Below are 56968 nucleotides of genomic sequence, written 5' to 3' on the forward strand. Positions count from 1 at the left end.
ACGCGAATACGCGATCGTGCTGTTCGGTGGTCATCGTGCGCACGTCGGCGCCGGTCGCGCGCCACATCGCGTCGATCCGGGCCACCGCTTCGGGCGCGTTCTCCGGCAGCGGGCACAGTACGACGTTGCGGCCGACGTAGAGGTCCGGCAACGCCGCCTCGACGCCGCTCGACTCGCGCCCGGCGATCGGATGACCCGGCACGAACTGCACGATCCGCGCGCCGAGCGCGTCGCGCGCAGCCGCAACGACATCGGACTTGGTGCTGCCCGCATCGGTGACGATCGTCGCGCCGTCGAGCCACGGCGCAATGCGCGCGAGCAACGGGCCCGTCTGGGCGACGGGCGCGGCCAGCAGGACGAGATCGGCGCCGGCAAGGGCGTCGCGCACCTGCGCGTCGTCGTCGAGCGCCGCCGCGCGGTCGACCACGCCGAGCGACAGCGCGCGCTCGACCGACGCACGCGAACGGCCCACGCCGACGATCTCGCCCGCACCGCCCGGCGCGCGCTCGCGCAGCGCGCGGGCCAGCGATCCGCCGATCAGGCCGACGCCGAAGATGACCAGTTTGTTGAATGCAAAGCCTGACACGACAAGAGCCAAGTTACGCATGCGGGACGACGCCCCGCACGCGGAATTCCAGATTCCGGGCAACGGGCCCGCACCCGGCGCAACCTGCGCCGGATACCGCCCGCTCCCGCCTTCGGCAGCGCCGATCGGCCTGCCCTGCCCGCTTCTTCGCGCGCCGCCTGCGCACCGCAGGCGACGCGCCGCCGCGTCAGCGTGCGCGCGGATACGAACCGAGTATCTTCAGGAACGCGGCCTTTTGGCCGAGTTCCGTCAGCGCGGCCGCCACCGCCGCATCGTCGCGATGCCCTTCGATGTCGATGTAGAAGTAGTACTCCCACGTGCCCACGCGCGCCGGACGCGACTCGAAGCGCGTCATCGACACGCCGTGCCGCGCGAGCGGCTCGAGCAGCTTGAACACGGCGCCCGGCTCGTTCTTCACCGACACGATCAGCGACGTCTGGTCGTGACCGCTCTGGCCGGCCGGCTGCTTGCCGACGATCACGAAGCGCGTGCGGTTGTGCGGATCGTCCTGGATCAGCGAGAACGCGATCTGCAGGCCGTAATGCGCGGCCGCGCGATCGCCCGCGATCGCGGCGACGGTCGGATCGGCCGCGGCGAGACGCGCGGCCTCCGCGTTGCTCGCCACGGCCTGCCGCTCGAGCTGCGGCGCATTCGCCGCGAGCCACTGCTGGCATTGCGCGAGCGCCTGCGCATGCGCGCAGACACGCTTCACGCCGTCGAGCGTGCCGCTCTGCGTGAGCAGGTTGTGATGGATCGGCAGCGCGAGCTCGCCGCTGATCACCAGTTGGGTCTGCAACAGCAGGTCGAGCGTGCGCGATACCGCGCCTTCGGTCGAATTCTCGACCGGTGCGATGCCGAACGCGGACGCCCCGGCCTCGACCGAGCGGAACACCTCGTCGATCGACGGGCACGGCAGCCCTTCGATCGACTGGCCGAAATACTCGAGCATCGCCTGCTCGCTGTACGTGCCGACCGGCCCGAGGAACGCGACGTGGATCGTCTGCTCGAGCGCGCGGCTCGCCGCCATGATCTCGCGCCAGATGGCGCTGATGTGCTCGCTCGCGAGCGGCCCGGCACTCATGTCCTGCAGCCGCGCGATCACCTGCAGCTCGCGCTCCGGCCGGAACACCGGCGCGTTGAAATGCTTCTTGACCTCGCCCACCTCCAGCGCCACCGCGGCGCGCTGGTTCAGGAGCGCAATCAGCTGCGCGTCGATCGCGTCGATGCGGTCGCGCAGCGGTTTCAGGCGGGAATTCAGTTCGTCGTCCATGCGTTTTGCCGTGCTGTTTGAACAGCGCCGCCGTCAGGCGCCGCGCTGCTCGAAGTCCTTCATGTACTCGACGAGCGCCTTCACGCCCTCGAGCGGCACCGCGTTGTAGATCGACGCCCGCATGCCGCCGACGGACTTGTGGCCCTTCAGCTGCAGCAGCCCGCGCGCCTTTGCGCCGGCGAGGAAGTCTTCGTTGCGCGTTTCGTCGGCCAGGAAAAACGGCACGTTCATCCGCGAACGTGCTGCCGGCTCGACCTTGTTCAGATAGAAACTGCTCGCGTCGATCGTGTCGTAGAGCAGCTTCGATTTTTCGATATTGCGGGCCTCGATCGCTTCGAGGCCGCCCTGCCGCTTCAGCCACTGGAACACGAGGCCCGCGATGTAGATCGCGTAGGTGGGCGGCGTGTTGTACAGCGAGTTGTTCGCGGCGATGGTCTTCCACTCGAATGCGGACGGGCAGATCGACAGCGCGCGATCGAGCAGATCCTCGCGCACGATCACGACCGTCACGCCGGCCATCCCGATGTTCTTCTGCGCACCGCCGAACAGCACGCCGTACTTCGCGACGTCCATCGGGCGCGACAGGATGTGCGACGAGACATCCGCGACCAGCGGCACGTCGCCGAGATCGGGGATCTCGAACGTCTCGACGCCGTCGATCGTCTCGTTGGTGCACAGATGCACGTAGGCGGGATCGTCCGACAACTGCCATTCGGCGCGCGCGGGCGCACGCGTGAAGCCGTCCTCCGTCTTGCCGGTCGCGGCCAGATGCGGCGTGCAGAACTTCTTCGCCTCGCCGAACGATTTCTGCGACCACGAACCCGTCACGACGAAGTCGGCCGTCTTGCGCGAGCCGAGCAGGTTCATCGGCACGATCGCGTTTTCCGCGATGCCGCCGCCCTGCAGGAACAGGATCCGGTGGCTCGCCGGCACGCCGAGCAGGTCGCGCAGGTCGGTCAGCGCGGCCTCGTGGATCGACATGAACTCCTTGCCGCGATGGCTCATCTCCATCACGCTCATGCCGCTGCCGTGCCAGTCGAGCATTTCGTCGGCGGCCTGCCGCAGTACTTCCTCGGGCATCGCCGCGGGGCCGGCGGAGAAATTAAAGACGCGCATCGTGAAAACCTCGGGAGGGACGCGACCGGCTGGCCGCCGGCGGAACGCGCCAGAAAAGAAATGGCCGCTTGCGCTCGCGCGCAAACGGCCATTATCGCACTGTCGTCAGGCTCCCGCCAAACCCGGCCGAACGGCCGGGGGCGTGCCCGGACAGCTTACTTGCCCGGCTTGACTGCTGCGACTTCCTTGTCAGCCTGCGTACGCGTTGCCTGGATCGCTTGCGGCATGTACTTCTGCATCAGGCCGTTGACCACGTCGCGACCGACCTGATCCTGAACCTGGATGAACTTGCGGCCCGTCGGGCTCTTGTAGAACGTCGTCAGATCCTTGATCTCCGACGTGCTGTAGTACTTCGCGTACGCGTCGTACTGAGCCGACATCGCGTCGCTCTGGAACTGTTGCGTGCCGAACACCTTGCCTGCGCCGTCGACCAGCTTCGGCACCGCGTTCTTCTGCAGCGTCGGAACGGCAGCCTGCTTCTGCTTGTCGTTCAGCGTCTTGTTTTCCGACAGCGCGTCCGACAGGATCGCCGGCACGAGTTGCTTGGCCTGCATTTCGGCGCTGTTGCCGATTGCCGACACGAGCTTCGGCGCGTCGATCGCGTCGAGCAGATCCTTGATCGCTGCCTTCTTGTCGGCGTCGATCGGCGCAGCTGCCGCCGGAGCAGCCGGTGCGGAATTCGACAGCGCCTGCGCCATCGCGAACGTCGGCACCAGTGCAGCCAGCAGAACCAGTTGCTTGAATTGCTTTTGCATCATCACTCCCTTTTGGAAATATGAATGGTTGCTCGCCGGCCGCGGCGCATTTCGCCCGCGGCGGCCAGAGTCTCATCCGTTCTTCAGGCTTCGCCGTCCGACGCCTCGTCGGCCTCGCCCTCTCCCTCTTCGGCCTCCGCGATCTGCTGCAGGCCAGAGAGCTTGGTACCCTCATCGAGACTGATGAGTGTAACACCTTGCGTGGCGCGTCCCATCTCGCGTATCTCGGAAACACGGGTGCGAATCAACACGCCGGCCGTCGTGATCAGCATGATCTGATCCTCGGCGTCGACGAGCGTGGCGGCCACGACCTTGCCGTTGCGCTCGGACGTCTGGATCGCGATCATGCCCTTCGTGCCGCGGCCGTGACGCGTGTACTCGGTGATCGGCGTGCGCTTGCCGTAGCCGTTTTCGGTTGCGGTGAGCACCGTCTGCTCCTCGCTGCCCGCGACCAGCATCGCGATGACCTGCTGCCCGTCCTCGAGCTGCATGCCGCGCACGCCGCGCGCCTCGCGCCCCATCGGACGCACGTCGTTCTCGTCGAAACGCACGGCCTTGCCGGAATCCGAGAACAGCATCACGTCGTGCGCGCCGTCGGTGATCGACGCACCGATCAGGTAGTCGCCATCGTCGAGGCCGACCGCGATGATGCCCTTCTTCATCGGGCGGCTGAATGCTTCGAGCGGCGTCTTCTTCACGGTGCCGAGCGACGTCGCCATGAAGATGAACTTGTCGGCCGAGAATTCCTTGACCGGCAGCACGACGTTGATCTTCTCGCCTTCCTGGAGCGGGAACATGTTGACGATCGGGCGGCCGCGCGAGTTGCGCGAGCCCTGCGGCACTTCATAGACCTTGACCCAGTACACGCGGCCGCGGTTCGAGAAGCACAGGATGTAGTCGTGCGTGTTCGCGATGAAGAGCGTCTCGATCCAGTCGTCTTCCTTCATCTGCGTCGCCTGCTTGCCGCGACCGCCGCGCTTCTGCGCGCGGTACTCGGACAGCGGCTGCGACTTCACGTAGCCTGCATGCGACATCGTGACGACCATGTCCTGCGGCGTGATCAGATCCTCGGTGTTCAGCTCGGTCGCGTTCAGCTCGATCTTCGAGCGGCGCGCGTCGCCGAATTCGGCCTTCACCGCGGTCAGCTCCTCGCCGATCATCGTCGTGATCCGCTCGGGGCGCGCGAGGATGTCCAGCAGGTCGGCAATCTGCGCCATCACTTCGCGGTACTCGCCGATGATCTTGTCCTGCTCGAGGCCGGTCAGGCGCTGCAGACGCATCTGCAGGATTTCCTGCGCCTGCGTGTCGGACAGACGGTACAGCCCGTCGGTCTGCATCCCGAACGCCGGGTTCAGGCCTTCCGGACGGTACGCGGAACGGCCGCCGGCCGCCGCGTTCTCGCTCTCGGCACGCGTCAGCATCTCGCGCACGAGCGACGAATCCCACGGCTTCGCCATCAGTTCCTGCTTCGCGATCGGCGGCGTCGGCGCGGCCTTGATGATCGCGATGAACTCGTCGATGTTCGCGAGCGCGACCGCGAGACCTTCGAGCACGTGGCCGCGCTCGCGGGCCTTGCGCAGTTCGTAGATCGTGCGGCGCGTCAGCACTTCGCGTCGATGCGACAGGAAGCACTGCAGGATTTCCTTCAGGTTCAGCAGCTTCGGCTGGCCGTCGACGAGCGCGACCATGTTCATGCCGAACGTGTCCTGAAGCTGCGTCGCCTTGTACAGGTTGTTCAGCACCACTTCCGGCACTTCGCCGCGCTTGAGCTCGATCACGACGCGCATGCCGCTCTTGTCGGACTCGTCGCGGATGTCGGAAATGCCTTCGAGCTTCTTCTCGTTGACGAGCTCGGCGATCCGCTCGAGCAACGAGCGCTTGTTCACCTGGTACGGCAGCTCGTCGACGATGATCGCCATCCGCTGGCCGCGGTCGATCTCCTCGAAGTGCGTGGCCGCGCGCATCACGACGCGGCCGCGCCCGGTGCGGTAGCCGTCGCGCACGCCGGCGACGCCGTAGATGATGCCGGCCGTCGGGAAGTCCGGCGCCGGGATGATTTCGATCAGCTCGTCGATCGTCGCCTCCGGGTTGCCGAGCAGATGCTGGCACGCGTCGACGACTTCGTTCAGGTTGTGCGGCGGGATGTTGGTCGCCATGCCGACCGCGATGCCCGACGAGCCGTTGATCAGCAGGTTCGGAATACGCGACGGCAGGACCGACGGCTGCGTTTCGTTGCCGTCGTAGTTCGGCTCGAAGTCGACCGTTTCCTTGTCGATGTCGGCGAGCAGCTCGTGACCGATCTTCGCCATGCGAATTTCGGTGTAACGCATCGCCGCGGCATTGTCGCCGTCGATCGAGCCGAAGTTGCCCTGCCCGTCGATCAGCATGTAGCGCAGCGAGAAGTCCTGCGCCATCCGCACGATCGTGTCGTAGACCGCGGTATCGCCGTGAGGGTGATATTTACCGATCACGTCACCGACGATACGCGCCGATTTCTTGTACGCGCGGTTCCAGTCGTTGTTCAGTTCGTGCATCGCGAACAATACGCGCCGGTGCACGGGCTTCAGGCCATCGCGGACATCCGGAAGGGCACGTCCGACGATCACGCTCATCGCGTAATCGAGATACGAACGGCGCATTTCCTCCTCGAGGGAGGTGGGCAGGGTCTCTTTGGCGAATTGATCCATGTATCCGTATCGTTTCGGAGCGAAGACGGCGAACGCCTTTCGCGTGGGCGCTGCATGCGCAACGCAACGCGAGATTCTAACATGCGCCCATCAGCCGCCAATCCGCTCCCCCTCTATATGTAAACAGCAAAAATCGCGGCGGCGGCGAATCGGCCGCAATCGATCGGCCGAAATCGCGCGCGACGCTCGAGACGTCGCACGCGATCGCATCCGCCGTGTTTCACGCGCGCGAGTAAACGACGGCATGCATTCGTGCGATTTCCCGGCCACGCTCTTGACAATCTCTAAAAGTTACGGCAGGCCGGTGTTGCGCATGCACCACAAAGTTGAAGCGATCTTGGGGTGGGGAGGATTTTTTTTCGTAGGAAGGGAACGATATGGCAAAATGCCAACGCACTGAAAGTTAGACGCTGCTCGAAGTCTACACAGAGCGGTGCCGCGTTTTTTGTGCCGCACCAATGTTATACTTCGAGCAATGTATGACTTGTCACCGTCAACAGGCTCGCAGTAAACCTGCGGTAATCTCAATTTCGAGAGGAGAAATATGAATAAACTTTCAAAGCTCGCGTTCATTGCAGCTACCGCAGTTATGGCTGCATCCGCTTCGGCACAGTCGGTGCCGGCGTCGCGTCAAGCCGTCAATGACAACTGGGTGAACGGCACGGGCGAATGGGTGTGGATGAACGGCACGAACGAGCTCTGCTGGCGCGATGCGTTCTGGACGCCGGCCACCGCCAACGCGAAGTGCGACGGCGCACTGGTCGCCCAGGCACCGCAGCCGCCGGTCGCTCCGGTCGCTCCGGCCATCACGAGCCAGAAGATCACGTATCAAGCTGACGCACTGTTCGACTTCGACAAGGCAACGCTCAAGCCGCTGGGCAAGCAGAAGCTGGACGAACTGGCATCGAAGATCCAGGGCATGAACACGGAAGTGGTCGTCGCAACGGGCTACACGGACCGCATCGGTTCGGACAAGTACAACGACCGTCTGTCGCTGCGCCGTGCGCAAGCCGTGAAGTCGTACCTGGTCAGCAAGGGTGTGCCGGCCAACAAGATCTACACGGAAGGCAAGGGCAAGCGCAACCCGGTCACGACCGGCTGCAACCAGAAGAACCGCAAGCAACTCATCGCCTGCCTCGCACCGGACCGCCGCGTGGAAGTCGAAGTGGTCGGTACGCAAGAAGTGCAGAAGACGACCGTTCCGGCGCAGTAAGCCGCGGTTTTCGACTGCTTCAAAGCCCCGCTCCGGCGGGGCTTTTTCATTGACGCCCGTCCAGGCGCTCGCTGGCCTCGTCGTCCGCCCGCTTATATACTCGGGGCTGACGCACCGAAGCATCGCCCTCCTCTCGTAGCCCGTTTGCCGACATGACCAACGCCGATCCGCACGAACTCCAGAAATTCAGCGACCTCGCTCACCGATGGTGGGATCCGAATGCCGAATTCAAGCCGTTGCACGACCTGAACCCGGTGCGGCTCGGCTGGATCGACGCGCATGCGCACCTGGCCGGCAAGCGCGCGCTCGACATCGGCTGCGGCGGCGGCATCCTGTCCGAATCGATGGCCGGGCTCGGCGCCCAGGTGAAAGGCATCGACCTGTCGACCGAAGCGCTCGGCGTTGCCGACCTGCACAGCCTCGAAAGCGGCATTTCGGTCGATTACGAGGCGATCGCAGCCGAAGCGATCGCCGCGCGCGAACCGGGCGCCTACGACGTCGTCACGTGCATGGAGATGCTCGAGCACGTGCCGTCACCCGGCGATATCGTGGCCGCGTGCGCGACGCTCGTGAAACCGGGCGGCTGGGTGTTCTTCTCGACGCTGAACCGCAATCTGAAGTCCTATCTGTTCGCGGTGATCGGCGCGGAATACATCGCACAAATGCTGCCGAAGGGCACGCACGATTACGCGCGCTTCATCCGCCCGTCGGAACTGGCCGGCTTCGTGCGCGCGACGGATCTGCACATCGTCGAGATCAAGGGCATCACGTATCACCCGATCGGCAAGCGCTTCGCGCTGTCGAGCGACACCGACATCAACTACCTCGTCGCATGCCGACGCGGCGCATGATCTTTCGACCGGCATGACGACTCCCCTTTCGACCGCGCGGATCGCAGACGAACCGCGCCTGCTGCACTGCGATGCGGTCCTGTTCGATCTGGACGGCACGCTCGCCGACACGGCGCCCGATCTCGCGGCAGCCGTCAACAAGATGCAGCGCGAGCGCGGCCTGCCCGAAACGTCGCTCGACGTGCTGCGGCCGCTGGCCTCGGCCGGCGCGCGCGGCCTGCTCGGCGGTGCGTTCGGCATCGATCCGCACACGCCCGGCTACGAAGCGATGCGCGACGAGTTCCTGGCCAACTACGCGGCCGATCTCTGCGTGCATACGACGCTGTTCCCCGGCATCGGCGACGTGCTCGACGAACTCGATGCGCGCGGCGTGCGCTGGGGCATCGTCACGAACAAGGCGATGCGGCTTACGGCACCGCTCGTCGAGCTGCTCGGTCTCGCGCCGCGCGCCGCGTGCGTCGTCGGGGGCGACACAACGCCGCACTCGAAGCCGCATCCGGCCCCGTTGCTGCATGCGGCCGACCAGTTGGCGCTCGCGCCTGCGCGCATCGTCTACGTCGGCGACGACCTTCGCGACATTCAGGCCGGCAGCGCCGCCGGCATGGCCACCGTGGCAGCCGCGTACGGCTATTGCGGCGACGGCGTCGCACCGGTCGACTGGCAGGCCCGGCACCTCGTCGACACGACGCAGGAACTGCGGGACCTGCTGCGCGATGTTGGGCTATAATGTTTGATCTTATCCGCGGGGGCGACCTGGTTTCGACAGGGGTTGTGAAGCGGCTAGGGCATGTCGAGGACCCGTCACCTCGTTAATCAATGGGAAAATCGTAACTGCAAACGACGATACGTTCGCACTGGCAGCCTAAGGGCCGCCGTCCTCTGCCTAGTTCACTGACGGGCTAGTGTCGCAAGACCGGTAGCAATACCGCCAGAGGTCATTTACGTCAGTTAAGCCCTGTCGGCGTCGCGACGCCAGGGTCGAAAACCTAGCGAATCGCCGTAGTGCAGCGTGTTCGTCCGCGTCGCTGCGGTTAAATCAAAAGACTGGACTAAACATGTAGAACTAGTCGTGGAGCGCTTCTGGACGCGGGTTCGATTCCCGCCGCCTCCACCAAATTCCGCGCTCGTCGCACGAACCCCGCATGACGCAAGTCTGCGGGGTTTTTTGTTGCCGGCGAAACGCACGTCCGACGCCTTCCGAAAAAGCGCCCAGCCCCCGATGGGCCGGGCGGAATGCCGCCGATATGCGGCGGCAGGAGGTGACGGATGTTCTGCCGCGCCTGCCCCATCATCGGCTGCGCCGGCGATGACCGGTCCGATGGTCCGGCGTCGGGCGCGACGCCGCGCCCGTACCCGCCCATAACGGGCGATACGCGGCTTAACTGCCGCGATACAGCGACTTCATTTCTTCCGCGCTAGCCGGGCGCACGCCCATTGCGCGCGAACCCGACGCCGATGCGCCCTGTGCCTGCGCACCGTAGCCGCTGGCGTCGGCGCCTCGAGCTTGTGCGAGCGCGCTGCGCTGCTGCTCCGCGATACGGGCCGTGGCGGCCTGGATCGCTTCCGGATAGTGCGGATCTTCGCCGCGGGCTGAGTTGTAACCGGCCTGCTGGAGTTGAACCAGTTCGGCGCGCACCTGCGCTCGGGTGATCGTCGAACCCGACTGGGCGAACGAAACGACCGGGGCAACGAGAGCAGCAGCCACGACAACGGCTTGAACGAGCGACTTCATGATGACCTACCTCCAGATTTGTCTGATGCGGCGGTGAACACCTTGATCAGCGCCGACAAACCGAAGTTTATGTAGGTGGATGCTTAAGAATAAGGCAGGTTTCAGGAAGACATCCTTCCTGATTTACGGGTTAACCCTAGATTCCTGTCGGAACCGCAATGCGGGCGAACGGCCATTTCGTCCGCCCCGTATTGCATGAAGGACCGCAAAAGCGCGAGCCCCGCGAAGCGGCAGGCTTCGCGGGGCTCGAATGGAAGAGCGGAATCGGGCGGAACGTCTGCCGCCGTCTATTGGTCGATCGAACCGATGCACAGAAGACAGGCGCGCCCGCTCGGGCGCAGACACGCCGCGTGCCCGTTACCGGGCATCCATCGGGCACTTCAGGTTGCAGCCGTTCGGGTCGCCCAGGTCACCCTTGCGGCGCAATGCCGACTTCTTGCCGGTCTGGTATTTCTCCGACGGCGCCGACGCCGCGAACGGCATCTGCGGATGCTCGTTCAGACGGAACTGTTCGCTCAGGATGCCGCCGGGCACCCCCGGGGAATTCTGCGCGAACGCAAACGGCGAAGCGACGACCAGCAGCCCCGCGGTCAACGCTGCCGCGGCAAGGGGAACGGAAAATTTCATGGCGGGATGACGCCTGAACGGCGTGCTTGTTGGAACGTTGATCAAGCGGCAAGCGTAGCGCAATTCCCCCACTGCTGCAGCGCGGCTCGATCGCGTCTTCGTTACCGGGCATTGCCGTCCGGGCCGCTCGCGTCGTCGCGGCCGGCCAGCCCGGTCGCGATGCGCTCCAGCGCGCCGCACGCGGCCGGATCGTAGCCGTCCAGATGCGCGACGCGCTCGACGAAGCGTGCGTCACGCAGCAGTGCCAGCACATCGGCGAGCGGCCGCCCATCGAGCCGTGCGCGTTCGCATGCGAAGTAATAGTCCTCGTCGACGACCGGGATGAAGTCGAGCCCGAAATGACGGGCGGCCGGCTCGACGCCGAACCCGAGATCGGCCATTCCGCTCGCGACGAACGCCGCGATCGCCGAATGCGTGAGTTCGGCCGACGCATAGCCGTCGATGCGCTCCGGATCGATGCCGATCGCGCGCAACGCGAGATCCAGCAACATGCGCGTGCCCGATCCCGGCTGGCGGTTGACGAAGCGGATGTCGTCGCGTGCCAGATCCGCGAGCCCGCGCACCTGCTTCGGGTTGCCGCGCGGGACGAACAGCCCTTGCTGTCGGCGCGTCAGATGGATCAGCACGTGGCGCGTGTCGTCGAGCCAGGGCCGGTAGATTTGCGCGCACTGCGCGCGAAACGCGCCGCGCGGCAAATGGAAGCCCGCGAGGTCGCATTCGCCGCGCGCGAGCGCCTGCACGGCCTCGACGCTTTCGCGATATTTGATGTCGACGGCCGCCTGCGCCTCGACGAGCGCGGAAACGAGCGTCGCGACCGCGTAACCGTGCGACGCATGAATGCGCACGGCGCCGTCGCGCTGCGCGAGCCGCCGGTTCAGGTCGCTGGCCACCTCGGCCGCCAGCGTGCGCAGGTTCCCGTCGAGGCGGCTGCGCGCCAGACGCTGCGCATCGACGACCGCCTGCCCGAGCGCCGACAACGTCGAACCCTTGCCGCGCGCGGTTTCGATCAATTCCCCGCCGATGCACGATTCCAGCGCGCGGAGCATGCCCCACGCGTGCCGGTACGACAGCCCCTTGGCTTGCGCGGCCTGCGCGATGCTGCCCGTCTCGGCCACGAGCTCCAGCAACGGCGCGACGTCGGACAGACTGGCCGAACGGCCTTCCGTGTCGCGTACGGTCAGATACGCGTCGCATTCGATCCGAATCAATTATGCACTCCGATTTCCTATTGCGACCGCGAAATCTTCCGCTTATCGTTGGTCAAAATCAATCAGAACCGAGTCCCGCTGCGCCATATATGAATTGCGAGCGCATATGAGACTTTGGAGGAGCATAACGATGTCCCCGAATTCCCCTGCGCCCGACGCGCTCGTCGAGCGCCATGCGCGCGCCGGCCGGTCGCTCGTCGCGATCCTGCACGCGATCCAGGACGACGCGGGCTACGTGCCGCCGGGCTGCGTCGCGCCGCTCGCCAAGGCGCTGAACCTGTCGCGCGCGGAAGTACACGGCGTCCTGACCTACTACCACCACTTCCGCACCACGCCGCCCGCCCGCGTGACGATCCAGATGTGCCGCGCCGAAGCGTGCCGCAGCATGGGCTGCGAAACGCTCGCCGCTCATGCGGAGGCCCGAACGGGCTGCCGGTTCGACGCCGCGCACGGCGATGCCGCCGCAGCGCACACGCGTGACGACGTCGCGCTCGAATCGGTCTACTGCCTCGGGCTGTGCGCGCAATCGCCATCGATGACGATCAACGGGGTGCTCCACGCAAAGGTCACGCCGGAGAAATTCGACGCACTGCTGGCCGACGCGGTCGCCCGCACGCCGGAGGCCGCATGACGACCCGCATCTACGTTCCGCGCGATTCGTCCGCGCTGGCGCTCGGCGCCGACACGCTCGCCGCCGCGATCGCGGCCGAAGCCGAACGGCGCGGCGTCGCGATCGAGGTGATCCGCAACGGTTCGCGCGGGCTGCTGTGGCTCGAACCGCTCGTCGAAGTCGGGACGGCCGCGGGCCGCGTCGGCTATGCGAACCTGTCGGCCGCCGACGTGCCGGCCCTGTTCGACGCCGACTGGCTCGACGGCGGCACGCATCCGAGCGGCGTCGGCCTCGTCGACGCGCTGCCCTATCTGGCGCGCCAGCAGCGGCTCACGTTCGCGCGCATCGGCCTGACCGATCCGCTGTCGATCGACGACTACCTGAAGCATGAAGGCCTCGCCGGCCTGAAGAACGCCTTGGCGCTCGACGGCGACGCCGCATGCGACACGCTGATCGAGTCGGGGCTGCGCGGCCGCGGCGGCGCGGCGTTCCCGGCCGGCATCAAGTGGCGGACCGTGCGGCAAGCACGCGCCACGCAGAAATACATCGTCTGCAACGCGGACGAAGGCGATTCGGGCACGTTCTCCGACCGCCTGCTGATGGAATGCGATCCGTACTGCCTGATCGAAGGGATGATCATCGCGGGCGTCGCCACCGGCGCGACGGTCGGCTACATCTACGTGCGCAGCGAATACCCGCACGCGATCGCCACGCTCGAAGCCGCGATCGAACGCGCGCGCGAAGCCGGCTGGCTCGGCGAGCACGTGCTCGGCTCCGCGCACGCGTTCGAGCTGCACGTCGCGAAAGGCGCGGGCTCGTACGTATGCGGCGAGGAAACGGCGCTGCTCGAATCGCTCGAGGGCAAGCGCGGCGTCGTGCGCGCGAAGCCGCCGCTGCCCGCGCTCGCGGGCCTGTTCGGCCAGCCGACCGTGATCAACAACGTGATCACCCTCGCGACGGCGCCGGTGATCTTCGCGCGCGGCGCCGCGTTCTATCGCGACTACGGGATGGGCCGCTCGCGCGGCACGCTACCGTTCCAGCTGGCAGGCAACATCCGTCACGGCGGCCTCGTCGAGCTCGCGTTCGGCGTCACGCTGCGCGAACTGCTGTTCGACTTCGGCGGCGGCACGGCCAGCGGCCGGCCGGCACGCGCCGCACAGGTCGGCGGCCCGCTCGGCACCTACCTGCCCGACCACCAGTGGGACGTGCCGCTCGACTACGAGGCGTACACGGCGATCGGCGCGGTGGTCGGCCACGGCGGCATCGTGCTGCACGACGACACGTCGAATCTCGCCGAACTCGCCGAATACGCGATGAAGTTCTGCGCGATCGAATCGTGCGGCAAGTGCACGCCGTGCCGGATCGGCTCGACGCGCGGCGTCGAGACGATCGCGCGGATTCGCGACGGCGATACGTCGGAGCGGCAGGTCACGCTGTTGCGCGACCTGTGCGACACGATGCTCGCCGGCTCGCTGTGCGCGATGGGCGGCATGACGCCGTACCCGGTGCTGTCCGCGCTCGACCATTTCCCCGAAGATTTCGGGCTCGCTGCCGGCAAGAATGCCGCGTCGGGCCCGGTCAAGGCTGCGGCCTGACCCAGAAGGAGCCCTGCATGTCCCTCGACACGAACAACGTCCGCCAAGGCGGCTGCGGCTCGGGCCAATGCGCGTGCAAGAGCGCCGCACAGGCGCGCGCCCGCGATCCGTTGGACGATACCGACTACGGCACGCCGCAACGGCATGCCGATACCGACGTCACGCTCGAAATCGACGGCCAGCCGGTCACGGTGCCGGCCGGCACGTCGGTGATGCGCGCGGCAATCGAAGCCGGCATCAACGTCCCGAAGCTCTGCGCGACCGATTCGCTCGAGCCGTTCGGCTCGTGCCGGCTGTGCCTCGTCGAGATCGAGGGCCGGCGCGGCTATCCGGCGTCGTGCACGACGCCCGCCGAAGCCGGCATGAAGGTGCGTACGCAGTCGGACCGGCTGCAGTCGCTGCGCCGCAACGTGATGGAACTGTACATCTCCGACCACCCGCTCGACTGCCTCACCTGCCCGGCCAACGGCGACTGCGAGCTGCAGGACATGGCGGGCGTGGTCGGCCTGCGCGAAGTGCGCTACGGCTTCGACGGCGCGAATCACCTGAAGGACGCGAAGGACGAATCGAACCCGTACTTCACGTACGATCCGTCGAAATGCATCGTCTGCAATCGCTGCGTGCGCGCGTGCGAGGAAACGCAGGGCACGTTCGCGCTGACGATCGCCGCGCGCGGCTTCGAATCGCGCGTCGCCGCGGGCGAAAGCGAATCGTTCATGGCGTCGGAATGCGTGTCGTGCGGCGCGTGCGTGGCCGCCTGCCCGACGGCCACGCTGCAGGAAAAATCCGTCGTGCAGCTCGGGCAGGCCGAGCACTCGGTGATCACGACCTGCGCGTACTGCGGCGTCGGCTGCTCGTTCAAGGCCGAGATGAAAGGCACGCAGGTCGTGCGCATGACGCCGCACAAGAACGGTCTCGCGAACGAAGGCCACGCATGCGTGAAGGGACGCTTCGCGTGGGGCTATGCGACGCACAAGGACCGCATCACGAAGCCGATGATCCGCGAGAAGATCACCGACCCGTGGCGCGAAGTGAGCTGGGACGAAGCCCTCACCTACGCGGCGACGCAATTCCGCAAGCTGCAGCAGAAGTACGGCCGCGATTCGATCGGCGGCATCACGTCGTCGCGCTGCACGAACGAGGAAACCTATCTCGTGCAGAAGCTCGTGCGCGCCGCATTCGGCAACAACAACGTCGATACCTGCGCACGCGTGTGCCACTCGCCGACCGGCTATGGCCTCAAGGCGACGCTCGGCGAATCGGCCGGCACGCAGACGTTCGCATCGGTCGGCCAGGCCGACGTGATCGTCGTGATGGGCGCGAACCCGACCGACGGCCACCCGGTGTTCGGCTCGCGGCTGAAGCGGCGCGTGCGCGAAGGCGCGAAGCTGATCGTGATCGACCCGCGCCGCATCGACGTGGTCGACGGCCCGCACGTGAAGGCCACGCACCACCTGCAGTTGCGTCCGGGCACCAACGTCGCGATCGTCAATGCCCTGGCGCACGTGATCGTCACCGAAGGGCTGGTGGCCGACGCGTTCGTCGCCGAGCGCTGCGAAACGCGCGCGTTCGAGCAATGGCGCGACTTCGTCGCGCAGGCCGACAATTCGCCCGAGGCGACAGCGGACGTGACGGGCGTGCCGGCCGAGCTGGTACGCGCCGCCGCGCGCCTGTACGCAACGGGCGGCAACGCCGCGATCTATTACGGGCTGGGCGTGACCGAACACGCGCAGGGCTCGACGACGGTGATGGGCATCGCGAACCTCGCGATGGCGACCGGCAACGTCGGCCGCGAAGGCGTCGGCGTCAATCCGCTGCGCGGCCAGAACAACGTGCAGGGTTCGTGCGACATGGGCTCGTTCCCGCATGAACTGCCCGGCTATCGCCACATCGGCGACGCAGTCGTGCGCACGCAGTTCGAGCAGGCGTGGGCAGCCACGCTGCAGCCGGAGCCCGGATTGCGCATCCCGAACATGTTCGATGCGGCACTCGACGGCAGCTTCAAGGGGCTTTACTGCCAGGGCGAGGACATCGTTCAGTCGGATCCGAACACGCAGCATGTCGCGGCCGCGCTGTCGGCGATGGAATGCATCGTCGTGCAGGATATCTTCCTGAACGAAACCGCGAAATACGCGCACGTGCTGCTGCCGGGCTCGACGTTCCTCGAGAAGGACGGCACGTTCACGAACGCGGAACGCCGGATCTCGCGCGTGCGCAAGGTGATGCCGCCGCTCGCGGGCTACGCCGACTGGGAAGTCACGCTGCTGCTGTCGCAGGCGCTCGGCTACGACATGCACTACACGCATCCGTCGGAAATCATGGACGAGATCGCACGGCTCACGCCGACCTTCGCGGGCGTGTCGTACGACAAGCTCGACGCGCTCGGCAGCATCCAGTGGCCGTGCAACGAACACGCGCCGGAAGGCACGCCGACCATGCACATCGACACGTTCGTGCGCGGTAAGGGCCGGTTCGTGATCACCAAGTTCATTCCGACGCCGGAGAAGGTCACGCAGCGCTATCCGCTGATCCTGACGACGGGCCGCATCCTGTCGCAATACAACGTCGGCGCGCAGACGCGCCGGACCGAAAACGTGCGGTGGCACGAAGAGGATCGCCTCGAGATCCATCCGCACGACGCGGAGGATCGCGGGATCCGCACCGGCGACTGGGTCGGCATCGAATCGCGCGCGGGGCAGACGGTGCTGCGCGCGCTCGTGACGGAGCGCATGCAGCCGGGCGTCGTATACACCACGTTTCACTTCCCCGAATCGGGCGCGAACGTGATCACGACGGACAGCTCCGACTGGGCGACGAACTGCCCCGAATACAAGGTGACTGCCGTGCAGGTGATGCCGGTGGCGCAGCCGTCCGACTGGCAGCGCGCATATGCGCGCTTCAACTCGGAGCAGCTCGACTTGCTCGAGCGCCGCGCCGCCGCGCCAGCCGCCGTGACGACAGGCAAGTGAGGCCGCAATGGACAACGACCACCTGATCGACATGGCCAACCAGATCGGCGCATTCTTCGAATCGATGCCCGATCGCGACGAAGCGCTGACCGGGATCGCCGAGCATATCCGGCGCTTCTGGGAGCCGCGGATGCGACGCGCGTTGCTCGCCGCGCTGGACGATCCGTCGAGCGAAGCCGGGCAACGCGCGATGCCGATCGTGCGCGATGCGATCGCCGCGCATCGCGCGTCGCTCGTCCCTGCCGCGGCGCCCGCCTGACCGCCCGGCTACGCGGACACCGACAGGCCCGCGAACCAGCTTTCGCAGTGGCGCAGCAACGCGTTGGCGTCGGTCGCCGTGCGCCCCCGCGCGGCGACATAGCCGTCGGGCCGCAGCAGATAGAACGACGGCCGCGAGCGGCCGTATTCCTGCGCGAGCCCCGCCGCACCGTCGCCTTCGGCATCGGTGACGCGCCACACGCGCACCGCTTCCGGCATGATCCGTTCGAGCCCCTGCACGAGCACCTGCGCATCGGCCGGGATCGGCGGCACTTCGCCGGCGTCGGTATTCACCGGCTCTTCCAGCAGCAACAGCGTGAAACTGCCCGGATCGTGCAGATCGTATAGCCGCGCCGTGCCGGGCGCCCGACCGAGCGGCCCGTCCAGCACGTGCACGAGCGCATCGGGCGCGCGCTCGCCCGCGCGCGGGCCGCCGTCGAGCACCCGCTCGAGCGTGAGCGGACTCTTCCGGTACTGCACGCCGAGCTCGCTCACCGTGCGCCTGAGCGCGTCGCGCATCGGCCCGAACGACGCCAGCAGCGGCACGACATGATCGCGCAGCAGCTTCATCGCACCGCGCTCGGCTTCGACCACCTGGGTGACGAAACCGGTCTGCCGCAACACATCGCGCTCGATCGGATGGCGCTCCGCGTGATACGTGTCGAGCAACCGTTCGGGCGCGCCTGCGCCGAGGACGCGCGCGAGCTTCCAGCCAAGGTTGAACGCCTCCTGGATGCCGGTGTTCATGCCCTGCGCGCCGGCCGGGCTGTGGACGTGCGCGGCGTCGCCCGCGAAGAACACGCGGCCATGACGCAGCCGGTCGACCATCCGGCTGTGCAGGTGGAAATAGGACGACCACGCGAGATCGCTTGGCGAGATCGACGCGCCGACGCGCGCGCGAACGATCGCGTCGCATTCCGCGAGCGACGGAGCCGGTGCGTCGGGCGACGCACCGCTGCCGGGCGGCCGGTCCGCCACGAGCCGGTAACGGCCGCCTCCCATCGGAAACAGCCCCGCGATGCCGGCGGGCGTCGTGAACAGATGGATCTCCTCGTCCGGCCAGTCGGGTATCGCCGCGAAATCGGCAAGCAGGAAAGTCTGTTCGAACGCATGCCCGGCAAAGCCGAGGCCGAGCAGATGCCTGACCGTGCTGTGCGCGCCGTCGGCGGCAATCAGGTATGACGGGGTGAACGACTCGTCGCGGCCGTCGGCGCGGCGCAGCGTCACGTCGAGCGACGTGCCGCCCGCGTCGCACGCGGTCAGCGTCGTCCCGCGTTCGACGGTCACGCCCATCGTGGCCAGGTGTTCGGCGAGCAGCCGCTCGGTGATGCTCTGGTCGAGAAACATCAGATACGGATAGCGCGTTTGCAGCGGATCGAAATCGAGCCGTGCGATCACGCGGCCGTCGGCATGCAGCTCGGCCGCATGCGCGCGATGGCCGAGCGCGAGAAACGGTTCGACCGCACGATGCTGCTCCAGCAGCTCGAGCGTGCGCGCCTGGATGCCGATCGCACGCGAAAACGGCGCCGGCGCGACGAGACGATCGATGATGCGCACCGGCACGCGGGCCCGCGCGAGGCTCATCGCCGCGGCAAGGCCGGTCGGCCCCGCGCCGACGATCAGCACGGGTGGGATATCGGACAGTGTGTCAGCCATGAGACCCTCGATGACACGCGACTCTGCAAGTCTACGCCGCTCCGCGTCACGGGGCCATATGCCGACCGGCCGATACGCGCCCCCGCCGCGCGGTGTGGGAAAATACGCGCTTTCCGCCAGTTTTCGCGTCATGGATTCCGCATTCGACCGGGCGTACGCCGCGCACCGCGCGGGTCGCCTCGCCGAGGCCGAGCACGGCTATCGCAACGCGCTCGCCTCCAACCCCGCCGACGCCGACGCGCTGCACCTGTTCGGCGTGCTGCGGCACCAGCAGGGCCAGCACGCCGAGGCCGCCGATCTCGTCGGCCGCGCCGTCGCGCTGCGTCCGGACGATGCCGCGCTGCAGCTCAATCTCGGCAACGCGCTGAAAGCGCTCGGCCGGCTCGACGAAGCAATCGACCGCTTTCGCAACGCGCTGACGCTCGCGCCCGAGTTTCCGCTCGCGCACTACAACCTCGGCAACGCCTATGCGGCGGTGCAGCGTCACGACGATGCGATCGACGCCTTCGGCCGCGCGCTGCAGCTCACGCCCGACGACGCATCGATCCACAACAATCTCGGCAACGCGCTGAACGCGCTCGGCCGCCACGACGACGCGCTCGCCGCGTTCGGTCGCGCGCTCGAGCTCCGGCCCGGGCATGCGGGCGCGCACAACAATCTCGCGATGGCACTGAGCGCGATGGGGCGCGCCGACGAGGCGATCGCGCACTTCCAGGCCGCGATCGCCGCGCAGCCGCGGTTCGTCGCTGCGCATTTCAATCTCGGCAACACGCTCGATGCGGTCGGCCGGCATGCCGAGGCGGCGGCGGCCTTCGAAGCCGCGCTCGCGCTGCACCCGCCGTTTCCGCTCGCACTGTTCGGGCTCGCGAACGCACTCTGCGCGCAGGCGCGCCACCGCGACGCGCTGCCCTACTACGAACGCGCCGTCGGGCTCGATCCGTCGTTCGGGCTCGCATGGCTGAATCTCGGCAACGCGCATCACGCGCTCGGCGCGCACGAGATGGCGCTGCGCGCGTTCGACCAGGCGCTGCGCGTCGCGCCCGATCTCACGCTCGCGCGGCTGCATCGCGCGGTCACGCTGCTGACGCTGCGCGACTTCACGCGCGGCCTGCCCGCCTACGAAGCGCGCCACGAGACGCCCGGCGCGACGTCGCTCGGCGCGCTGCCGCGCTGGCAGGGCGAGCCGATTGCGTCGCGCACGTTGCTGATTCGCGCGGAACAGGGGTTCGGCGACACGCTGCAGTTCGTCCGCTTCGTGCCGCTGGCCCGCGCACGCTGCGCGCGCGTCGTGCTCGAAGTCCAGCCGGAACTCGTCGCGCTACTGACGCCGGCCGCGTCGCGCTGGCGCGTGACGCTCGTCGCGCAAGGCGCCGCGAAGCCGCCTGCCGCGGACGTCGGCTGCACGCTGATGAGCCTGCCGTTCCTGCTCGGGCTTCAGCCGGAAGACATCGTCGGCTCGCGCTATCTCGATGCGCCCGACGGTGCCCGGCGGCGCTTTCGCGGGTCGCTCGGCGGGCAGTCGAAGCGCAAGTTCGGCCTGGCATGGTCGGGGCGCCGGCAGGCGCAGGAAAACCGCTCGATGCCGTTCGACGCGCTCGCGCCGTTGCTCGCGCTGCCGGACATCGACTGGATCGTGCTGCAGCCCGCGCTGGACGACGACGAACGGGTGCGCGTCGACGCGCATCCGCGCGTGCATCGCCTCGACGGCCGGCTGAACGACTTTGCCGATACGGCGGCGCTGATCGAGCGCCTCGACGGCGTCGTCACGATCGACACGGCCGTCGCGCACCTCGCGGGCGCGCTCGGCAAGCCGCTGTGGGTCATGCTGCCGTTCGCGCCCGACTGGCGCTGGTTCACCGGAAACGACTGCCCGTGGTATCCGCAGGCCAGGATCGCCCGCCAGCCTGCGCCGGGCGCATGGCCCGACGTGGCGGCGGCGGTGGCCGACATGCTGCGCGACGCATGACCGTCAACGAGAAAGGGAGCGCATGGCGCTCCCTTTTTTCGATGCGATGCGCGGCCGACGCCGCGCGATGGACCGGCCGCCGTCAGGCCGACTTGTACTGGTTGCGCGCGTCGGCGGTGCGATAGAGCGCGAGCGTCGCGATCAAGCCGCAGATCGCGGCCACGCTCAACCACAGCCCCGGCGCCGCTTTGTTGCCCGTCTGGTGGATCAGCAGCGTCGAGATCGCCGGCGTGAAGCCGCCGATCGTCGTTGCCAGGCTGTACGCGAGCGAGAAGCCGGCCGTACGCACGTCGGCCGGCATCACCTCGGTCAGCGCGACGACCATCGCCCCGTTGTACGACGCGTACAGGAACGACAGCCACAGCTCGACCGCGAGCAGTCGCAGGAACGACGGATCGCCGACGAGCCACAGCACGGCCGGGTAAGCCGACAGCAGCGTCAGCACGGTGAACGCGATCAGCACGGGGCGACGGCCGATGCGGTCGGACAGCGCACCGGACAGCGGCAGCCACACGAGGTTCGAGATCCCGACGCAGACGGTCACGACGAGCGCGTCGAGCGACGACAGGTGCAGCACTTCCTTGCCGAAGGTCGGCGTGTAGGCGGTAATCATGTAGAACGACACCGTCGTCATGATCACCATCCCCATGCCGGCCACCACGACACCCCAGTTGTCGAGCATCGAGCGCATGATCTCGCCCATCGTCGGGCGGTGACGCTTTGCAAGAAATTCGTCGGTCTCCTTCAGCGAACGGCGGATCAGGAACAGGAACGGCACGATCAGGCAGCCGATGAGGAACGGAATGCGCCAGCCCCACGCGGTCATTTCCTCGACCGGCAGCGCGCGGTTCAGCACGACGCCGACGAATGCGGCGAACACGACGGCCACCTGCTGGCTACCCGACTGCCACGACGTGTAGAACCCCTTGTGGCCCTTCGTCGCGATCTCCGACAGGTAGACCGACACGCCGCCGAGTTCGACGCCCGCCGAGAAACCTTGCAACAACCGGCCGAACAGCACGAGCACCGGCGCCAGCACGCCGATCGTCGCGTATCCCGGTATCGCGGCCACCGTGAGCGTGCCGATCGCCATCAGCCCGAGCGTCAGGATCAGCCCCTTGCGGCGGCCGTGATGGTCGATATACGCGCCGAGCACGATCGCACCGACCGGCCGCATCAGGAAGCCCGCGCCGAATACCGACAGCGACAGCATCAGCGACGCGAAGGCGTTGCCGCTCGGAAAGTACGTTTTCGCGATGGCCGACGCGTAATACCCGTAGACCATGAAGTCGTACATTTCCAGGAAGTTGCCGCTGACGACCCGGAAGACGGTGCGGACTTTGGATTCCTGCGCGATGGCAGGGGATGCAGTGGACATGTTTTCTCGCTCAGCTCGGACGGCGCATACCGCACCGCATGAATCCGACGATGTACGACGCGCCGGGCCGAGCCGGCGCGCACGGGCATCGCTGCCCGCCGGCGGCGCGGCGCGTAACGGCGCGCCGCCGGCATGATTCGCGAATCATGCCACGCCAAGCCGACATTTGCCTTGTGGCGCCCTGTCATGACCGTCGCAGTATCCATCTCGTACACGTCGCCCCGAAACGGACACGAGAATCAGATCGATCCGATCGATCTGCATTCGCCTGCCGACCACAATGTCAGGATTTGCGACGACATTTCCGCGCCGCGCCGGCACGGTCGCCCGTGTCGCACGGCGCTCCCGTTCATGACCCCATCGCCTCTCGTCCCGGTCGAGGGCGCGCTCGCCCGCCCGCGCGCCACCCCGCTCGATCACGTCCCGCCGTTCGGCCGCGAATGGCGACTCCCCGGTGCGTCCGGCACACGGCCCGGCAAGACCTGCCTCGCGACACTGACGACGTCCTGCATCGACGTCGACCGGCCACACCGCGCGTGCCGATGGCAACCGCTGCCCGCGGTGGCATCGTTGCCGGCTTCGGTCGAGGTGGCGGCCACGCCGGTCGCGGCAACCGCCCGTCGCGCACGCGCCCCTCACGATCGGCGCGCGATGTACGCCGTCTGCTGGAGCATCGGCGCACTCGGCATCATCGGCTGGCTGATCGGCGCGTACGACCCGCCCGCGGGGTTCGGTCCGGCGTCCACGACCCGAGCAGCCGGCAGTGCGGCCGATCTCGTCACGATATCGACCGGCACGATTCATGCCGCTGCGGCACAACCGGGTACGTCGACGCACGCCGTGCCGCAGCGCAACGTGGCGATGCCTGTCGCGAACACGACCGGGTCGCCGCCAGCCACGCATCGCGTCGCACTTCACCCGGCGCCGCCTCACCCGCAAGCGACGGCCGACGCGCGGCACCTCCCCCCCGCCTCGCCACGTCGGGCATCCGGCCAACGCGCAACGGAAGCCCCGCCCCGCACACCGGTCGTGCCGCGGCTCGCCGCACATCCGTCGATCCAGCGCAGCGCGCCCCCCACCGGCACACGCAACCGGCTCGCTCCGCCGCCGCACCTGGCGGACACCCTCGATACCCGCGACTCGCTCGACGATCCGGCCACGTTGATTGCCATGGCGAACGCGCTGCGCGCCACGCAGCCCGCGCGCCCGACGCCGCGGCCCGCGGCCGGTTTCGACTGGACGGCGCACCTGTTGCACCGTCGCGTGACCGACGCGCCAAGCGTGTTCGCGCACTGACGCCCGCGCAATAAAAAACCCGGCGAAGATCGCTTCGCCGGGTTTTTGCTCGTCTCGCTCCGTCCGTTCGACGAATCGTTACTTGTGCGCGGGTAGCCCCGTCTCGGTCTGCTTCTCGAGTTGCCGCACCTGCTCCTGCAGATCGCGCAACTGCAGTTGCGCAGCCCGCTTCTCGACCTGCAGCGCCTGTGCCTGCTCCTGCGCCGACTTCTGCCGCTGCGCGACTTCGGCCTGCTGGCTGCGCGCGACGCTCAAGTCGGCCTGCAACTGTTGCGCACGATTCGCCTGCAGCGCGATCACGCGTTCGAGAAAGGCCTTCTGCGCCTGCAGCTCGGTCCGGCGGATCTCGATATCGGCGAGCTGCGTCGTCTGCTGGACGAAGTTCGCGTACACCATCTCCGCGCGATTCTTTTCCTGCGAACGGATCACGCGCCACAGGTTCTTGTCCTGGAACAGCGCGACGTAGTACGTCATCTCGCGCGGATCGAACATCAGGCTCGCGCCGTAGCTGCCGTTGTACGTCGTGCGCATCTCGACGATCCGGCCGTCGTGCAGCATCTGCGTCAGTTCGGCGACGTTGCCTTGCGCGGCGGCGTCCGTCGCGGCCGCGGCCGATGCAGACGGCTGCGCGCCGCCGCTCAGGCTCGTGACCGCCGGACGCGTACCGGCGACGGGTGCGGTCGCATCGGCGGACCAGGCCGTGCCCGCTTGCGCGCAGGCAACCAGCGCAACGATCCACGTCGCGCATCGTGCTGGAAAGAAGTTTCGGAAAGCCAACGTCGGACTCCGGCGAACGAATCGGAACTCGCGATTATCGTTCAAAACGAAACGGCCGCATCTCGAATTTATCGGGATGCGGCCGGCCGTCGTGCGACGCGAAAAATACTGCGTACTACAGACGCGTTTCGCGCGCCGCGCGCAGGAACGCATCGAGCAGCGGCGTGCAGTCGAGCAGTTCCGAGCCGCCCGCGCGATGGAACTCCGGATGCCACTGCACGCCGACGACGAACGGCGAACGCCGATGGCGAATGCCTTCGATGATCCCGTCGCCGGCCGACACGGCCTCGATGTTCAGATCGCGGCCAAGATCGCGGATCGCCTGATGGTGTATCGAGTTGACGATCGCTTCGCTGCGCCCCGGGAACATGCTCGCGAGCGTCGACGAGTCGGGGAAGCGGATCGCGTGACGATGCTGGTCGTAATGCTCGCTCACGTGCGCGTTCGCGGTCGGCACGTCGGTGGCGATGTCCTGGTACAGCGAGCCGCCGAACGCGACGTTGATCAGCTGGCAGCCGCGACACACGCCGAGCACGGGTTTGCCGGACTCGACGAATTCGTGCAGCAGTTCGAGCTCGTACATGTCGCGCACGCGATCGCCCGGCCATTCGGGGCGCGCATCCGACGCCGCGTAGGTCTGCGGCGACACGTCGGCGCCGCCTTGCAGCAGCAGGCCGTCGAGATGCTTCGCGTAATCGCGCAGGCGGATGTTGCTCGGATGGATCATGCCTTGATGGCCGACGGTCGGAATCATGAACACGAGCACGTCGCGCGACATCACCCAGTGGGCGATCGATTCCTCGAGATACTGCAGCGTCTTGCCGCGCAACCCCTTCGCGCCGGGCTCCGGATGGAAGATCCGCGCCGACACGCCGATGCGCAGCGTGCGCTGCGTGATGCGCTGACCGGCGCGGTCGAACAGCCGTCGCGCGCGGGCCGCGACGATCCGGCCGAACACCGACCACGGCGTGTCGCTCTGCTTCAGGTAGGCCGGCGGCGCATTCTGCGCGTTCGCGGGCGGCGGCCGAGGCGTGTCGAAATCGGGCGGCGCGCCGAATCCGGGCGGCGGCGAGCCGGGCCTCGGCGGCGCGGCCGTGGCGACGCCATCACCGGGTGCGCCCGCCGCGCCGGGCGCACCCGGCTCGGAGGCGGCCGTGACGGGCGACGCGCCGTCGTCGGCGACGTTCTCCGCGGCGGCCTGCGTGGCCGGCGCAGCGGGCGTTTTCACCGGATCGGGACGGGGGGAATCGGAAGAAGCGGAAGAGGTGCCGGGCAGACCGGCCGGGGAAGGCGTGTTTTCGCTCATGACGATGGTCTGATGCGTCGCTCGCGCGTAGGGATAGACGAGGATTCATTATGCTTCAGTGCACGATCGCGCGGCAAACCTGCAACATCCTGTCGATATTGTTGCAAGTCGTCGGCAAGTCGCGCGGCAGAACGGCTCGGTCACGCGCCTGCCGCGTATCGACCATGCTGGACATCACTGATATATCACAATAATATCCAGAGATCGTCCATGCTTCCCGAGCCATCCGCGCCATGATCGCGCCCCATCCGGCCCTGGCGCCGCGCCCCGTATGAGCCCCCTCACCGACGTCGCCCGCGACCGCGCCGCCGCGTCGCCGGCCAGCCTCGCCGAGCGCGCGTACGCGCTGATTCAGCGGGACATCATCACGATGCGCCTGAAGCCGGGCGCCGCGCTCAACGAAGCCGATCTCGTCGCCCGCACGGGGATCGGCCGCACACCGGTGCACCAGGCCGTGCATCGGCTCGTGCTCGAAGGATTGCTGTCCGTGATGCCGCGCAAGGGCTTGATGGTGCAGCCGCTGTCGCTCGACGACATCGTCGCGGTGATCGACGTGCGGCGCATCAACGAAGCGCACTGCGCCGAACTCGCCGCGCGCCATGCGACGCCCGACGATCTCGCGCGCCTGGCCGCGTTGCTCGACGACGGGCAGGCCTGCGTCGACACCCACGACGTCGAGGGCATGATGGCGCTCGATCGCGCGTTTCATCAGACGATCGCCACGGCCGCGCGCAACGCGGTGCTCGCCGACATCCTGCGCGCGCTGCACGATCGTTCGCTGCGCTTCTGGTTCGTCACGCTGTCCGAACCGCACCATCTCGCCGACGTCCAGCACGAGCACCGCGCGCTGTTCGATCGGCTGTCCGCACGCGACGCCGCCGGCGCACGCGCGGCCGTCGAAAGCCATATCGATTCGTTTCGCTCCACGCTTGTTCAACATCTTCGCCCCTGAGCCGCCATGATCACTTTCACGCCCTTCCCCCCGCTCGCCCAGCTCGCCGCCGACCTCGCCGCCGGCCGGACCACGAGCCGCGCGCTCGTCGACACCGCACTCGACCGGATCGCCGATCCGTCGGGCCAGGGCGCCGTCGTCTTCACCGAAGTCGACGCGGACAACGCCCGCGCGGCCGCCGACGCACACGACCGGCTGCGCGCCGCGGGCACCGTGCTGTCGCCGCTCGCGGGCATTCCCGTGTCGGTCAAGGATCTGTTCGACGTCGCGGGCCAGGTCACGCGCGCGGGTTCGCGCGTACTCGACGGCGCGCCGGCCGCGCGCACCGATGCGGTCGCCGTCGCCCGGCTCAAGCGTGCGGGCGCGGTGCTGGTCGGCCGCACCAACATGAGCGAGTTCGCGTTCTCGGGGCTCGGGCTGAATCCTCACTTCGGCACCCCGCGCTCGCCGTACCGCCGCGACGTGCCGGGCGATGCACGGATTTCGGGCGGCTCGTCGTCGGGTGCGGCCGCATCGGTCGCCGACGGGATGGCCGCGGTCGCGCTCGGCACCGACACCGGCGGCTCGATCCGCATCCCGGCTGCGCTGTGCGGGCTGACCGGCTTCAAGCCGACCGCGAGCCGGATCCCGACGCAAGGCGGCGTGCCGCTGTCGACGACGCTCGACTCGTTCGGCCCGATCGGCCTGACGGTCGCGTGCTGCGCACTCGTCGACCGGATGCTCGCGGGGCTCGAACCGCACGTGCCGGCGGCCCGGCCGCTCGAGGGCGTGCGGCTCGGCGTGCTGACGAACTACGTGACGGACGGCGTCGATGCCGACGTCGCGGCCGCGCTCGACACCGCGCTCAAGCATCTCGAAGCCGCCGGCGCGATCGTCACCGAAGTGCGCTTCCCCGCGCTCGACCGGCTGCCGGAGATCAACCGTTTCGGCTTCTCGCCGATCGAGGCGTACGCATGGCATCGCCCGCTGCTCGCCACCCATCGCGACCGGTACGACCCGCGCGTGCTGACGCGAATCCTGAAGGGCGAGCCCGCGACGGCCGCCGACTATCTGGACCTGCTCGCCGCACGCGCCGCGATGCTCGACGAAGCCGCGCACACGGTCTGGTCGCGCTTCGATGCGCTCGTCGCGCCGACGGTGCCGGTCGTGCCGCCGCGCATCGCCGAACTCGAAACCGACGACGACGCGTTCACCCGCACCAACGCGCTGATCCTGCGCAACCCCAGCGCATTCAACTTCCTCGATGCGTGCGGGCTGTCGCTGCCGTGCCATCCGCGCGACGCCGCGCCGGTCGGCCTGATGCTCGCGGCGGCGCCGCATCGCGACGACGCGCTGCTCGCGATCGGCCAGTCGGTCGAGGCCGTGCTGAACACGATCCGCTGACCGCGCCGGCTGCTGGCCAGCCGATGGCGAGCCGATCGCCGGCGGCCCGCGCGCGGTGCGGCAGGGTGCCGCACGCGCGCCGTCAGTTTCGTGCCAGACCGTTCGCGCTAAAATCGCGCGATTGTTTTCCGGACCGACCGACGAGGAACCCCGCCGACATGAACGACTACACGCTTGCACTACGCCGCGAACGCCGCCTGCTGATGCTGCTCGGATGGGTGTGCATCGCCCTGTTGGCCGGCGCGCTGTACCTGCAGTACGTGAAGAACGAAGACCCGTGCCCGCTGTGCATCATCCAGCGCTACTTCTTCTGCGCGATCGGGATCTTCGCGTTCCTGGCCGCGGGGATCCGCAGCTGGCGCGGCGTCTGGGTGCTCGAACTGCTGATCGCGATCGCCGCGGCCGGCGGCGTCGCCACGGCCGCGCGGCACCTGTCGATCCAGATGAATCCGGGCTTCAGCTGCGGCTTCGACACGCTGCAGCCGATCGTCGACAGCCTGCCGCCCGCGCAGTGGTTCCCCGGCATGTTCAAGGTCGCCGGGCTGTGCGAGACCGTCTACCCGCCGATCTTCGGCATCCTGCTGCCCGGCTGGGCGCTGATCGGCTTCGCTGCGATCCTGATCGCGGTCGTCGCGAGCCTCTGGCGCCATCGCCGCAAGCTCGCGAGCTGACCGGCCGGCCGTTTTGCCGGCCCATGGCCGGCGCGGCCCGGCCGAATGCGCCGCGCGGCGCCGACGAGCCGCCACCCGGTCGCGGCGGGCGCCTGCGCCGGCCCTGCCCGGTCGTCGCGTGTAAACACCTACCCCGCCGCCGCCCGGATCGCCGGGCCGGCATGCGTCGCGCGATCGCCGCGCTCCCGCCCGCCGCGCGGGCGTTTCCGCCCGATGCGCATGCGTCGGCGCCCCGATCCCGCGCAGCGCGCCTATGATCGACATGATCGCCGCCTGATAGCCCGGATCACCGCTCGCCCATGTTCCCGGCGCGTGGCGGTGCTATCTTCGGGACTGGATGGCGATCTACGTGCGCGAGGCCAGGCGGTCTCACCGCTGCCTGCGTAACGCGCGCCCGATCCGCAATGTCGACTGGATTCATCATGACAACGCAAACCATCCGCATCCGTCACCCTCATGGCGTCCGCGCGTCCGGCGGCGCCGTTCGCGCACGCCGTCGGTCCCCGGCCGCCGCGCCGCATCGGCCGTGCAGCCGGCCCGCCCCGCTCCCGTCCGTCCTCGTTGCCGCCGCGCCCGCCAGCCCGCGCCGCGTGTCGTGCCGCGTCGTCCCGAACGGAGCGTGCTGATGGAAGCCTGGCTCGGCGATCTGCAGCAACTGCTCGCGCACGGCGAAGCGGCCGTGCTCGTGACGGTCGCGCACACCGACGGCTCCGCGCCGCGCGAGGCCGGCACCAAGATGCTCGTCACGCGCGACACGGCACGCCATACGATCGGCGGCGGTCATCTGGAATGGAAGGCGATCGAGATCGCGCGGCACCTGCTGAAGGACGGCGCGCACGTGCCGCACGCCCGCCGGCTCGAGCGGCTCACGCTCGGCCCGAGCCTCGGCCAGTGCTGCGGCGGCGCGGTGGTGCTCGCGTTCGAGCGGCTCGACGTCGGCGATCTCGGCTGGATCATGTCGCTCGCGAAGCGTGTCGCGGCCGGCGCCGCGACCGTCCGTAGCGCATCATTCGGCCCCTCGCCGGGCGCGCCGCTGTTGAGCGAGCCCGAATCGGAAGCCGCGCGCGCCGACTGCCTGCTGTGGGAAACCGGCGGCGTATCGCTGATGACCGAAACGATCGCCCCGTACGCGTTCCCCGTCATGCTGTTCGGCGCGGGGCACATCGGCAGCGCGCTCGTGAAGGTGCTGGCGACGCTGCCGTGCCACGTGCGCTGGATCGACCGGCCCGATGCGGCATTCCCGCCGGCCGACGCGCTCGCCGGCATCGGCAACCTCGCGATCGACACGCCCGCTTCCCCGGCGGACGCGGTCGACGCAGCGCCGCCGCAGTCCTACTTCGTCGTGATGACGCACGACCACGCACTCGATTTCGTGCTGGCCGAGCGCATCCTGCGACGCGGCGACTATGCATACTTCGGGATGACCGGCTCGCGCACGAAACGCGTGCAGTTCGATCATCGCCTCGCCGCGATCGGCATCGACCCGGCCCAGCTCGCGCGGATGCACTGCCCGATCGGCGTCGAAGGCATCGTCGACAAGGCGCCCGAAGTGATCGCGATCTCGGTGGCCGCGCAGTTGCTGCAGGCCGTCGAGGCGAATGCGTCCGCGCAGGCTTCCCCATCCTACTGACCGACCAAGAACGACGCCATGACCCCGACATTCAAGAACAAGATTGCCCGCGCACCGAAAGCGGAGCTGCACATCCATATCGAAGGCTCGCTCGAGCCCGAGCTGATCTTCGCGCTCGCGCAGCGCAACGGCGTGAAGCTCGCCTACGATTCGATCGATGCGCTGCGCGCCGCGTACGCGTTCACCGACCTGCAATCGTTCCTCGACATCTACTACGCCGGCGCGAGCGTGCTGCTCACCGAGCAGGATTTCTACGACATGACGGCCGCGTACTGCGAACGCGCGCTCGCCGACAACGTCGTCCACACCGAACTGTTCTTCGACCCGCAGACGCACACCGAGCGCGGCGTGCCGATCGAGACGGTCGTCGCAGGCATCGAGCGCGCACTCGCCGATGCCGAACGACGCGGGCTGTCGAGCAAACTGATCCTGTGCTTCCTGCGCCACCTGTCCGAAGAAGATGCGCTCGCGACGTTCGAATCCGCATTGCCGCTGTTCGAACGCTATCGTCATCGCCTGATCGGCGTGGGCCTCGATTCGTCGGAGCTCGGCCATCCGCCGACGAAGTTCGCACGCGTGTTCGAGAAGGCGCGTGCGCTCGGGCTGAAGCTGGTCGCGCACGCGGGCGAGGAAGGTCCGCCCGCGTATATCTACGAAGCGCTCGACGTGCTGAAGGTCGACCGGATCGACCACGGCGTGCGCAGCATCGAGGATGCGGCGCTCGTCGAACGGCTCGCGAAGACGCGCACGGCGCTCACCGTCTGCCCGCTGTCGAACCTGAAGCTGTGCGTGTTCGACGACATGGCGAAGCACACGCTGAAGGCCCTGCTCGACCGTGGCGTGGCGGTGACGATCAATTCCGACGATCCGGCCTATTTCGGCGGCTACGTCAATGAAAACTACTTCGCGACGGCCGAAGGGCTGCAACTCACGGATGCCGAAGTCCATGCGGTGATCCGCAACGGCTTCGAGGCGTCGTTCATCGAGCCGGCGCAGCGCGACGCACTGTACGCGCGCCTCGACGCGTACTGGAACGCCGCGTGACGACCCGCATCGAGGAACGCTGACGGATGAAACACGACAACGGCATCGGCTTCGCGATCACCGGTTCGGCCTGGCGCCGCGCCGACCGGCTGCGTGCATGCGGAGCGACGGCGCGGCGCGTCGTCGCCCGCATGCACCGGCCGTCGCGGCTTGCCGTGCCGTTCGCCGTCGTACCGGGTGCGGGCGCACCGGTTGCGGACGCAACGGTTGCGGACGCAACGGCCGCGAGGTGTGCGGGCAACCACTCGTTGGCGGCTTCGGCCGCCACGTCCGCCCACGCCGTCGCCGCCGGCCGTGCCGCACGTCGCGCGACGCCGCCGCTCGCGAAGCACCGTCCCGCCGCCACGCGGCGTCGATCGCTTTCTTCCGTTCGCCTTACCTTGATGCAGGACCCTTCGTCATGACGCAAACCGCTTTCCGTTCCCAACTGCTGACCTTCAACGGCGACCCGGCGCAATCGAGCCAGGCCGCGAATTACGAGACCGACGGGCTCCTGATCGTCGACGCCGGCAAGGTCGTCGCGGCCGGCCCGTATGCACGGCTCGCCGCGACGCTCGCGCGCGACGCGGTGGTCCACGACCTGCGCGACAAGCTGATCGTGCCCGGCTTCATCGACACGCACATCCACTATCCGCAGACGGACATGATCGCGTCGCCGGCCCCGGGCCTGTTGCCGTGGCTCGACCAGTACACGTTCCCGACCGAGCGCCGGTTCGGCGACCCCGAGCATGCACGCGAAGTCGCCGACTTCTTCGTCGACGAACTGCTCGCCTGCGGCACGACGAGCGCGCTCGTCTACTGCACGGTGCACAAGCAGTCGGCCGATGCGCTGTTCGCGGCGAGCGACGCACGCAACCTGCGGATGATCGCGGGCAAGGTGCTGATGGACCGCAACTGCCCCGAATTCCTGCGCGACACCGCGCAATCGGGCTATGACGACAGCGCCGAGCTGATTGGCCGCTGGCACGGCAAGGGCCGCCAGATGTACGCGCTCACGCCGCGCTTCGCGCCGACGTCGACCGAGGCGCAGCTCGAGGCGTGCGGCGAACTCGCGCGCCGCCATCCGGACGTGTTCGTGCAAAGCCACGTCGCGGAAAACGTCGACGAGGTGAAATGGGCGGCCGAGCTGTTCCCCGGCCACCGCAGCTATCTCGACATCTACGACCGCTACGGGCTGCTGCGTCCGCGCGCGGTGTACGGCCACTGCATCCACCTCGACGACGAGGATCGCCGCCGGATGGCCGAAACGCGCACCGTCGTCGCGCACTGTCCGACGTCGAACTTCTTCCTCGGCAGCGGGCTGTTCGATTTCGACAAGGCCGGCGAATACGACGTGCCGGTCACGCTCGCGACCGACGTCGGCGGCGGCACGTCGTTCTCGATGCTGCAGACGATGAACGAGGCGCACAAGGTCGCGCGGCTGTCGGGCCATCACCTGAGCGCCACGCGGATGTTCTGGCTCGCCACGGCCGGCGCCGCGCAGGCGCTCGACCTCGCGGACACGGTCGGCACGCTCGAGCCGCGCACCGAAGCCGACTTCGTCGTGCTCGACCCGCAGGCGACGCCGCTGCTCGCGCGGCGCACGAAGCGCGCGGCGTCGCTCGAGGAACTGCTGTTCGCGTTCGCGCTGCTCGGCGACGACCGCGCGGTATACCGCACTTATGCGGCCGGCGAACTCGTGCACGAGCGCGGCGCCGCTCGTCGCCCCGCTGCCGCGTAACGCCCGGCGGGCACGCCGTGCCGGCAGCGCGGCCGCTTCGCCGCCGTGCATGCCGGCAATCGAATGCACGGCGGCCGGGCCGCTTTCCCGCGTGCAATGCGCCGTGCTAGAATTCGCCGCTCATTGGGGAGTAGCCGCTCCGCTCGATGTCCCGCACCACCGGCGCGCATCGTGACGGAGGCGTCCGTCAACAGACTTGGCCGTTCGGCCATGGCGGACGCAGCCACGTTGGCCTGGCGAGACCGATGGTTCACAGTGCGCCGCATCAGGGCCCGGCGCGCGGTGGATCGTCGCTCGCACGCACAACAACGGCCCGTGGAACCCCATTCGTGTCTCAAGCCTTCCTGATCTCCACCGGCGCCGTCGCCCTCGCTGAAATCGGCGACAAGACCCAACTGCTTTCCCTCGTTCTGGCCGCGCGCTATCGCAAGCCGATACCGATCATTCTCGGCGTGCTCGTCGCGACGCTCGTGAATCACGGGTTCGCCGGCGCGCTCGGCGAATGGCTGGGTGTACTCGTCACGCCGTCGATCATGCGTTGGGCGCTCGCGTTCTCGTTCATCGCGATGGGGCTGTGGATTCTCGTGCCGGACAAGCTCGACGAGAACGAAGCCAATGCGACCCGCTCGCGGCTCGGCGTGTTCGGCGCGACGCTCGTCGCGTTCTTCCTCGCGGAAATGGGCGACAAGACGCAGATCGCGACCGTTGCGCTGGCCGCGCGCTTCCAGGATTACATCGGCGTCGTGGCCGGCACGACGTTCGGGATGATGCTCGCGAACGTGCCGGCGATCCTGCTCGGCGACCGCTTCGCGCACCGTCTGCCGACGAAGCTCGTGCACGGCATCGCGGCCGTGCTGTTCGTCGTGCTCGGCGCGCTGGCGCTGCTGGGTATCGGGATCTGACGGAAAGGCCGGTAGCCGGCGCGGCCGGGCGCCTGGGTCTGACGGAAAGGCAGGTAGCCGGCGCGGCCGGCCGGCCGCGCCACGATGGATGCGGGGTTACTTCGCGACGGTCGCGCCCGCCGGCGGCGCGGCCGGTACCGCGCGCTCGTTGGCGGCCGGTGCCGCCGGCCCGCCGCGCTTGTCGACCGGCAGCCGGACCGAGCGGACCGCCCCGTTCGACAACGGGAAATCGGCGAGCGCGCTGCGCGCGAGGAACGGCATCGCGTACAGCAGCGTGCCGTTGTCGCCGGTCGTGCGCGCGGACACGTTGTAGACCTCCTTGCCCGTCGCGCGCTCGGTGATGCGGATGCCGAGCACGTAGTCGAACACCTGGTACGTCTGCGCGACGTAACCGGCCGGCATCGGCCCCCAGGGACCCCACGGGCCCCAGGGATTCCACGGCCCGCGCCGCCAGTACGGCCCGGGCGCGAACCACGGATCGTAGTAGACCGGCTGCGGCACCGTCACGAGATCGCTGCCGACCGCATAGGTCAGCCCGACGAGATAGCGCGCCTGCGACTGCGGCACCTGCCGGAACGCATACGCGGACAGCTCGTTCGCGACGATCGGCTCGTAGGTCGACTGCTCGATGCTGTTCTTCTGCGCGTCCGTGCGCGTGAACGCATAGGTGCGCGTCGCGTCGCTGCCGCTCCAGTCGGAGAAGGCCGTGACCTGGGTGGTCACGTAGCTGGTGCAGCCGGTCAGCAGTGCGACGCACAGCGCCGCCGCCCAGCCCGCACCGCGGAAAATCCATTCGCGTTTCATGATGATCCTCGTCGATCCGTCACCCGTTCGTCGCACCGCGCGAACCACAACGGGATGCCGATAATACGCGGACTCCCGGGATCGGTAAAAAGTTCGCCCGACACGCAGCCGCCAGCCTTTGTACAATGGCCCGGTTCGCCTGGCCCGCGCGACGGGCCCGTCCCCCACTCCACCGATCTCGACGACCATGTCCGACAACGCCTCCTCCACCGTGATCCGCCGCGCCGACTACACGCCGCCGGCCTTCCTCATCGATTCCGTTGCTCTCGAATTCGACCTCGCGCCGGCCCGCACGGTCGTCAGGAATACGATGCGCGTACGCCGCAATCCGGATGCCGCGCCCGCACCGCATCTGGAACTGATGGGCGAGGCGCTCGAATTCCTCGGCGCGCGGCTGGATGGCGCACCGCACGGCGCGGTGCGCGCGCACGAACACGGCCTGACGGTCGAGAACGTGCCCGACGCGTTCGAGCTGACGCTCGAAAGCGCGTGCGCCCCCGATCAGAATACGACGCTGTCGGGCCTTTACGTGTCGAGCGGCAACTTCTTCACGCAGTGCGAAGCCGAAGGCTTTCGCCGCATCACCTACTTCCTCGACCGCCCCGACGTGATGGCGTCGTACACCGTCACGCTGCGTGCCGACAAGGCCGCGTACCCGGTGCTGCTGTCGAACGGCAACCTCGTCGATTCGGGCGACCTGCCCGACGGCCGCCACTTCGCGAAATGGGAAGACCCGTTCCGCAAGCCGAGCTACCTGTTCGCGCTGGTCGCGGGCAAGCTCGTCGCGATCGAGGAAACGATCACGACCGGCTCCGGCAAGGAAAAACTGCTGCAGGTATGGGTCGAACCGGCCGATCTCGACAAGACGCGTCACGCAATGGACTCGCTGATCCACTCGATCCGCTGGGACGAAAAGCGCTTCGGCCTCGAGCTCGATCTCGATCGCTTCATGATCGTCGCGGTCGGCGATTTCAACATGGGCGCGATGGAAAACAAGGGGCTCAACATCTTCAACACGAAGTATGTGCTGGCGAACCCCGAGACCGCGACCGACACCGATTTCGCGAACATCGAGTCGGTGGTCGGCCACGAGTACTTCCACAACTGGACCGGCAACCGCGTGACCTGCCGCGACTGGTTCCAGTTGAGCCTGAAGGAAGGCCTGACGGTGTTCCGCGACCAGGAATTCTCGGCCGACATGGCCGCGGGCGACGACGTCGAATCGGCGGCCCGCGCGGTGAAGCGCATCGAGGACGTGCGCGTGCTGCGCCAACTCCAGTTCGCCGAGGATGCCGGCCCGATGGCGCACCCGGTGCGCCCGGAGAGCTACGTCGAGATCAACAACTTCTACACGATGACGGTCTACGAGAAAGGCTCGGAAGTCGTGCGGATGTACCAGACGCTGTTCGGCCGCGACGGCTTCCGCAAGGGGATGGATCTCTACTTCAAGCGCCACGACGGCCACGCGGTGACCTGCGACGACTTCCGCCTCGCGATGGCCGACGCGAACGGGCGCGACCTCGCGCAATTCGAGCGCTGGTACAGCCAGGCCGGCACGCCGCGCGTGTCGGTGCGCACCGCGTACGACGCGGCCGCGCGCCGCTATACGATCACCCTCGCGCAAGGCTACGGCGACGCGTCGCCGGCCGCGCGCGAAACGCAGCAGGGGCCGCTGCTGATCCCGTTCGCCGTCGGGCTGATCGGCCGCGACGGCCGCGACCTGCCGCTGCGTCTCGACGGCGAAGCCGCCACATCGGGCACGACGCGCGTGCTCGAGTTCACCGATACCGAGCAGACCTTCACCTTCGTCGACGTGCCGGAAGCGCCGCTGCCGTCGCTGCTGCGCAACTTCTCGTCGCCGGTGATCGTCGAGTACGACTACAGCGACGACGATCTCGCGTTCCTGCTCGCGCACGACAGCGATCCGTTCAACCGCTGGGAGGCCGGCCAGCGCCTCGCGACGCGCGCGCTGCTGACGCTCGCCGCGCGTGCCGCCGCCGATGCGCCGCTCGCGCTCGGCGAGAATTTCGTCGCCGCGTTCCGCCGCGTGCTGACCGATGAAAGCCTGTCTCCGGCGTTCCGCGAACTCGCGCTGACGCTGCCGTCGGAAACCTATCTCGCCGACCAGATGGCCGAGGCCGACCCCGCCGCCGTGCATCGCGCGCGCCAGTTCGTGCGCCGCCAGCTCGCGAGCGCGCTACGCGCCGACTGGCTCGCCGCGTACGAACGGCACCAGACGCCCGGCGCCTACGAACCGACGCCGGAAGCCTCGGGCCGCCGCGCGCTGAAGAACCTCGCGCTCGCGTATCTCGCCGAACTCGACGATCCGGCCGATGCCGTGCGCCTCGCCACGGCCCAGTACGACGCGGCGAACAACATGACCGATCGCGCGGCTGCGCTCGGCGCGCTGCTGTCCGCGGCCGCCGCGGGCGCGGGCGCGAACGGGCCGGCCGAGCACGCGCTCGACGACTTCTACCGTCGCTTCGAGAAGGAAGCGCTCGTGATCGACAAGTGGTTCGCGATGCAGGCGGCGCAACGCGGCACGCCCGCGCAGCCGACGCTCGCGAAGGTGCGCAAGCTGCTCGCGCACCCCGCGTTCAACCTGAAGAATCCGAACCGTGCGCGTTCGCTGATCTTCAGCTTCTGCGCGGCCAACCCCGCGCAATTCCATGCGGCGGACGGTTCGGGCTACGCGTTCTGGGCCGAACAGGTGCTCGCGCTCGATGCGATCAACCCGCAGGTCGCGGCACGTCTCGCGCGCTCGCTCGAACTGTGGCGCCGCTTCACGCCGACGCTGCGCGACCGGATGCGCGAAGCGCTGGAACAGGTCGCCGCCAGCGCGAAATCGCGTGACGTGCGCGAGATCGTCGAGAAGGCGCTCGCGTAAGTCACGCGATCGCCCTGTCGCGTCAGCGCGATCGAGCCGGCGCCCGCTGACGCGGCGCCGGCTTTTTTATTGCGCGGGCACGGCTGTAATCGCCCGCACGCGCGGGGTCGGACCGCGCGGCGCACCTGCGTCGCGATGCGCGCCCCGCCCGTCACCGCCACCCGACTCCGGCCCGACCCGGCGGCCCGGCCATGTAACCGGACGAAAAAAGCCGGCGGCACCGGAGGCGCGACGGGTAAAATTGCGGCCATTCAAGGATTCTTTGGCCTTTCGGAGTCTGTCATGTCCATTGCCCGCCGCACCACGCTGTCGAAGTTCCTGATCGAACAGCAACGTGAGACCAACAACCTCCCCGCCGACCTGCGCCTGCTGATCGAAGTCGTCGCCCGCGCGTGCAAGGCGATCAGCTACAACGTGTCCAAGGGCGCGCTCGGCGAGGCGCTCGGCACCGCCGGCAGCGAGAACGTCCAGGGCGAAGTGCAGAAGAAGCTCGACATCCTGTCGAACGAAATCCTGCTCGACGCGAACGAATGGGGCGGCAACCTCGCCGCGATGGCGTCGGAGGAAATGGAAACGTTCTTCCCGATCCCGGCGAACTACCCGCGCGGCGAATACCTGCTCGTGTTCGATCCGCTCGACGGCTCGTCGAACATCGACGTGAACGTGTCGATCGGCACGATCTTCTCGGTACTGCGCTGCCCGGACGGCAAGCAGGCAACCGAAGAATCGTTCCTGCAGCCCGGCACGCAGCAAGTCGCGGCCGGCTACGCCGTCTACGGCCCGCAGACGGTGTTCGTGCTGACGACCGGCAACGGCGTGAACTGCTTCACGCTCGATCGCGAAGTCGGCTCGTGGGTGCTCACGCAGAGCAACATGCAGATCCCGGCCGACACGCGCGAATACGCGATCAACGCATCGAACGCCCGCCACTGGTACGACCCGGTCAAGCGCTACGTCGACGAGCTGAACGCCGGCAAGGACGGCCCGCGCGGCGACAATTTCAACATGCGCTGGATCGCGTCGATGGTGGCCGACGTGCACCGGATCCTGAATCGCGGCGGCATCTTCATGTACCCGGCCGACAAGCGCACGCCCGATCGTCCGGGCAAGCTGCGCCTGATGTACGAAGCGAACCCGATGTCGTTCATCGTCGAACAGGCGGGCGGCGCCGCGACGACCGGCACGCAGCGCATCATGGAAGTGCAACCGACCGGCCTGCACCAGCGCGTGCCCGTGTTCCTGGGCTCGAAGAACGAAGTCGAGCGCGTGACCGGCTATCACGACGAAGCAAAATAATTGCACTGCAGCACTGGACGGAGGCGCGAGACATCAGTACAATCGCGCCTTCGCGATGTGGCCCTAACGGGTCGCGTCGCAGTGAAGTGAAAGCGGAAAGTCCGCCGGATTGAGGGTTTCGCGAAGCAGCCGCAGCAAGCTGAAAAAAATTCGCAAAACCTATTGCCAAGATCGCGGATTTCACCATATAATTTCATTTCTCTGCTGCCGGTGTAGCTCAGTTGGTAGAGCAGCGCATTCGTAATGCGAAGGTCGTAGGTTCGACTCCTATCTCCGGCACCAAGACATAAAGGCCTGACAAGCATCGCTTGTCAGGCCTTTTCTCTTTTCCGGCGCCGAAATCCCGAAGTCGTTCGACGACGCACCGCCCGATCGCCGATCGCGCCGCACGCGATCGCATACGCGTTCGGCAACCGCCGCGCACGCTGCTTTGCTCGTCGCCGATCGTCGCACCAGCCGTTCCCCGCGCAATCTCGCCGACACATCGGCACGACGTTTCCACGCACGCGACGGCTACCCGCGATCGCATCGCACGCGGTGCGCAGCGCACGGCCTGCATGGCGACGACGGCCAGATCGACGACCTCCACGGCGCACGCACCGGCACCGTCCATCCCGGGCTCGGCCGCTGGCACGACGCACGCACCGACAACATGGCCGCCACGGTCGATCTCCCGCTCCATCACATACCGTGACCGAAGCCTGTCCTTCAGGATACCGAACGATGACGGACATCGGATACGCCCGCCCTACACCGATCCGCGCCACACGACGCCCTGGATCGGCGATGCGACGCACCGTGCTGCCTCACCCGTTTTGCACTGCTTTCGATCGAGGCGATCGACGACGCGCGACCGTCACGCACTGATCGCCGACGCAGCCGATAGACTCCAGCGGCAGCCAATTCTTACAAATTCATTTCGCCAAACCTGAGTGTGCACGGATCGTGCCGTACGCAGACAAATCCCCCTGGCAAATCTGCTTAAGGGTGCATAACATTACTTAACGATCCTGACCCGTCTATCGCGTTACATTGCGTGGGCGGCGCGGCGGTCGCAGTCGCTTTCAATCGGCTTTTCGGCGTGCGGCAGCCGACGCGCGGTCATTTCGACTCAACCCCAAGGAGAGGACCACCATGACTCATGGCTTGATTATGTGGCTCATCATCGGCGCGATCGCCGGCTGGCTTGCCGGCTTGCTCGTGAAGGGCGGCGGCTTCGGGCTGATCGTCGACATCATCGTCGGCATCGTCGGCGCGGTGATCGGCGGCTGGCTTGCCGGACTGCTCGGCATCAGCATCGGCAGCGGCTTCATCGGCTCGGTGATCGTCGCGGTCATCGGCGCGGTGATCCTGCTGTTCGTGATCCGGCTATTCAGGCGAGCGGCCTGACGTTTCTCTCCACGCGCCTTCGGGCGCGTTTTCGCATCGGGCCGGCGCGCGGCCGGTTCGCCGCGCGCCGCCGGCTTGGTCGGCGCTTCGCGTACGGCAACCAGCCGTCGAGCACGTCGGCCGTCAGCAATCCGCTGCGCGCTTCGCGCGCCCACCTTCGCGCCCGATCCATACGGTGCGCGACATCTCCCCTCTCCATCCCGCATCGAACGACATCGACCACGACACGCATACCGCGCGCCCGGCCGGGCTCGTCGCGAGCCTCGGGCGATTGTCGGCGCGCGTGCAGATCCGCTCCGGTACCGCGTAGACGGTGACGGGCACGGACAGCGTGCGGCCCGCATCGTCGCCAGGGTCGACGACATGCGCGCCGCCGACCCAAGCAACCCACAGCAAGCGCCGCGCGTCGAACGCGGCGCCGGTCGCGAGCGGCTGCTTCCTGCGCGGACGCAGCCCGATGCTCATATGCGCGACGAGCGTCTCGGCGGCCTCGGCCCACCGCACGCATCGTGCGCGCCGGCGGGCGACGACAGGTTCGCGAACGGCGGCGCACGGTCTGCCGCGAACGATTTCACAGCGACCATTTCAGCTCTCCATAGAAAGTACGGCCCGGATACGGGTGGAACGTGTAGTAGCGGCGGTCCGTCAGGTTGTCGATGCCGGCCGACGCGCTCCAGTGACGATCGAAGCGGTAGCGCGCCTTCAGATCGACGACCGTGAACGAACTCGTCCCGCCGTAGACGTCCGGATTCACGTCGCTGTTGTCGAGTGTGTTGAACTGGCGTCCCGAATAGCGCACGCCGACGCTCGCGAGCCAGTGCTCGTCGAAGCGATACGACGCGAGCAGGTTCGCGCGCATGCGCGGAATGCGCGGGAAACGCGAACCGACGTAGGCCGGGTTCGCCGCATCGGCGAGAATCTGCGCGTTGCTCGCCGACACGTTCGCATCGACGTTGAACCCGCGCAGCCCGACGTTCTCGCCGCTGAACGCGAGTTCGACACCGCGTACGCGTACGCGGTCGACGTTCGAGATGTTCGTGACGGTCGTGGCGCCCGACACCGTCGTCTGGCTGTAGATCGAATCGCGCAGGTCGCTCTGGAACACGCTGGCGCGCACGACGCCGACGCCCACGTCGCGCTCGGCGGTGAAATCCCAGTCGATCGCCTTTTCCGGCCGCAGGTTCGGGTTGTTGTTGACGATCGCGTTGTTCGAAATCGTGCCCTGGAACAGCTCGCCGACCGTCGGGAATCGCGTGCCCGTCGCGAACGACAGCCGGAAGCGCCAGACCTCGGTCGCGTCCCACTGCAGCGCGACTTTCGGCGACAGCGCATTCGCGCTGCGGTCCGCATAGCCGAGCGTGCCGCTCGCATTGCCGAGCGCGCCGCCGTATGCATCCCAGCGCTCGTAGCGCAGCCCGAGCGTCGCCAGCCAACCCGGCGCGAAGCGCCACGCGTCCTGCCCGAACAGCGCCTGCGCGCGCGTGTCGCCGCGATAGACGCTCGCGAGCGACGTGGTCGGTCCGGCCAGCCAGTCGGCCGTGTTGTACGTGACGTTGCGCAGGAAGTAGTTGTCGTAGTGATAGCCGAACGTGAACGCATGCCCCTTCACTTCGGGCGCCTCCGCCTTCAGGTCGAGCGTGCGCCAGCCGGTGCCGTCGCCCTGGAACAGCGTGCCGGCGCCGCCCTGCACGGTCGAGGCCGCGCGCAGCACGTCGCGCGAGACGTCGTACGCGGACACGACGCCCGACAGCCGCCAGCCGGAATCGAGCCGGCCGTTCAGCCCGAGCGCATACAGCCAGTTCTCCTGGTCGCCGCGCTGCGGCGCGAACGCGTTCGGCGCGACGGTCATGTTCCGGCCGCCGATCGACACGTTGCCGCCGTAGACCGGATGGCCGGCCGCATCGCGCAAGAAGGTCTCGCCGTGCTGCCGGTAATGGTTCTCCCAATGCCCGAGCGTCAGCGTCGCGTCGACACGTTCGGTGAACGCATAGCCCATCCGGACCGTCTCGTTGAGCTGCTCGGTTCGCTCGATCGTCTGTGCGCCGACGATCGTCCGCGGCTTGCCGTTGGGTCCGATGTCGGTCGCGGCGCCCGTCACGGGCACGGCGGCGCCCAGTTTCGGGTTGTAGGCCGAATTGGGGCTCGCATACTGCATCGGCTGGCCGTCGTTCTCCAACCGGTCGAGCGACAGCGCGAACCAGAACCGGCCGACGCGGTTCGCGATTCGCGCGGTCTGGTGATTGCCGCCGAAGCTGTCCGCGAACCCGTAGCCGTCGTGGTAGCGCTGCGTAAAGAACTGCGTCGACAGCGACGCCTCGAGCCGCTCCGGGCGGCGCGTAGTGAGCAGCACGGTCGAGCCGATCGCATTGCCCGGATACAGCGCGGAAAAAGGGCCATAGAGCACGTCGACGCGCGCGATGTCGTCGGGCGGAATCAGCGACCAGCGCGGCGGGTACGCATAGCTCGACCCGAGCAGGTTCGACAGCAGCACGCCGTCGGCATAGACGAGCCCGCGCGCGCTCTGCAATTCGTTGAAGTCGCGGCCTGCGAATACGCTGTTGCGGTCGCCGATGTAGCGCTTGCGGACCATCAGGTTCGGTGCGTACTTCAGCGCGTCCTCGGTGGTGACGTTGGTGTGCGCATCGATCTGCTCGCGCGTGATCGACGTGACGACGACCGGCGTATCCGGGTCGACCGGTTGCCGTTGCGCGGTCACGCTGACGGCGGTCAGCGTGTCGCCGGCCGGCGCGGCCGACGCAGCGACGCCGGCGGCACCCGGCGCAGCGGTGGCGAGATGACCGACGCCACCGCTGCGGGCGGCCTCGGCGCGTCCATCATCCATCGAAGCCGCGTGAGCGGCCGGCCATGCGAAAGCGGCCGCGCATGCGAGCGCGAGCCGGCCGCGCGACGGCCGCGCGGCAAGAGTAGACGACATGAGTGAATTCCTGAAAACGTGATCGGACGCCGCCGGACACGAGCGCGCGAGCCGCGCACGAACGGCGCGACACGCGGACCCGGGCCGCGGGCGGCTCGCGCGCCACCGGCGCGCGCGGACGACATCAATCAGACCGGAACGTTTTCAGGCGGGGCGCGCGGCTGCGCGAGACGGATGCCCTTGCGGGGCACATCGGGAACGATCGGCGCGGCTACCCGATACGCGAACGTGCGCACGAAGCCCGGTATCGCGGGCAGGCTCGTACCCAGCGCGACGTTCGCCGCGAAGCCGGGGCAGTACACGCAATGCGGGACGCCGGCATGGTCGAACGACGACGTGTCGCGGTCGTCGCCCGCTTGCGCGAGCACGACCTGACGCGCGCCCGCTGCACTGCACAATTCGAGCGTGAGCGCGCCGGAGCCGCTCGACGCGAGACGCGCGTAGCCGACGACGGGCGACAGTACGTTCAGTACCAGCGCCAGCCATACGAGGCCGATCCATCGCGTCGTTCGTCTCATCGCGGTCCAGGAAAAAGTGCGCGCAAGTATAACAAGCAGCCCGATTGTTGCCGATCGTGCAGCGTGCAATACCGGGGATCGCAGCGCGCGCCGGAACGCATGTGCCGTTAATACAACAGAGACAAAATCTAACGATTCGCCGCTGGCATAAATCCGAGCGCGAGGTTGATAATCATTGCACCTGCTGGAGAAACGATCATGGACGAAAGACCAACTCGCATGCCACCGCCGGAGCAAGTGATGAGCCCGGATCCGGAACCTGTCGGCGTGGAATTTCTCGCCGAATTGCCCGAGCACGTTCGGGCGTTCTTCGACGAGCAGCACAAGCTGTACGCGCCGAAGTGAACGTCAGTTCGGTTCTGTAACCGCCACGTGTCGATCATCGCTATCGTGCGGTTCATTCGTGCGCTTCGCGCGCAATTCGCCTCGCACCCGGGCCGCAACAGCCTGACGGTGCCGGATCGGCTCGCCTGCTGATTCTGCTGTCGCGACGCTACGCCGCGCGACTGTCTTCGTCTATCCTTCTGGTTTTCCACGTCCGGCCCGCCCGGCCCTCCCGATCGCTCCGATGAAGCAAGCCATTCGTGCCAGCCTCGCTGTCGCCGTGCTCGGCGTCGCCCTCTTTTCGTCTCCTCACATCGCTCGCGCCGACGGCGACGACACCGCCCTCACCAACGTCGTGGCGCTCGCGTCGCAGCGCCTCGCGCTCGCCGAACCGGTCGCGCGATGGAAATGGGCGAATCACAAGGCCATCGAGGACCGGCCGCGCGAAGCGGCATTGCTCACCGCAGTCGAAAAACGCGCCGTACAGGCCGGCGTCGATCCCGCATTCGCCCGCACGTTCTTCGAGGATCAGATCACCGCAAGCAAGGACGTGCAGAACGCACTGTTCGCGACCTGGCGCACGACGCGGCCGCCGGAAGGCACGCCGCCCGATCTCGCGACCAGCACGCGCCCGGCACTCGATCGGCTGACGCAGAAAATGCTCGCCGGTCTCGCGCAGGTCGCCCCGCTGCGCGATGCGCCCGACTGCCAGGCGCGGCTCGCGCGCAGCATCGCAAACTGGAAGACGCTCACGCGCTACGATTCCACGCAGACGCAGGCACTCGATACCGCGCTGTCGCATGTCTGCGCCGCCGGCGGGGCCAGCGCGATCGGCTGACGCGGCGGGCGCGGATCGCGCCGTGACGCTTGCATGTTCAAGCCTGACCAGTGCGATAAAGACTGAACGTAACCCAGACTAGACCGTGCAGTTGTCGGGTACTCAGTCCGCCGGCGTCAGCGCCATGAGCGGAATCACCTGCAACCCGCGCGCGAGATGCGTCTGCAGCAGGCGATGGGTGAAGGGTTCGAACGCGCCGCCCGCCGCGTCGGCCACAAGCCGTGCGGCTGCATCGAGCGATTCCGCCGAACCGAGATAGCACCAGCCGTCGATCACATGAAACAGGCGACGCTCGCCGCTCGCCTCGAACGCGACCGCGCCTTCGAACGGCCAGGGCGCTCCACCGCCGCGAGCGCCGTCGGCCGCCGGGCGCCGGTTGTACGACGGGCGCAAGCGGGCGATCCATTGCGCTTCGGCAAGCATCGCCCCCAGTTCGTTGCCGGTCTCGCGCCATTCGACGCGGCGCACCTGCTGCGCCAGCCGCATTTCCTTCGACGAGCGGCGCTCGCCGGTCAACAGCGCGCGCAGCCGCTGCCGTACGCGCACGCTACGGCCGACATACAGCGCTTCGTCACGCTCGCCGAAGAGCGCATACGCGCCACACCCTGCCGGCGCGGTATCTAGCCAGGCCTCGGTCAGGTCGCCGCCCAGACGGAAGTGGCGGGTCGTCCGCGCGATCTGGTCGCGCAGCCGCTCGAGCGGCACGATGTCGTGCAGTTGGCGCCAGAACTGCCAGAGCAGGTCGGCATCGGCCAGCGCCCGGTGGCGCGCGGCCGGAACGAGCCCATGCCGCTCGATCAACGCATCGAGCCCGTGCCGCGATTCGCGTGGAAACAGCGCGCGCGACAGCCGCACCGTGCACAGCACATCGGGATTGAACGCCAGGCCGGCACGCTCGAACTCGGCGCGCAGGAAACCGCGGTCGAAGCTCGCGTTGTGCGCGACGAACAGCTTGCCGTCGAGCCGCTCGAACAGCGCCGGCGCGAGCGACGCGAACGTCGGCGCATCGCGCACCATCGCGTCCGAGATGCCCGTCAGTTGCTGGATGAAGGGCGGAATCGCCTGCCCCGGATTGACGAGGCTCGTCCACGTCGACACGCCGAGCGGTCCGATTTCGACCACGCCGATTTCGGTGATCCGGTGGTCGGCGGGCGAACCGCCGGTGGTTTCAAGGTCGACGAAGACGAGCGGCTGCTCGCTGGCGGGATCGGACGGACGGGAATCGGACATGAAAAGGCAGGGAAACGATGCTTCCATGAGTATGCACCGGCATGCGTACTCGCGGCCAGCCCGGATCGGCTCGTTCCGTCCCCGGAAAACAAAAAACCCCCGCGATGCGGGGGCCGGACGTGATCGGCAATGCGAGGCGCGTCAGACCGCCTGGATATTCGCCGCCTGCTTGCCTTTCGGCCCGACTTTGACCTCGAACGAAACACGCTGGTTTTCCTTCAGCGTCTTGAAGCCGTCCATCCGGATTTCGGAAAAGTGCGCAAACAAATCTTCACCGCCATTGTCCGACGTAATAAAGCCAAAACCTTTAGCATCGTTAAACCATTTCACGATACCGGTATCCATGTCTTCGTTCCCCACTCGATAAGATCAAAAAAGCTATTTTTATAGCCGTTTCCCGAAATCCCGAAACATCGCGCCAGCACCCGTACCAGCGCTCCGCCCGAGGACGGAGTGCTGACTTTATAAATTGGACGATCCGGGCGCGTCAAGAAAATTTTTAGCGAACGCTTTCTCCAAAAGACACTAATACCACTGGAATCGGTACACCGTCGCCTTTAATTAATTGATGCGCATCAAAAACCTGTCAATATTACCGGGACCGGATCGTCATTAATCCGGAGCGTGAAATTCCTACCGGGGACAAATCGATTCGGTAAAATCCTCGGGTTTTTTCCGGGTTGCGGAAATCCGGGGACGTTGCGATCCTGAATCAACGCCGAAAGGAAGGAGAGGGTCATGTGGTTGGACGGAATCATGCGCTTCGCGAGCCGGCTCGGGCGCGTACGTCGCAAGTCCCGCGCCCTGGCCGAGTCCGCGCGCGAAGCGCCGTGCGATACCGAATTCGATACGACGTGGCACGGCGATCACTGGCAGAACCTGCTCGCATCGCCTCTGGATGCCCGTCACTACGTGATGGAAGACTGGACCTACACGCCGCCGCCGATCGAAGCAGAAGACGCCGCGCCTGCGGGCAAGCGCAAGCGCCGCTCGTACACGCCGTAGCGCGCCGGGCAGCGGGCAAAAAAAAAGCGCGACTGGGAAGTCGCGCCGACAAAGGTTTGGAGATCTTTTCCGTCAACGAAAAAGTCTGCTTCGGAAAGCAGAGATCGCAGTATAGCGAGAGAACTACCTTTCATTATCCATGCTCCACACAAACCTCTATTGCCGATGTGTCAATAATCGCGCTATAGCGGCCCCCGCCCGCCACTGACCGTCTGTCGCAATCACGCAACGCCCGCTCGGCAGTCCTGATTGTTATTTCTCTTCGCTGCACCGCCACAAACCCTTGCTGGGCAACCGTTTGCGCGGTTTTTCCGATTTTTGCGAATTCCAAAATATATTATTTCTTAAAGCGTAAGACACCCCTGCTCCGCACACTCCGTACACTGCAGACGGCTTTCTGATAAGCGCACCGCCGTTCTGCCGGACCGGCTACAGCGTCAAGCAAACCACCGCCAGTCCACCGCAGGTTCGATCGACATCATCGTGTTTGGAGACATATCCATGAAAAAAACCCTGATCGTCACCGCGTTGTCGGGCGTGTTCGTTACCGCAGCCCATGCTCAAAGCAGCGTGACGCTGTACGGCCTGATCGATGCTGGCATCACCTACACGAACAATCAGGGCGGGCACAGCTCATGGTCGGAACGCAGCGGCCAGATCAACGGCAGCCGCTGGGGCCTGCGCGGCACGGAAGATCTCGGCGGAGGCCTGAAAGCGATCTTCGTGCTGGAAAACGGCTTCAACATCGCCAACGGCACGCTCGGCCAGAATGGCCGCGAATTCGGCCGCCAGGCGTTCGTCGGCCTGTCGCAAGACCAGTTCGGCTCCGTCACCCTCGGTCGCCAGTACGATAGCGTCGTCGACTACATCGGGCCGCTGTCGCTGACCGGCACGCAATTCGGCGGCACCCAGTTTGCCCACCCGTTCGATAACGACAACCTGAACAATTCGTTCCGGATCAATAACTCGGTCAAATATACGAGCGTCAATTTCGGCGGCTTGAAGTTCGGCGCGTTGTACGGCTTCTCGAACAGCAGCCAGTTCTCGAACAACCGCGCATACAGCGCGGGCGTGTCGTATAGCTACGCCGGCTTCAATATCGGCGCCGGCTACCTGCAGTTGAACAACGACATCTCGGGGCTCACGTCGGCTGCGGTCACCAACAGCGCCGGCGCGGTGGCAGGCGACAACACGTTCGTCGGCAAGCGTCAGCGCGTGTTCGGCGGCGGCCTGAACTACACGTTCGGCCCGGCCACGGCCGGCTTCGTATTCACGCAATCGCGCGTGAACCGCGCGCTCGGCATCTCGGCGGGTGCGTCGGGCGTGTCGAACGGTCTGGCCCTCGACGGCACGTTCGCCCGCTTCAACAACTACGAAGTCAACGCACGCTACGCGCTCACGCCGGCCTTGTCGCTGGCCGGGTCGTACACGTACACCGCCGGCTTCCTGGACGGCCGCCATCCGGGCTGGAATCAATTCAACCTGCAGACCGACTATGCGCTGTCCAAGCGAACCGACGTGTATGTGCAAGGCGTGTATCAGCGAGTCAGCACGGACGGCCTGGGCCTCGGCGCCTATGTCAATGGTCTCGGTGGCGCTTCGTCGACCAACAAGCAGATCGCGGTGACCGCCGGCCTGCGTCACCGTTTCTGACCGAAGTTGCTTCGGCACAAAAAAGCGCCTCTCGGGGCGCTTTTTTTTCGCGAAGAGGTCTCGCGGATGGCCGGACTGCCCGGCGAAGGGCCGGCCATGCGGTTCACATCCCGCTGTCCGAGGCCGGGTAACGCACATCGAGGATATCGATCGGCTGCGGGCCGGCCGGCGTCATCAGCGTGACGGTATCGCCGATCCTCGCCTTGATCAGCGCGCGTGCGACCGGCGAAATCCAGCTGACGCAGCCGCGGTCGAGATCGACCTCGTCGATCCCGACGATCGTCACCGTGTGATCCTCGCCATCCGGCGTCTCGTAATCGACCGTCGCGCCGAAGAACACCTGATCGACGTTCTCCTGCCGGCTCGCGTCGACGACTTCGGCGAGGTCGAGCCGCTTCGTCAGGAAGCGGATCCGGCGGTCGATCTCGCGAAGCCGCCGCTTGCCGTAGATGTAGTCGCCGTTTTCCGACCGGTCGCCGTTCGACGCGGCCCACGATACGAGCCGCACGACCTCGGGACGCTCGACGTCGATCAGGTTCAGCAGCTCGTCGCGCAGCCGCTTGTGGCCGGCCGGCGTGATGTAGTTCTTCGCGCCCGCCGGAATCGCGGGTTGAGCCTGGTCGAGATCGTCGTCGTCACCGTCCGACTCTTTGACAAACGCCTTGTTCATGATGCAGATTCAACGTGGATGACTGATCCCCCAAGGGTACACGAAGGGCGGCCGGCCAACGCCATGCTGCCTTATTCGCGAATAAGGCTTCCCTTTTTATGTGACTCTGCTATACTTCCGCTTCTGCGTGCGGCTGTAGCTCAGTTGGATAGAGTACTTGGCTACGAACCAAGGGGTCGTGGGTTCGAATCCTGCCAGCCGCGCCACTTTTTCGAGGGCCTTCCGAACCGAAGGCCCTTTCAGTTCGAAGCAGTAGAAGTTTGTTTTTGCGTGCGGCTGTAGCTCAGTTGGATAGAGTACTTGGCTACGAACCAAGGGGTCGTGGGTTCGAATCCTGCCAGCCGCGCCACTTTTTTGGGGGCCTTCCCATCGCAGAAGGCTCCGACAGTTGAAGCAGTACCGTTTTGCGTGCGGCTGTAGCTCAGTTGGATAGAGTACTTGGCTACGAACCAAGGGGTCGTGGGTTCGAATCCTGCCAGCCGCGCCACCTTAAAAGGGCTTTCCTCCGGGAAAGCCCTTTTTCTTTTTGCGCCCGCCTCCCCTCGCTCGCGCCATCAGTCCGGACGCCGCCGGCAACGTCGGCCGCGTTTCGGCAAGCTCCAATGAAAACGGCGGCCATAGGCCGCCGTCCGTCGATCGTCGAATTCGCCCGCCGCCGGGGGGCGCCTGCGTCAGTAATCCTGCCGCTCGCGCTCGATGCGCATGCCGCCGTCATGGCGCGCGTGCGCGCCGTCGTCGGTCGAACGCTCGCGCATGATCCGCATCACGTCCGGATTGGTTCTCACGCGCCGCATCACGTTCGCGAGATGCACGCGGTCGCTGACCTGGATCACGAAGCGCAGCACCGTCGATTCGTGCGTCAGATCCTCGTCCATCGCGATATGGACGATGTTCGCGTCGGCCGACGTGATGTCCGCCGCGACGCGCGCGAAAATGCCCTTCGTGTTCTTCACGAGCGCCTTCACCGCGACATCGAACAGGCGGCCCGGCTGCGGCGCCCATTCGACGTCGATCCAGCGCCCCGGATCGCGGCGATGGATGCGCTGCGCGACACGGCAATCCGTCGTATGAATCGCCATGCCCAGACCGATGCCGATGTAACCCATGATCGCGTCGCCGGGGATCGGCCGGCAGCAGGCGGACAACTGCACGGACATCCCTTCGGTGCCGGTGATCACGACCGGCGGCGCGTGATGCGCGGGATGCCGCTCGGACTTCGGGAGATCGTCGTCCGCGTCGCGGCCACTCATCAGCACCTCGATGCGCTTGGCCATCACCGCGGCGACGCGACGGCCGAGGCCGATGTCCGCGAAGATTTCCTGGCGACTCTTGTTGCCCGTCCACTGCACGAGCTTCTCCCACACTTCCGGCTCGACGTCGGCGAGCGCGAGACCATAGACCTTCAGGCTCTGGTCGACGAGCCGCTCGCCCAGTTGCACGGACTCGTTCAGGCGCATCGTCTTCAGGTAGTGGCGAATCGCCGAGCGCGCCTTGCCGGTACGCACGAAGCCGAGCCACGCGGGGTTCGGCTTCGAATACGGCGCGGTGATCACCTCGACGATGTCGCCGCTCTTCAATTCGGTGCGCAGCGGCAGCAGTTCATTGTTGATCTTCACGGCCACGCACTGGTTGCCGAGATCGCTGTGGATCGAATACGCGAAATCGAGCGCCGTCGCGCCGCGCGGCAGCGCCATGATCTTCGACTTCGGCGTGAACACGTAGACCGCGTCGGGGAACAGGTCGATCTTCACGTGCTCGAGGAATTCGCTCGAATCGCCGGCTTCGCTCTGGATGTCGAGCAGCGACTTCAGCCACTGATGCGCGCGCTTCTGCACATCGCTGAGATCCGCGCTGCCGTTCTTGTACAGCCAGTGCGCAGCGACCCCCGCCTCGGCGATCTCGTGCATCTTGCGCGTGCGCACCTGGAACTCGATCGGCGCGCCGAACGGGCCGACGAGCGTCGTGTGCAGCGACTGATAGCCGTTGATCTTCGGGATCGCGATGTAATCCTTGAACTTGCCGGGCACGGGCTTGTACAGCGCATGCAGCGCGCCGATGCACGTGTAGCAGTCGAGCGGGCTGTCGACGACGACCCGGAAGCCGTACACGTCGAGCACCTGCGAGAACGACAGCTGCTTGTCGCGCATCTTGCGGTAGACGCTGTAGATGGTCTTCTCGCGGCCGGTGATCTCGGCGTCGATCTTCGCGTCGGCCATCGCGCGCTGCGCGGCCTCGAGGATCTTGCTGATCACTTCGCGGCGGTTGCCGCGCGCGGCCTTCACGGCCTTCTCGAGCGTCGCGTAGCGATGCGGGTTGAAGTTCGCGAAGCTCATGTCCTGCAGCTCGCGATACGTGTTGTTCAACCCGAGCCGGTGCGCGATCGGCGCGTAGATGTCGAGCGTTTCGCGCGCGACGCGACGGCGCTTTTCCATCGGCACCGCGCCGAGCGTGCGCATGTTGTGCAGGCGATCGGCGAGCTTGACGAGAATGACGCGCACGTCGCGCGCCATCGCGAGCAGCATCTTGCGGAAGTTTTCCGCCTGCGCTTCCTCGCGGCTGCGGAATTCCATCTTGTCGAGCTTCGACAGGCCGTCGACCAGTTCGGCGACCTTCGGGCCGAACCGCTCGGCCAGCTCGTTCTTGGTCACGCCCTGGTCTTCCATCACGTCGTGCAGCAACGCGGCCATCACGGCCTGCGCGTCGAGCTTCCAGCCGGCGCAGATTTCCGCGACGGCGACGGGATGGGTGATATAGGGCTCGCCGCTCTGGCGATATTGACCGAGGTGGGCTTCGTCGCTGAAGTGGAACGCCGCCTTGACCTCTTTGATTTCGTCCGGAGCGAGATATTCGGCAAGCATGGCCGTCAGTTTCGCGATCGAAACGACGCCGTGCTTGCGCGGCTGCTCCGGTGTGGCGGTCGGCCCGAACAGATGCCGGAAGGACTGTTCGAGGACCGCGTCGATGTACTGGCGCGCAGGCGACTGGGCCGGGGCTTCGGTGGTCGGATCCGCGGAGGCGGACGATGGGGTGGTGCTCATATTCGCCTCCAGGTCGAGTCGTTGCGCGCGGGGACTACATGGCTGGAACGGGCCGGATGCGCGTTACACCGGCACCTTCTTCAGCATCTCGACGCCGACCTGGCCGGCGGCGATTTCGCGCAGCGCGACGACGGTCGGCTTGTCGCGGCTTTCGATTTTCGGCGTATGGCCTTGCGCGAGCTGCCGCGCGCGATAGGTGGCGGCGAGCGCCAGTTCGAAGCGATTCGGGATTTGCTTCAGGCAGTCTTCGACGGTAATGCGAGCCATGTTGGTAATTCCTTCTGAATATAGTCCTTATTCTACCTTATGTCCCTCGTGCCCCGCGTCATTCCGCGTGGGGCAGATGGATGCCGAGCTCGATGAACAGCTCCGCGTGTCGCGCGTACTGCGAAGCAAAACGCAGGCGCGTCGCCGCGACGATGCATTCGAGTTCCGCAAGCGCACGCTCGAAATTCTCGTTGATCACCACGTATTCCGCTTCCGACGCGTGGGCGATCTCGCTGCCGGCGGCCAACAGCCGTCGCGTGATCACGTTCGGTTCGTCCTGGCCGCGCTTCTTCAGGCGCTCCTCGAGCGCATCGAGCGACGGCGGCAGGATGAAGATGCCGACCGCGTTGCGGAACTGCTTCTTCACCTGCAACGCACCCTGCCAGTCGATTTCGAGCAGCACGTCGTGGCCGTTCCTCATCTGCTCTTCGATCCAGACGCGCGACGTGCCGTAGTAGTTGCCGTGCACTTCCGCGCTCTCGAGGAATTCGTGCGCCGCGTGACGCGCGCGGAAATCCTCGACGGTCGTGAAGTGGTAGTGCTGGCCGTCCTGCTCGCCCGGGCGCGGCTTGCGCGTCGTGTACGAGATCGACAGGCAGATGTCGCTATCCTTCGACAGCAGCGCATTCACGAGCGTCGACTTGCCGGCGCCCGACGGCGCGACGACCATGAACAGGTTACCGGGATAGACGCCGCCGTGCAGCGAATGCGACGCGTGGCCGTCGCGATGGGATTCGGTCATGTTGCTTTTACTCCAGGTTTTGCACTTGCTCGCGCATCTGCTCGATCAGCAGCTTCAGCGCCATCGACGCGTCGGCGAGTTCCTTCGCCGCCGCCTTCGAGCCGAGCGTGTTCGCTTCGCGATTCAGTTCCTGCATCATGAAGTCGAGACGCTTGCCGACCCGGCCGCCCTTCTCGATCACGTGACGCGTTTCGTTCAGGTGCGCGGTGAGCCGCGACAGCTCTTCCGCGATGTCGATGCGGATGCCGTACATCGTCACTTCCTGACGAATGCGCTCCGCCGCTTCCTCGCGCGTGACGACCGTCGAGCCGCCTTCCGGCGCCGCGAGGCCGAGCGCTTCCTGCAGCCGCTCGACGATCTTCTGCTGGTGCTTCGCGATCAGCTCCGGCACGAGCGGCGTGATGCGCGCGACGATCGCCTCCATCTCGGTGACGTTCGACAGCAGCATCGTCGCCAGTTGCGCGCCTTCGCGCGAACGCACGACGACGAGCTCGCCGATCGCCTCCTTGCCGCATGCGAGCACCGCGTCGCGGATCGCGTCGGCCGATACCCCGCTCTCGGCGAGCACGCCGGGCCAGCGCAGGATTTCGCCCGCGCGCAGGCGGCCGACGCCCGGGAACGAATCGAGCACCGCGCGTTCGAGCTCGGCAAGCTGGCCGAGCGCCGACTGATTCAGCGCGCCCGCGCCGATCCCCTGCTCGCCGCGCTGCAGGTTGATGCGCACGTCGACCTTGCCGCGCGACAGCTTGTTCATCAGCATTTCGCGCAGCGCGGGTTCGCACGCGCGCACGTCGTCCGGCATCCGGAAATTGAGATCGAGGAAGCGCGAGTTCACGGTGCGCAGTTCGACCGACACGCTGGTGCCGCCGTTACCGGTGGCCGTCGCGAGTTCGCGCGTCGCGCTCGCGTAGCCCGTCATGCTGTAGATCATGGTTCGTCTCGCCGTCTGGTGCCCTCGCGGGCGGGGATACATCGAGGCGCCCGGCGCATCGAAAGGCGCGGGGCGGGAAGCGCGCATTATCCCATTTTTGCGGACCATCCCGCCGGGCACGCCCGCCGTTCGGCGCTAAAATCGGGGTTTCCTCCCCTTCCGCGATTTCCCATGACGTCTTCCGTTTCCCGCCCGAGCGGCCGCCGCGCCGACGAACTGCGCAAGGTCGCCCTCACGCGCCACTACACGAAACACGCCGAAGGCTCCGTGCTGGTCGAATTCGGCGACACCAAGGTGCTCTGCACCGCAAGCGTCGCCGAGCGCGTGCCCGAGTTCCTGCGCGAGCGCGGGCAAGGCTGGCTGACCGCCGAATACGGGATGCTGCCGCGCGCGACCCACACGCGCAGCGACCGCGAAGCCGCCCGCGGCAAGCAGACGGGCCGGACGCAGGAAATTCAGCGCCTGATCGGCCGCGCGCTGCGCGCGGTGTTCGATCTCGAGGCGCTCGGCCCGCGCACGATCCACATCGACTGCGACGTGATCCAGGCCGACGGCGGCACGCGCACGGCCAGCATCACCGGCGCGTTCGTCGCCGCGCACGACGCCGTGTCGACGCTGATCGCGGCCGGCAAGCTCGCGCGCTCGCCGATCACCGACCATGTCGCCGCGATCTCGGTCGGCGTGTACGAAGGCGCGCCCGTGCTCGATCTCGACTACGCGGAGGATTCGCGCTGCGACACCGACATGAACGTCGTGATGACGGGCGCGGGCGGCTTCGTCGAAGTGCAGGGCACGGCCGAAGGCGTGCCGTTCTCGCGCGCCGAGATGAATGCGCTGCTGGACCTCGCTCAGGGCGGGATCGCCGAGCTCGTGCGGCTGCAGAAAGATGTCCTGGGCGTGAGCCATGCCTGACGACCTCACCCTCGCGCCGCTGTCGCGCATCGTCCTCGCATCGAACAACCCGGGCAAGCTGCGCGAATTCACCGCGCTGTTCGCGACGGTCGGCATCGAGATCGTCCCGCAGGGCGACCTCGCGGTGCCGGAGGCGGAAGAGCCGTTCGGCACGTTCATCGAGAACGCGCTGACCAAGGCGCGCCACGCGTCGCGGCTCACCGGGCTGCCGGCGATCGCCGACGATTCCGGCCTGTGCGTGCGCGTGCTGCGCGGCGCGCCGGGCGTCTATTCGGCGCGCTACGCGCAGCGCGCGGGCCGCGCCAAGGGCGACGCGGCGAACAATGCGTATCTCGTCGAGCAGTTGCGCGGCGTCGACGACCGGCGCGCCTACTACTGCTGCGTGCTCGCGCTCGTGCGCCATGCGGACGATCCGGAACCGCTGTTCGCCGAAGGGCGCTGGGCCGGCGAGATCGTCGATACGCCGCGCGGCGAACACGGATTCGGCTACGACCCGTATTTCTACCTGCCGTCGCTCGGCGCGACGGCCGCCGAACTCGAGCCGGCCGTGAAGAACACGCACAGCCATCGCGCGCTGGCGCTGAAGGCACTGCTCGCGCGGCTCGCGGAGGAAGCATGACCGTACCCGATATCGCTTCGCCGCGGGAGGTGGCATGAGCCAGGCCGCGCAAACCGGCGCACGCGTCGTCGCGACCTTCACGTCGCCCGGCCAGGTGCGCCTCACGTCGCTGCCGCCGCTCGCGCTGTACGTGCATTTCCCGTGGTGCGTGCGCAAGTGCCCGTACTGCGATTTCAACTCGCACGAATGGAAAGGCGAGCGGTTTCCGGAAGCCGACTATCTCGACGCACTGCGTGCCGACCTCGAGCAGGCGCTGCCGCTCGTGTGGGGGCGGCAGGTGCATACCGTGTTCATCGGCGGCGGCACGCCGAGCCTGCTGTCGGCGGCCGGCCTCGACCGGATGCTGTCCGACGTGCGTGCGCTGCTGCCGCTCGACGCCGATGCCGAGATCACGCTCGAGGCGAATCCGGGCACGTTCGAAGCCGCGAAGTTCGCGCAGTTCCGCGCAAGCGGCGTGAACCGCCTGTCAGTCGGCATCCAGAGCTTCAACGAGGCGCACCTGAAGGCGCTCGGCCGGATTCACGACACCGCGCAGGCACGCGCGGCCGTCGAGATCGCCGCGCAGAACTTCGACAACTTCAACCTCGACCTGATGTTCGCGCTGCCGAACCAGACGCTCGACGAATGCCGCACCGATATCGAGACCGCGCTGTCGTTCGCACCGCCGCACCTGTCGCTGTATCACCTGACGCTCGAGCCGAATACGCTGTTCGCGAAGTTCCCGCCGGCCGTCCCCGACGACGACGCGTCGG

The 56968-nt window shown here is 67.2% G+C and carries 49 protein-coding genes, 4 tRNA genes, 1 other RNA gene, 2 pseudogenes and 1 riboswitch (2 of these 57 only partly in view); of the genes and pseudogenes, 32 read left to right on the forward strand and 24 right to left on the reverse strand.

From position 1 onward, the window contains the following. The 5 genes from WS96_RS27280 to gyrA all read right to left on the reverse strand — a co-directional run. A protein-coding gene (locus WS96_RS27280) for a prephenate dehydrogenase (RefSeq protein WP_059836779.1) crosses the window boundary here: on the reverse strand, positions 1-586 show its 5' portion. The gene continues 341 nt to the left of window position 1, outside the view; only the first 586 of its 927 coding nucleotides appear in the window; the start codon lies at positions 584-586; the stop codon falls past the left edge of the window. Positions 587-773: 187 nt separating this feature from the next. Further along, on the reverse strand, positions 774-1856 hold the full coding sequence (gene pheA / locus WS96_RS27285) for a prephenate dehydratase (protein WP_059836782.1): 1083 nt from the start codon (positions 1854-1856) through the stop codon (positions 774-776). Positions 1857-1889: 33 nt separating this feature from the next. Further along, positions 1890-2972, reverse strand: a complete 1083-nt coding sequence (gene serC, locus WS96_RS27290; RefSeq protein ID WP_059836784.1) for a 3-phosphoserine/phosphohydroxythreonine transaminase — start codon at positions 2970-2972, stop codon at positions 1890-1892. Between the two features lie 155 nt (positions 2973-3127). Then, a complete protein-coding gene (locus WS96_RS27295) occupies positions 3128-3727 on the reverse strand; it encodes a DUF2059 domain-containing protein (protein ID WP_006486966.1) in 600 nt (199 codons plus the stop codon). A gap of 83 nt (positions 3728-3810) precedes the next feature. Next, positions 3811-6414, reverse strand: coding sequence for a DNA gyrase subunit A (gene gyrA, locus WS96_RS27300; protein ID WP_059836785.1), 2604 nt, complete (start codon positions 6412-6414; stop codon positions 3811-3813). Positions 6415-6958: 544 nt separating this feature from the next. Here gyrA and ompA point away from each other — a divergent pair. The 4 genes from ompA (at position 6959) to ssrA (ending at position 9592) form a co-directional block, all read left to right on the forward strand. Then, positions 6959-7627, forward strand: coding sequence for an outer membrane protein OmpA (gene ompA, locus WS96_RS27305; protein ID WP_006400736.1), 669 nt, complete (start codon positions 6959-6961; stop codon positions 7625-7627). 152 nt (positions 7628-7779) lie between these two features. Then, a complete protein-coding gene (gene ubiG, locus WS96_RS27310) occupies positions 7780-8478 on the forward strand; it encodes a bifunctional 2-polyprenyl-6-hydroxyphenol methylase/3-demethylubiquinol 3-O-methyltransferase UbiG (protein ID WP_059836788.1) in 699 nt (232 codons plus the stop codon). Positions 8479-8491: 13 nt separating this feature from the next. Beyond that, positions 8492-9205, forward strand: coding sequence for a phosphoglycolate phosphatase (gene gph, locus WS96_RS27315; RefSeq protein WP_034206712.1), 714 nt, complete (start codon positions 8492-8494; stop codon positions 9203-9205). 17 nt (positions 9206-9222) lie between these two features. Further along, positions 9223-9592, forward strand: a transfer-messenger RNA (tmRNA) gene (ssrA, locus tag WS96_RS27320). Between the two features lie 264 nt (positions 9593-9856). Here the strand turns inward: ssrA and WS96_RS27325 are convergent. The 3 genes from WS96_RS27325 to WS96_RS27335 all read right to left on the reverse strand — a co-directional run bounded on the left by WS96_RS27325 (position 9857) and on the right by WS96_RS27335 (position 12045). Beyond that, positions 9857-10210 carry a DUF4148 domain-containing protein gene (locus WS96_RS27325; protein WP_059824248.1) on the reverse strand — a complete coding sequence of 118 codons (354 nt, stop codon included), beginning with the start codon at positions 10208-10210 and terminating at the stop codon, positions 9857-9859. Positions 10211-10567: 357 nt separating this feature from the next. Beyond that, complete coding sequence (locus tag WS96_RS27330; protein ID WP_059836790.1) at positions 10568-10837, reverse strand: hypothetical protein; 270 nt, start codon at positions 10835-10837, stop codon at positions 10568-10570. Positions 10838-10938: 101 nt separating this feature from the next. After that, positions 10939-12045, reverse strand: a complete 1107-nt coding sequence (locus tag WS96_RS27335; RefSeq protein WP_034206709.1) for a substrate-binding domain-containing protein — start codon at positions 12043-12045, stop codon at positions 10939-10941. A 130-nt stretch (positions 12046-12175) separates the two neighbouring features. On the opposite strand from WS96_RS27335, the gene WS96_RS27340 reads away from it, so the two are divergent. Genes WS96_RS27340 through WS96_RS27355 form a run of 4 tightly spaced genes read left to right on the forward strand, consistent with a single transcriptional unit; the run spans position 12176 to position 17478 of the window. Then, positions 12176-12676: an NAD(P)H-dependent oxidoreductase subunit E gene (locus WS96_RS27340; protein ID WP_034206708.1), complete on the forward strand. Its 501-nt coding sequence runs from the start codon at positions 12176-12178 to the stop codon at positions 12674-12676. Then, positions 12673-14250: a formate dehydrogenase beta subunit gene (locus tag WS96_RS27345; RefSeq protein WP_059836792.1), complete on the forward strand. Its 1578-nt coding sequence runs from the start codon at positions 12673-12675 to the stop codon at positions 14248-14250. The genes WS96_RS27340 and WS96_RS27345 overlap by 4 nt, the downstream gene beginning before the upstream one ends. A gap of 17 nt (positions 14251-14267) precedes the next feature. Then, positions 14268-17219, forward strand: a complete 2952-nt coding sequence (gene fdhF / locus WS96_RS27350; protein WP_059836794.1) for a formate dehydrogenase subunit alpha — start codon at positions 14268-14270, stop codon at positions 17217-17219. Between the two features lie 7 nt (positions 17220-17226). Beyond that, positions 17227-17478, forward strand: a complete 252-nt coding sequence (locus WS96_RS27355; RefSeq protein ID WP_059499978.1) for a formate dehydrogenase subunit delta — start codon at positions 17227-17229, stop codon at positions 17476-17478. 8 nt (positions 17479-17486) lie between these two features. Here the strand turns inward: WS96_RS27355 and WS96_RS27360 are convergent, their stop codons facing one another. Further along, the gene (locus tag WS96_RS27360; protein WP_059836796.1) at positions 17487-19133 is read right to left on the reverse strand and encodes an FAD-dependent monooxygenase; all 1647 of its coding nucleotides are present in this window, start codon (positions 19131-19133) and stop codon (positions 17487-17489) included. A 130-nt stretch (positions 19134-19263) separates the two neighbouring features. Between WS96_RS27360 and WS96_RS27365 the strand changes: the two genes are divergently transcribed. After that, positions 19264-21099 carry a tetratricopeptide repeat protein gene (locus WS96_RS27365; protein WP_441294150.1) on the forward strand — a complete coding sequence of 612 codons (1836 nt, stop codon included), beginning with the start codon at positions 19264-19266 and terminating at the stop codon, positions 21097-21099. An 82-nt stretch (positions 21100-21181) separates the two neighbouring features. Here the strand turns inward: WS96_RS27365 and WS96_RS27370 are convergent, their stop codons facing one another. Further along, a complete protein-coding gene (locus tag WS96_RS27370; protein WP_059836800.1) occupies positions 21182-22477 on the reverse strand; it encodes an MFS transporter in 1296 nt (431 codons plus the stop codon). A 186-nt stretch (positions 22478-22663) separates the two neighbouring features. Between WS96_RS27370 and WS96_RS27375 the strand changes: the two genes are divergently transcribed. Further along, positions 22664-23773 carry a hypothetical protein gene (locus tag WS96_RS27375; RefSeq protein WP_257128068.1) on the forward strand — a complete coding sequence of 370 codons (1110 nt, stop codon included), beginning with the start codon at positions 22664-22666 and terminating at the stop codon, positions 23771-23773. Between the two features lie 78 nt (positions 23774-23851). On the opposite strand, the gene WS96_RS27380 is transcribed toward WS96_RS27375, so the two are convergent. Together WS96_RS27380 and WS96_RS27385 are read right to left on the reverse strand one after the other, a co-directional pair. Further along, entirely contained in the window at positions 23852-24550 is a 699-nt protein-coding gene (locus WS96_RS27380) for a DUF2968 domain-containing protein (protein WP_059836802.1), read from the reverse strand. A 115-nt stretch (positions 24551-24665) separates the two neighbouring features. Further along, the gene (locus WS96_RS27385) at positions 24666-25856 is read right to left on the reverse strand and encodes a gamma-glutamyl-gamma-aminobutyrate hydrolase family protein (RefSeq protein WP_059836804.1); all 1191 of its coding nucleotides are present in this window, start codon (positions 25854-25856) and stop codon (positions 24666-24668) included. Between the two features lie 271 nt (positions 25857-26127). On the opposite strand from WS96_RS27385, the gene WS96_RS27390 reads away from it, so the two are divergent. The 8 genes from WS96_RS27390 (at position 26128) to WS96_RS27425 (ending at position 34158) form a co-directional block, all read left to right on the forward strand. Continuing rightward, on the forward strand, positions 26128-26808 hold the full coding sequence (locus tag WS96_RS27390) for a GntR family transcriptional regulator (RefSeq protein ID WP_059836806.1): 681 nt from the start codon (positions 26128-26130) through the stop codon (positions 26806-26808). A gap of 6 nt (positions 26809-26814) precedes the next feature. After that, on the forward strand, positions 26815-28191 hold the full coding sequence (locus WS96_RS27395) for an amidase (RefSeq protein WP_059836808.1): 1377 nt from the start codon (positions 26815-26817) through the stop codon (positions 28189-28191). Between the two features lie 158 nt (positions 28192-28349). After that, the gene (locus WS96_RS27400; RefSeq protein WP_059836810.1) at positions 28350-28862 is read left to right on the forward strand and encodes a disulfide bond formation protein B; all 513 of its coding nucleotides are present in this window, start codon (positions 28350-28352) and stop codon (positions 28860-28862) included. Between the two features lie 625 nt (positions 28863-29487). Next, positions 29488-30492: a xanthine dehydrogenase accessory protein XdhC gene (xdhC, locus tag WS96_RS27405; protein WP_059836812.1), complete on the forward strand. Its 1005-nt coding sequence runs from the start codon at positions 29488-29490 to the stop codon at positions 30490-30492. A gap of 18 nt (positions 30493-30510) precedes the next feature. Then, positions 30511-31536 (forward strand): adenosine deaminase, encoded by a 1026-nt coding sequence (locus WS96_RS27410; protein ID WP_059836814.1) that lies wholly within the window; start codon positions 30511-30513, stop codon positions 31534-31536. A gap of 26 nt (positions 31537-31562) precedes the next feature. Beyond that, positions 31563-31940 (forward strand): hypothetical protein, encoded by a 378-nt coding sequence (locus WS96_RS27415; protein ID WP_059836816.1) that lies wholly within the window; start codon positions 31563-31565, stop codon positions 31938-31940. Further along, positions 31937-33256 (forward strand): guanine deaminase, encoded by a 1320-nt coding sequence (gene guaD / locus WS96_RS27420; protein WP_059836818.1) that lies wholly within the window; start codon positions 31937-31939, stop codon positions 33254-33256. The genes WS96_RS27415 and guaD overlap by 4 nt, the downstream gene beginning before the upstream one ends. 113 nt (positions 33257-33369) lie before the next feature. Continuing rightward, positions 33370-33491: riboswitch (yybP-ykoY riboswitch) on the forward strand. A 94-nt stretch (positions 33492-33585) separates the two neighbouring features. Further along, on the forward strand, positions 33586-34158 hold the full coding sequence (locus tag WS96_RS27425; RefSeq protein ID WP_034206691.1) for a TMEM165/GDT1 family protein: 573 nt from the start codon (positions 33586-33588) through the stop codon (positions 34156-34158). Between the two features lie 96 nt (positions 34159-34254). On the opposite strand, the gene WS96_RS27430 is transcribed toward WS96_RS27425, so the two are convergent. Then, entirely contained in the window at positions 34255-34962 is a 708-nt protein-coding gene (locus tag WS96_RS27430) for a DUF4136 domain-containing protein (RefSeq protein ID WP_059836820.1), read from the reverse strand. A 187-nt stretch (positions 34963-35149) separates the two neighbouring features. Between WS96_RS27430 and pepN the strand changes: the two genes are divergently transcribed. From pepN to WS96_RS27455, 4 genes are all read left to right on the forward strand, one after another. Continuing rightward, entirely contained in the window at positions 35150-37849 is a 2700-nt protein-coding gene (gene pepN / locus WS96_RS27435; RefSeq protein WP_059836821.1) for an aminopeptidase N, read from the forward strand. Positions 37850-38131: 282 nt separating this feature from the next. Beyond that, positions 38132-39145: a class 1 fructose-bisphosphatase gene (locus WS96_RS27440; protein WP_006485729.1), complete on the forward strand. Its 1014-nt coding sequence runs from the start codon at positions 38132-38134 to the stop codon at positions 39143-39145. 206 nt (positions 39146-39351) lie between these two features. Then, positions 39352-39427 (forward strand) — tRNA-Thr (locus tag WS96_RS27445). An 852-nt stretch (positions 39428-40279) separates the two neighbouring features. Continuing rightward, positions 40280-40534, forward strand: coding sequence for a GlsB/YeaQ/YmgE family stress response membrane protein (locus tag WS96_RS27455; RefSeq protein ID WP_006476609.1), 255 nt, complete (start codon positions 40280-40282; stop codon positions 40532-40534). A gap of 79 nt (positions 40535-40613) precedes the next feature. Here the strand turns inward: WS96_RS27455 and WS96_RS34935 are convergent. The 4 genes and pseudogenes from WS96_RS34935 to WS96_RS27470 all read right to left on the reverse strand — a co-directional run. Continuing rightward, positions 40614-40744: pseudogene (locus WS96_RS34935) on the reverse strand (TlpA family protein disulfide reductase); the annotation flags it as partial. Further along, positions 40724-41118: pseudogene (locus WS96_RS34650) on the reverse strand (exo-alpha-sialidase); the annotation flags it as partial. The pseudogenes WS96_RS34935 and WS96_RS34650, both read right to left, overlap by 21 nt. Next, positions 41106-43469, reverse strand: a complete 2364-nt coding sequence (locus WS96_RS27465; RefSeq protein ID WP_059836827.1) for a TonB-dependent receptor — start codon at positions 43467-43469, stop codon at positions 41106-41108. The pseudogene WS96_RS34650 and the gene WS96_RS27465, both read right to left, overlap by 13 nt. A 128-nt stretch (positions 43470-43597) precedes the next feature. After that, the gene (locus WS96_RS27470) at positions 43598-43987 is read right to left on the reverse strand and encodes a DUF2946 domain-containing protein (protein WP_059836828.1); all 390 of its coding nucleotides are present in this window, start codon (positions 43985-43987) and stop codon (positions 43598-43600) included. A gap of 198 nt (positions 43988-44185) precedes the next feature. Here WS96_RS27470 and WS96_RS34165 point away from each other — a divergent pair, with 198 nt between their 5' ends. Continuing rightward, positions 44186-44332 (forward strand): hypothetical protein, encoded by a 147-nt coding sequence (locus WS96_RS34165; RefSeq protein WP_006476612.1) that lies wholly within the window; start codon positions 44186-44188, stop codon positions 44330-44332. 223 nt (positions 44333-44555) lie between these two features. Beyond that, positions 44556-45149 (forward strand): chorismate mutase, encoded by a 594-nt coding sequence (locus WS96_RS27475; protein WP_059836830.1) that lies wholly within the window; start codon positions 44556-44558, stop codon positions 45147-45149. Between the two features lie 102 nt (positions 45150-45251). Here WS96_RS27475 and WS96_RS27480 read toward each other — a convergent pair whose 3' ends face one another. Both WS96_RS27480 and WS96_RS27485 read right to left on the reverse strand, forming a co-directional pair. Further along, on the reverse strand, positions 45252-46379 hold the full coding sequence (locus WS96_RS27480) for an exonuclease domain-containing protein (RefSeq protein WP_059836832.1): 1128 nt from the start codon (positions 46377-46379) through the stop codon (positions 45252-45254). Positions 46380-46520: 141 nt separating this feature from the next. Continuing rightward, the gene (locus WS96_RS27485; RefSeq protein ID WP_027783827.1) at positions 46521-46724 is read right to left on the reverse strand and encodes a cold-shock protein; all 204 of its coding nucleotides are present in this window, start codon (positions 46722-46724) and stop codon (positions 46521-46523) included. A 393-nt stretch (positions 46725-47117) separates the two neighbouring features. On the opposite strand from WS96_RS27485, the gene WS96_RS27490 reads away from it, so the two are divergent. Both WS96_RS27490 and WS96_RS27495 read left to right on the forward strand, forming a co-directional pair. After that, the gene (locus WS96_RS27490; RefSeq protein ID WP_034206682.1) at positions 47118-47384 is read left to right on the forward strand and encodes a hypothetical protein; all 267 of its coding nucleotides are present in this window, start codon (positions 47118-47120) and stop codon (positions 47382-47384) included. 501 nt (positions 47385-47885) lie between these two features. Beyond that, positions 47886-49037, forward strand: a complete 1152-nt coding sequence (locus WS96_RS27495) for a porin (protein ID WP_034206681.1) — start codon at positions 47886-47888, stop codon at positions 49035-49037. Positions 49038-49140: 103 nt separating this feature from the next. On the opposite strand, the gene greB is transcribed toward WS96_RS27495, so the two are convergent. After that, on the reverse strand, positions 49141-49707 hold the full coding sequence (gene greB / locus WS96_RS27500; protein WP_059836834.1) for a transcription elongation factor GreB: 567 nt from the start codon (positions 49705-49707) through the stop codon (positions 49141-49143). A gap of 129 nt (positions 49708-49836) precedes the next feature. Between greB and WS96_RS27505 the strand changes: the two genes are divergently transcribed. The 3 genes from WS96_RS27505 (at position 49837) to WS96_RS27515 (ending at position 50194) form a co-directional block, all read left to right on the forward strand. Continuing rightward, a tRNA-Arg gene (locus WS96_RS27505) sits at positions 49837-49913 on the forward strand. A 66-nt stretch (positions 49914-49979) separates the two neighbouring features. Beyond that, positions 49980-50056: transfer RNA gene (locus tag WS96_RS27510), tRNA-Arg, on the forward strand. A 61-nt stretch (positions 50057-50117) separates the two neighbouring features. Beyond that, a tRNA-Arg gene (locus tag WS96_RS27515) sits at positions 50118-50194 on the forward strand. A 184-nt stretch (positions 50195-50378) separates the two neighbouring features. Here WS96_RS27515 and WS96_RS27520 read toward each other — a convergent pair. The 4 genes from WS96_RS27520 to WS96_RS27535 all read right to left on the reverse strand — a co-directional run bounded on the left by WS96_RS27520 (position 50379) and on the right by WS96_RS27535 (position 54685). After that, positions 50379-52745 carry a RelA/SpoT family protein gene (locus tag WS96_RS27520; RefSeq protein WP_034206679.1) on the reverse strand — a complete coding sequence of 789 codons (2367 nt, stop codon included), beginning with the start codon at positions 52743-52745 and terminating at the stop codon, positions 50379-50381. Positions 52746-52808: 63 nt separating this feature from the next. After that, complete coding sequence (rpoZ, locus tag WS96_RS27525) at positions 52809-53012, reverse strand: DNA-directed RNA polymerase subunit omega (protein WP_006025620.1); 204 nt, start codon at positions 53010-53012, stop codon at positions 52809-52811. A 58-nt stretch (positions 53013-53070) separates the two neighbouring features. Beyond that, positions 53071-53754: a guanylate kinase gene (gene gmk, locus WS96_RS27530; protein ID WP_059836835.1), complete on the reverse strand. Its 684-nt coding sequence runs from the start codon at positions 53752-53754 to the stop codon at positions 53071-53073. Between the two features lie 7 nt (positions 53755-53761). Continuing rightward, complete coding sequence (locus WS96_RS27535; protein ID WP_034206677.1) at positions 53762-54685, reverse strand: YicC/YloC family endoribonuclease; 924 nt, start codon at positions 54683-54685, stop codon at positions 53762-53764. Between the two features lie 171 nt (positions 54686-54856). On the opposite strand from WS96_RS27535, the gene rph reads away from it, so the two are divergent. The 3 genes in view from rph to hemW are tightly spaced (at most 34 nt apart) and all read left to right on the forward strand, a layout consistent with a single transcriptional unit that may run on beyond the window. Then, positions 54857-55597, forward strand: coding sequence for a ribonuclease PH (gene rph / locus WS96_RS27540; RefSeq protein ID WP_059836837.1), 741 nt, complete (start codon positions 54857-54859; stop codon positions 55595-55597). Then, a complete protein-coding gene (rdgB, locus tag WS96_RS27545) occupies positions 55590-56216 on the forward strand; it encodes an RdgB/HAM1 family non-canonical purine NTP pyrophosphatase (protein WP_034206675.1) in 627 nt (208 codons plus the stop codon). Before rph ends, rdgB begins: the two co-directional genes overlap by 8 nt. A 34-nt stretch (positions 56217-56250) precedes the next feature. Further along, positions 56251-56968 carry the 5' portion of a radical SAM family heme chaperone HemW gene (gene hemW / locus WS96_RS27550; protein WP_059836839.1) on the forward strand. Its footprint extends 497 nt past the window's final position, so only the first 718 of its 1215 coding nucleotides appear in the window; it begins with the start codon at positions 56251-56253; its stop codon lies beyond the right edge, outside the window.

The sequence above is a fragment of the Burkholderia sp. MSMB1835 genome (assembly GCF_001526365.1).
Taxonomy (GTDB): Bacteria; Pseudomonadota; Gammaproteobacteria; order Burkholderiales; family Burkholderiaceae; genus Burkholderia.

Coding starts and splice junctions, on each gene's coding strand:
- gyrA (WP_059836785.1), bottom strand. CDS start 6,414: ATGGATCAATTCGCCAAAGAGACCCTGCCCACCTCCCTCGAGGAGGAA.
- WS96_RS27360 (WP_059836796.1), bottom strand. CDS start 19,133: ATGGCTGACACACTGTCCGATATCCCACCCGTGCTGATCGTCGGCGCG.
- gph (WP_034206712.1), top strand. CDS start 8,492: ATGACGACTCCCCTTTCGACCGCGCGGATCGCAGACGAACCGCGCCTG.
- WS96_RS27370 (WP_059836800.1), bottom strand. CDS start 22,477: ATGTCCACTGCATCCCCTGCCATCGCGCAGGAATCCAAAGTCCGCACC.
- WS96_RS27535 (WP_034206677.1), bottom strand. CDS start 54,685: ATGATCTACAGCATGACGGGCTACGCGAGCGCGACGCGCGAACTCGCG.
- pepN (WP_059836821.1), top strand. CDS start 35,150: ATGTCCGACAACGCCTCCTCCACCGTGATCCGCCGCGCCGACTACACG.
- WS96_RS34165 (WP_006476612.1), top strand. CDS start 44,186: ATGGACGAAAGACCAACTCGCATGCCACCGCCGGAGCAAGTGATGAGC.
- serC (WP_059836784.1), bottom strand. CDS start 2,972: ATGCGCGTCTTTAATTTCTCCGCCGGCCCCGCGGCGATGCCCGAGGAA.
- WS96_RS27410 (WP_059836814.1), top strand. CDS start 30,511: ATGACCCCGACATTCAAGAACAAGATTGCCCGCGCACCGAAAGCGGAG.
- WS96_RS27430 (WP_059836820.1), bottom strand. CDS start 34,962: ATGAAACGCGAATGGATTTTCCGCGGTGCGGGCTGGGCGGCGGCGCTG.
- guaD (WP_059836818.1), top strand. CDS start 31,937: ATGACGCAAACCGCTTTCCGTTCCCAACTGCTGACCTTCAACGGCGAC.
- WS96_RS27340 (WP_034206708.1), top strand. CDS start 12,176: ATGTCCCCGAATTCCCCTGCGCCCGACGCGCTCGTCGAGCGCCATGCG.
- WS96_RS27390 (WP_059836806.1), top strand. CDS start 26,128: ATGAGCCCCCTCACCGACGTCGCCCGCGACCGCGCCGCCGCGTCGCCG.
- WS96_RS27345 (WP_059836792.1), top strand. CDS start 12,673: ATGACGACCCGCATCTACGTTCCGCGCGATTCGTCCGCGCTGGCGCTC.
- WS96_RS27485 (WP_027783827.1), bottom strand. CDS start 46,724: ATGGATACCGGTATCGTGAAATGGTTTAACGATGCTAAAGGTTTTGGC.
- WS96_RS27465 (WP_059836827.1), bottom strand. CDS start 43,469: ATGTCGTCTACTCTTGCCGCGCGGCCGTCGCGCGGCCGGCTCGCGCTC.
- WS96_RS27325 (WP_059824248.1), bottom strand. CDS start 10,210: ATGAAGTCGCTCGTTCAAGCCGTTGTCGTGGCTGCTGCTCTCGTTGCC.
- ubiG (WP_059836788.1), top strand. CDS start 7,780: ATGACCAACGCCGATCCGCACGAACTCCAGAAATTCAGCGACCTCGCT.
- ompA (WP_006400736.1), top strand. CDS start 6,959: ATGAATAAACTTTCAAAGCTCGCGTTCATTGCAGCTACCGCAGTTATG.
- WS96_RS27295 (WP_006486966.1), bottom strand. CDS start 3,727: ATGCAAAAGCAATTCAAGCAACTGGTTCTGCTGGCTGCACTGGTGCCG.
- xdhC (WP_059836812.1), top strand. CDS start 29,488: ATGGAAGCCTGGCTCGGCGATCTGCAGCAACTGCTCGCGCACGGCGAA.
- WS96_RS27375 (WP_257128068.1), top strand. CDS start 22,664: ATGACCGTCGCAGTATCCATCTCGTACACGTCGCCCCGAAACGGACAC.
- gmk (WP_059836835.1), bottom strand. CDS start 53,754: ATGACCGAATCCCATCGCGACGGCCACGCGTCGCATTCGCTGCACGGC.
- greB (WP_059836834.1), bottom strand. CDS start 49,707: ATGAACAAGGCGTTTGTCAAAGAGTCGGACGGTGACGACGACGATCTC.
- WS96_RS27400 (WP_059836810.1), top strand. CDS start 28,350: ATGAACGACTACACGCTTGCACTACGCCGCGAACGCCGCCTGCTGATG.
- WS96_RS27490 (WP_034206682.1), top strand. CDS start 47,118: ATGTGGTTGGACGGAATCATGCGCTTCGCGAGCCGGCTCGGGCGCGTA.
- WS96_RS27520 (WP_034206679.1), bottom strand. CDS start 52,745: ATGAGCACCACCCCATCGTCCGCCTCCGCGGATCCGACCACCGAAGCC.
- fdhF (WP_059836794.1), top strand. CDS start 14,268: ATGTCCCTCGACACGAACAACGTCCGCCAAGGCGGCTGCGGCTCGGGC.
- WS96_RS27495 (WP_034206681.1), top strand. CDS start 47,886: ATGAAAAAAACCCTGATCGTCACCGCGTTGTCGGGCGTGTTCGTTACC.
- pheA (WP_059836782.1), bottom strand. CDS start 1,856: ATGGACGACGAACTGAATTCCCGCCTGAAACCGCTGCGCGACCGCATC.
- WS96_RS27365 (WP_441294150.1), top strand. CDS start 19,264: ATGGATTCCGCATTCGACCGGGCGTACGCCGCGCACCGCGCGGGTCGC.
- WS96_RS27455 (WP_006476609.1), top strand. CDS start 40,280: ATGACTCATGGCTTGATTATGTGGCTCATCATCGGCGCGATCGCCGGC.
- WS96_RS27355 (WP_059499978.1), top strand. CDS start 17,227: ATGGACAACGACCACCTGATCGACATGGCCAACCAGATCGGCGCATTC.
- WS96_RS27480 (WP_059836832.1), bottom strand. CDS start 46,379: ATGTCCGATTCCCGTCCGTCCGATCCCGCCAGCGAGCAGCCGCTCGTC.
- rpoZ (WP_006025620.1), bottom strand. CDS start 53,012: ATGGCTCGCATTACCGTCGAAGACTGCCTGAAGCAAATCCCGAATCGC.
- WS96_RS27415 (WP_059836816.1), top strand. CDS start 31,563: ATGAAACACGACAACGGCATCGGCTTCGCGATCACCGGTTCGGCCTGG.
- WS96_RS27440 (WP_006485729.1), top strand. CDS start 38,132: ATGTCCATTGCCCGCCGCACCACGCTGTCGAAGTTCCTGATCGAACAG.
- WS96_RS27395 (WP_059836808.1), top strand. CDS start 26,815: ATGATCACTTTCACGCCCTTCCCCCCGCTCGCCCAGCTCGCCGCCGAC.
- WS96_RS27470 (WP_059836828.1), bottom strand. CDS start 43,987: ATGAGACGAACGACGCGATGGATCGGCCTCGTATGGCTGGCGCTGGTA.
- rph (WP_059836837.1), top strand. CDS start 54,857: ATGACGTCTTCCGTTTCCCGCCCGAGCGGCCGCCGCGCCGACGAACTG.
- WS96_RS27475 (WP_059836830.1), top strand. CDS start 44,556: ATGAAGCAAGCCATTCGTGCCAGCCTCGCTGTCGCCGTGCTCGGCGTC.
- rdgB (WP_034206675.1), top strand. CDS start 55,590: ATGCCTGACGACCTCACCCTCGCGCCGCTGTCGCGCATCGTCCTCGCA.
- WS96_RS27330 (WP_059836790.1), bottom strand. CDS start 10,837: ATGAAATTTTCCGTTCCCCTTGCCGCGGCAGCGTTGACCGCGGGGCTG.
- WS96_RS27385 (WP_059836804.1), bottom strand. CDS start 25,856: ATGAGCGAAAACACGCCTTCCCCGGCCGGTCTGCCCGGCACCTCTTCC.